Source organism: Bifidobacterium rousetti, from assembly GCF_008698235.1.
Taxonomy (GTDB): Bacteria; Actinomycetota; Actinomycetes; order Actinomycetales; family Bifidobacteriaceae; genus Bifidobacterium; species Bifidobacterium rousetti.
The window spans coordinates 57101-113107 of the sequence record NZ_PEBH01000009.1; the positions used below are offsets into that span (position 1 = coordinate 57101).

The following is a 56007-nucleotide window of genomic DNA, read 5'->3' on the forward strand; positions in this document are numbered from 1 at the left end:
TGCACCGACGCCTTCGCGCCGGTGGCCTGGAACACCACCGTGTCGTTGCGCCACACGGCGGTCGCCTGCGCGGTGTCCTCCTCGCCGCCCTTGACCACGTAGTCGCCGGTCGCGGAGCCCTGCACCTTGACGGCGCCCGACGCGATCGCCTTGCCGCCCAGCGCCTTGGCGAGCGCGTCGTACTGGGTCTTGGCGGGCGTGGACGTGCTCCACTGCGCCACGGTCAGCGTGACGTCCTCGGCCTTCTTGCCTGTCGAATACGTGAGCGTGTACTCCTCGAGCGGCGAGGACGAGCTCCATGTGGACGAGTCCGAGGCCTTGGTGCGCGCGAAGTTGAGCACGCTGTCCGGCATGGCCTTGAGCAGTTCGGTCGCGTCGTTCGGCAACGCCGTCGCCTTGATGCTCGGCGTGGTCGGCTGTGTGGTCTGCGTCTGGCTGGCCTTCGGCGTCGTGTCCTTGTTGAGCGCCCACCCCGGCCACACGAACGCGGAGAGCAGCGCGAGAGCCATCGCCACGACGGCTGCCACCACGACGACGGTCAGTTTGCCGTGCGACGAGCCACGCGCGGCATCACGCGTGTTCGGGCGGCTTTTCGGGCTTTTCGGGCGATTGTTCGGACGGGTATTCGACTTCGGCATGATTCCGATTGTGGCACAGCCGTGTGACGCTGCCCGCCGTTCCGTCCGCCGTTCCGTCCGCCGTTCCGTCCGCCGTTCTGTCTGTTCGCGGCGATAGCGTCGAGACATGGCGAAGACGAATGTGCAGTACCTGTGCAGTGAATGTGGCTGGACCGGCGGCAAATGGTTCGGCAAATGCCCCGAATGTGGCCAGTGGGGCACGATCGACGAGTTCCACGAGGCCCGTCCCGCGGCGGCGGCGCGTACCTCGGCGGCCCGCGGCGGCGGGATCGCAGGCGGCGCGAGATCGTCCGGCATCGGCGCGGACGGGCGGACGTCCCGCACGCGATCCACGACGGTGATGGCCGGCACGGCCCGCCCGATCACCGAGATCGGCACCGACGACGTGACGCGCATCCCCACGGGGTTCTCCGAGTTCGACCGTGTGCTCGGCGGCGGCATCGTGCCCGGTTCAGTGGTGCTGGTGGCCGGCGAGCCCGGCATCGGCAAGTCGACGCTGCTGTTGGAGACGGCCGGCAACATCGCGCGCGCCCATGCCGCGGCGGGCGGACGCGTGCTGTACGTCTCCGGCGAGGAGTCGCAGGGACAGGTGCGACTTCGCGCCACGCGCATCGACGCGGTCGAGGAGAACCTGCTGCTCGCCGCCACGACGGACCTCGCGACCGTGCTGGGATTGATCGAACAGGAGCGGCCCACGCTCGCGATCGTCGATTCGGCGCAGACGATCGTCTCGCAGGACGTCGACGGCATCTCGGGCGGCTCTACGCAGGTGCGTGAGGTGGCGAGCGCCCTGATCGACGTGGCGAAGACGCTGGACGTGCCTGTGTTCCTGGTGGGGCACGTCACGAAGGACGGCTCGATCGCCGGGCCTCGCACGCTGGAGCATCTGGTGGACGTGGTCTGCCAGTTCGAGGGCGACGCGGAGACCGCGCTCAGGATGCTGCGCGCGGTGAAGAACCGTTTCGGGCCGACGGACGAGGTCGGCTGCTTCGACATGAGCGGCGAGGGCATCGAGGAGGTGACCGACCCGGCGGGGCTGTTCCTGTCCACCACGGACGGTGACGGCCCGGACGACGGCAACGCGCCGGTGGAGGGCACCTGCGTGACGTTCACGCTGGACGGCCACCGATCCCTGCCGATCGAGATCCAGTCGCTGGTGACCAATTCGGTGCTGCCGACGCCGCGCCGCGCCGTCAACGGCGTCGACTCGAACCGCATCGCGATGCTGGTGGCGGTGCTGTACCGCCACGGGCGCGTGAACCTGCTGTCGAACGACCTGTACATCTCGACGATCGCCGGCGGGCTCGCGAAAGAGCCGGCCTGCGACCTCGCGATCGTGGCCGCGCTGGCGAGCGCCGCGAAGCACGCGCCGATCGCCCGCACGACCTGCGCGGTCGGCGAGATCTCGCTGACCGGTCAGGTGCGTCCCGCGCCGCGGCTCGAGTACCGCCTGCGCGAGGCGGCGCGTCTCGGTTTCACGACGGCGGTCACGCCCCGGCTGCGCAAGCGCGTGACGATCCCGGGGCTCACCATCGTGCAGGTGTCGTCGCTCAAGGCCGCGCTGGACGCGCTGCTGTAGGCGCTTGGCCTGACCGTCAGGCGGTGAGTCGCTTCGTCTCCTCGACGTTGCGCCTCAGCTCGTCGGTGAGCGCGTCCACGCCGTCGAACTTCACCTGCGGGCGCAGGAAGCCGACGAATTCGACGCGCACCCTGTGCCCGTAGAGTTCCAGCCAGTCGTCGGTGATCGCATACGCTTCGACGACGCGCTCGTTGAGGCCGGTCTTCTCGCTGAACGTGGGCTTGGTGCCGATGGAGATCGCGGCGGGCCAGCGGCTGTCGCCGTCGACGAGCCATCCGGCGTACACGCCGTCGACCGGCAGGTAGCCGATGACCTCCTCGGACAGGTTCGCGGTCGGGAAGCCGATCGTGCGTCCGCGTTCCTCGCCGTGCACGACGACGCCTTCGACCGCATGCGGGCGTCCGAGGATCGCGTTCGCGTCCTTGATCCGGCCGTGTCCAAGCAGGTAGCGCACGTTGCTGGAGCTCCATGCGCGCGTGGCCCGGGCCTGATGGCGCTTGCTCCATGCGCGACGCTCGGCCTTGCTCATCGCGGCGAGCGGGTCGGCGGGCTCGCCCCACTCCCCCGGCATCTCGGGCTGCCATCCCAGCGGGATGCGCACCTCGCCGGGACCGCGGTCGTCGACCACGTCGAGTTCGAACACGCCGGTGGCCGCCGCAAGGTTGGCGATCGCCTTGACGTCGCCCTTGCGTCCGGCGCCCATCGCGGCGTCGGAGCCGAGCACGAGCGTGCGCATGCCGAGTTTGCCTGTGAGCTGGCCGAGGAAGAAGATGTACGATTTCGCGGCGAACGCCAGCGTGTAGTCGACGACGAGCGCGTGTTCGACACCGAGCTCCTCCAGCGTCCTGAGCCGGTCGTCGACGCCGTTCAGGGCGTTCGCGTCGATGACGCCCTCGCCGGGCTCCACGCCGTCGTGTGCGGCGGCCCAGCGGTGCACGAACGCGGGTCGCGGATCGAACAGGATCACCACGGAGAACGCGTCGTGCCTGCGCGCGAGCTCGACCACGCGGCGCACGACGGCCTGATGCCCCAGATGCATGCCGTCGAACGCCCCCAACGTGACCACGGCCCTTCTGTCGTTGTCGAAGGCGGGCCAGACGACGTCGCCGTTCTCATCGGGGGTCAGATGCGTGATGTTCATTGCCATGGTCGTTCCTCGGGGATTCCGGTGGTTTCAGGGGTTCAACAGGTTTCAAAAGAGGCCTGGGGCGTTTCACGGCCCCGCCCGGCGCGGCCCGCGTCCACTCTAGCAGCAGTGGTGGCTCGGGCCGGACGGCTCACGACCGGGCGACTCGCGACCGGGCGCGGGCCATGCGCGGGGCTATCCGGCGGGGAAGACGACGCTCGGTTTGATCTGGTGCGCGTTGGCGCGTTCGACGATCGCCACGACGTCGTCGGCCGTCGCGGTGCCCGACGATTCGACGCCCACCGACACTGCGTCCGACGATTCGGCCGGGGCGATGGCAGCCGCCTGCACGCCTCTGACAAGGTCGCGTTCGATGCGCCGGCCGAATCGCAGTTCACGCGCCTCGGCCGCGTCGATCTCGATGACCGGCATCGCGCCGCGCGCCGCGTCGGCCATGCCGACCGACCTCGCGACGAGCCAGTCGGCCCGTTCCCCGCCGGACAGTCCGTCCGGCGTGTCCAGCACGCAGTGGGCGCGGGTGATCGTCTCGCCCGCGCGGTTGGTGAAGGTCTTCTCCTCGGTGTGCGCGCCGATCGCGCGAATCGCCGGAACATCGGCATCGGAGACGTCCGCGCTTCCCGACGCTCGTGCGTCGGAGGGCAACACGACTGTGACAGCGAGTCCGGAACGATCGTCGGCAAGCGCGAACCGGCCGACGCGCGTGCGACGCAGCCGGGTCAGCGAGCCGCCGACGCCGAGCGCGTCGCCCAGATCGCGGGCCAGGGCGCGGATGTACGTGCCCGACGAGCAGCTGACGCGCACGTCCACGTCGATGACGGGGATCGTCGCGTCGGCTGACATAACGCTCACATCGGTTTGCGCGTCACCCGCATCACCCGTGGCGATCAGCGGCGCGCCGGCGACCGCGGACGACGCGCGGCCGGGGCGCACGTCCAGCACCGCGAATTCGGCGATGTGCACGGGGCGCGCCTTGAGTTCGACGTCCTTGCCCTCGCGGGCGAGGTCGTAGGCGCGTTTGCCGTTGATCTTGATGGCGGAGAAGGCGTTCGGCACCTGCTCGATGTCGCCGATGAATCGATCGGCGATGGTCCGTTCGATGATCGTCCGCCAGACTCGCGCGTCCGAACCCGCCGTTGGCTCCGCCGCGGCGCCGGCCGTCCCGGCCGCCCTTTCGGACAGCTCACGCCAGCGCGCGGACGACTCGGGGTCGAGGACCTGATCGCCTTCGGCGTCGTCGGTGGTGGTGCGCATGCCAAGGCGGATCGTCGCCTCGTAGGTCTTGTCGTGCTCGACGAGGTACTGCAGCAGACGCGTGGCGCGGCCGAACCCGATGACCAGCATGCCCGTGGCCATCGGGTCGAGTGTGCCGGCGTGGCCGACCTTCTTCGTGTGCAGCGCGCCGCGTACGGCGGCGACGGCGTCGAAGCTGGTCACGCCCAGCGGCTTGTCGACGATGAGCAGGCCGTCACTCACGCGAGTCGTCCGTGCCGTCCGTATTGTCCGTGTCAGTATCGTCCGTGTCCGTATCGTCGGAGGAGTCCACGTCGTCGGCCTCGTCGAAATCCCCGAAGCCGTCGTCGTCGAACTCGTCGTCGTCGAAGCCGTCGGACTCGGCGTCCTCGTCCCTGTCGTCATGCTTGTACGGATCGGCGTCGCCGGCGTACTGGGCTGTCGCGCGGGCGCGGGCGAGCTCCTCGTCGCGCTTGCGCGCCACGACGAGGATGTCCTCGATCTCGTGGGCCTCGCCCGGCACCTCGTCGAAGACGAACTGCAGCTGCGGGGTCAGACGCAAGCCGGCCTTGCGCCCGACGAGCGAACGCAGATGGCCCTTGGCCTGATCGAGCGCCTGCTGGGCGCGCTTGCGCTCGCCCTGCTCGTGGCCCTCGTGGCCGTACTGGGTCCAGTAGACCTTGGCGATCTGCAGGTCGTTGGTCACACGGACCTCGGTGATGGTGATGTTCGTCAGTCGCTTGTCATGCAACTCGCGTTCGATCGACGAGGCGATGACGCGCTGAATCAGGGCCGCGATCCTCGCGGCGCGGGGGTTGGTTCCTGCCATAAGAAAAATCCTTTGTGTTCGCGAGTATGACTGCTCCCGCTGGCGGACAGTGCCGTCAGCGGGAGCATGTCGGAGATACCGGATACCGGCCGGGTTTCGGCGCGCGATGCGATGCGCACCGCACGCCGAAGCTTCCGAAGCCGGATATGTGGACGGACTACTTGCGCTCGACTTCCCGCATCTCGAAGGTCTCGATGATGTCGCCGATCTCGATGTCGTTGAACGAACCGAGGTTGATACCGGCCTCGTAGCCCTCCTTGACGGACTGCACGTCGTCCTTGAAACGACGCAGCGAGGAGATCTCGAGGTCGTTGACCGTGGCGACGCCGTTGCGCAGGATACGGCACTTCGTGCCGCGCTTGACCTCGCCGTCCTGGACCATAACGCCGGCGATGTTGCCGAACTTGGACGAACGGAAGATCTCGCGGATCTCGCTGTGGGAGGTGACGACCTCCTCGTACTCCGGCTTGAGCATGCCCTTCAGGGCGGCCTCGATGTCCTCGATGGCCTTGTAGATGATCGAGTAGTACTTGATCTCCACGCCCTCGCGGTCGGCGAGCTCCTGGACCTGACGGTTCGGGCGCACGTTGAAGCCGAGGATGACGGCCTTGTCGACCGTGGCGAGGTTGACGTCGTTCTGCGTGATCGCGCCGACGCCGCGGTGGATGACCTGGATGCCGACCTCGTCGGACACCTCGATCTTCATCAGGGAGTCCTCGAGCGCCTCGACGGAGCCGGAGGAATCGCCCTTGATGACTATGTTGAGCATGTCCACCTCGGACTTGGCGAACTGCTCCTTCAGGGACTCGAGGGAGACGACCTTGCGGCGCTTGGCCAGCTGGGCGGCGCGCTCGGTGGCCTGGCGCTTCTCGGCGATCTGGCGTGCGGTGCGGTCGTCCGGGGCGACGAGGAACAGGTCGCCTGCGGTCGGCACGGAGGTCAGGCCCAGCACCTGAACAGGCGTGGACGGGGTGGCCTCCTTCATGTGGTTGCCGTTCTCGTCGAGCATCGCGCGCACGCGGCCGTACGAGGTGCCGGCCACGATCGCGTCGCCGATGTGCAGGGTGCCCTGCTGGACGAGCACGGTGGCCACGGCGCCGCGGCCCTTGTCGAGCCTGGCCTCGATGGTGGCGCCGCGGGCGTCCATATCCGGGTTCGCGCGCAGGTCGAGATCCGCGTCGGCGGTAAGCAGCACGGCTTCGAGGAGCTTGTCCACGTTGATGTTCTGCTTGGCGGAGATGTCGACGAACATCGTGTCGCCGCCGTACTCCTCCGGCACCAGACCGAACTCGGTGAGCTGGCCGCGCACCTTGTCGGGGTTCGCGCCCGGCTTGTCGATCTTGTTGACGGCCACGACGATCGGCACCTTGGCGGCCTTCGCATGGTTGATCGCCTCGACGGTCTGCGGCATGACGCCGTCATCCGCCGCCACGACGATGATCGCGACGTCGGTGATCTCGGCACCACGGGCACGCATGGCGGTGAACGCCTCATGGCCCGGGGTATCGAGGAACGTGATCTTGCGCTTTTCGCCCTCGAGATCGACCGTCACCTGGTAGGCGCCGATGCGCTGGGTGATGCCACCCGCCTCGCGCGCCACGACGTTGGTCTGACGGATCGTGTCGAGCAGCTTGGTCTTACCGTGGTCGACATGGCCCATGACGGTGACGACCGGCGGACGGGGCTTCAAATCCTCGTCCTCCTGCAGCTCCTCGCCGTCCAGATCGATGTCGAACTGCTGGAGCAGCTCCTTGTCCTCCTCCTCGGCGGAGACGATCTGGATGTTCCAGCCGATCTCCTCGCCCAGGATCTGGAAGGTGGACTCGTCCAGCGACTGCGTGGCCGTGGCCATCTCACCGAGATGGAACATCACGGTCACGAGCGCCGCCGGATTGACGTCGATCTTCTCCGCCAGATCGGCCAGGGACGCGCCCTGACGCAGACGGATGGTCTGGCCGTTGCCACGCGGGATGCGCACGCCGCCGATGGTCGGCGCTTTGATCTCCTCGTACTCACGACGCTTCGCAAGCCTGTTCTTACGCGCCTTGGAGCTCTTGCCGCCCTGACGGCCAAACGCGCCCGCGGCGCCGCCGCGACCGCCGCGACCACCGCGCGCAGGACCGGTGCTGCCGGTGCTCGGGCCGTTGTTCTGGAAGCCCGTTCCCTGACCGCCGCGGAAACCGCCGCGCTGTGCGCCGCCGCCCTGCTGGGTGCCGCCGGACTGACCCGGACGGTTGTGGCCCCACTGGCCCGGACGTGCGCCCTGCGCGCCGCCCTGACCCGGACGACCGTTGCGGAAGCCGCCACGGCCACCGCCCTGACCCGGACGACCGCCACGGCCACGACCGTCGTTCACGGTCGGGCGGGCCATCGGATGGGGACGCGGGATGTCACCCGGCGTCGGGGTGTGCATGCCCTGCTTGCGGCTGAACGGGTTGTTGCCCGGACGCGGACCCGGCGTATGCGGGGTCGGCGCGGACGGGGTGTGGGAGGAGTGCTGGCCCGGAGTCGGGGTCTGACCGGACTGGGCGCCGCCGTTCTGGCCCGGCTGGCCGCCACGACGATCACGATCGCCCTGCGGACGCATGCCAGGACGCGCGCCCGGACGGCCGCCCTGCATGGAGGAACGGTGGCCGCGATCCTGACGGTCGCGACGATCACCGCGCTCATTGCGCTCGCCACGTTCGCCGCGCTCGCCGCGACGATCCTGACGGTCACGATCATGACGCTCGGAACGCTGGCCGGACTGCTCGTGCTGGCCGGGGCGCGCGGGGCGCGGACCGGGACGGGCGCCCGGAGTGGGCGTCGGATGCTGACGCCCCTCGCCGTCGGCGGGGGTGCTGTGGCCCGGACCCGGAACGGGCGCGGGAGCGGCCGGCTTCGGCGCCGGCGAATGCGGGGCCGCCGGCCTGGCGGACCTCGCCGCAGGCGCGGGCTTCGGGCCCTGCTTGCCGCCCTTGTCGCCGTGACCGTTCTGGTCGGCGAAGGCGGACCTCAATTTGCGAACCACCGGGGGTTCGACGGTGGAGGAGGCGGACTTGACGAACTCCCCCATATCCTTGAGCTTCTCCAGCACGGTCTTGCTGTCGACGCCAAGGGCCTTGGCAATTTCATAAACGCGTGGTTTCGCCACTACTTGTTCTCCTTATCGTGACCACGCGCCGGCGCGGTCAAATCTCGATGACGGCGAGCCTGTTCATCGTACGACCATGATTGTGAATTCCTCATTCTTCGGCCGGGCATGCTTGCGCCCGGCATACCGCATCAAGCATACTCAGTACGCTGGATGCGCCACGCCCGAAGGTGCGGCGGCCGAGGCCGGCACACCCCACACGCCCGACGCCACGGAAAGGTCAGTCGGCCTGCTTCTCGGCCGCGAGCTTCCTGGCGTGCGCCTCGGCGGATTCGATGCCGATCTTCCAGCCGGTGAGCTTGGCGGCGAGACGCGCGTTCTGCCCTTCCCTGCCGATGGCGAGGGAGAGCTGGTCGTCGTGGATGAACGCGATGGCCGTCTTGTTCTTCTCGCTGATGACCTGCACACCGGTCGCGACGGCCGGGCTCAGCGCGGAGGCGACGAACTTGGCCGGATCGTCGGAGTAGTCGACGATGTCGATCTTCTCCGGACCGAGGTTCTCCATCACCGCGCGCACACGGGCTCCACCGGGGCCGATCAGCGCGCCCTTCGGGTTCACGCCGTCGGTGTTGGCCTTCACCGCGATCTTCGTGCGGGCTCCGGCCTCGCGCGCGATCGCCATGATCGACACCGCGCCGGACGCCAGCTCCGGCACCTCGCGCTCGAACAGGCGACGCACCAGATCCGGGTGGGAGCGGGAGACGACGATCTCCGGGCCCCTGACGCCACGGCCGACGTTGACGACGAACACGCGCAGACGCTCACCATGACGGTAGCGCTCGCCCGGAACCTGCTCGCGGCGGGGCAGCAGGGCTTCGACGTCGCCCACGGCGATATGCACGTTGGACGGGTCTTTCACATCCTGCTGGACGATGCCCGTGATGAGCTTGCCCTTCTGCCCGGAGAAGGCGCCGAACACGCGCTCGTCCTCGGCGTGACGGAACAGCTGGGACAGGACCTGACGGGCGGTGGAGGCGGCGAGACGGCCGAAGTCCTTCGGGGTGTCGTCGTACTCCTCGCCGATGATCGGCGCGGGATGCGGATCGTCCTCGGTGGGCGTGCCCGGGGTCTCGTCGGCCGCCCACACCGTGAAGGTGCCGGCGCGGTCGTCGAGCTCGACGCGGGCGTGCTTGGCCGCGTGCGGGGTCTTGAGGTACGCGAGGCGGAGCGCCTCCGAAAGCGCGGCATCGAGCGTTTGCGCGTCGATGCCCTGCTCCGCTGCGAGCTTGTGGATTGACGTCAGGTCCAGTTCCATTTCGCAAGACCTCCCTATAAGTCTTAAGTTATTACGGCTTAACCGCGGCGCTTGAGCCCGTTCTTGGCCGATATGGTCATAGTCGGTGTTTACTCTACTGTTTTATGCAGACACTTCGGGATTGGACGGTCGGTCGGGCCGGTTCGGCGGCGTTCGCGCGCACGTTCGCACGCGCACACGCACACGCCGCGATCGCGCTGACAGCGGCGATCGGCATGGCCGTCTCGCTCGCCGGCTGCTCGACGTCGGTCTCCGGAGCACCGCGTCTTGAGGCGCAGATCGACGACGCGTCCGAGCTGAGCACCTGCGAGAGCGCGTATCTGACGGCGTCGTCCGGAACGGGTTCCGCCGCCGCCCCGGGCACGTCCGACGGCCGGCCCATGATGATGCGCTATCTCGCGGCGCGATCGGCCGCCGACGCATGGACCACCGTGGCCGTCAGTTGCGACGGGCGTTTCGCCGAGGGCGCGATGCACGCCGCGCAGGCCTCGTACATCGCGCAGACGCTGGCGTCGCGGCTCGGCCTGCCCGCGCTCTCCCCCGCAAGCGTGGACTACGGGGATGTCGTGAAGCTCGACATCCCGTCCTCGTCGATCGCCGCGATGTCGCTGGCTGAGGACCGCGCCGGATTCGACATCGAGGTGCTCGCCGCCCGCAAGGTCGACGGCGCCACACTCGCGATGTCCGACAACCACAAAACCGCGGCCCAACGCCTGTTCACGATCTCCGGCACGGACACGGACCCGAGGCAGAAGGTGTACACGGTCGACCGGCTCGTCGCGCATCCCGACACCATCGACGATCCGGCGACTGGGATCACGGCGAACACCGTGTCGGTCATCGAGATGAACTGCGCCCGCGAATACCTCGACGCGATCGCCGACATGGGCACGGTTTCAAGCGACGCCGACACCACCGACGGCACGGACGGCACGAACAGCACCAACGCCACTGACGGCACCGACGCCGCATCCGCAACACGCGCCTCCGAAAAGACTCTGCGGTTCCTATCCCAGACCGTCACGGCCCGCGCCTGGCGCGCCTTCACGCTCGGCTACCCCGCCACCGACACCGCCCTGTTCAACTGAGTCCGGGCCGTCCGGAATCGTCCGGCCCCGCCAAAACATCGGTCCATGACGCCTCGGCATGAAAAAAGGTTCCGAGTGAATCACTCGGAACCCTCAAGGGCGGATGAAGCGAGATTCGAACTCGCGGAGGGGGTTGCCCTCACACGCTTTCGAGGCGTGCTCCTTAGACCGCTCGGACATTCATCCACATGCTGCGCGAAAACGCAACCTGTTCATTATAAGCCTCTGCGCACGACGCGCAAGTCGGCGCGTCGCGTTCCGCCAAACACTGCACTAGTCGCATTGACTACCCCTCAGTCTCGCTTCGCGGGCCAGCTCGTCCCGCAATTACGGACGCGCTACGCGCGCATTCTGCCAGCTCGCCTGTCGGCTCGCACGTTGCCTACAAACAGCTCCGCTGTTTGCTTCACGGCAACGTCCTGACAAGGGGAGCCGAGAATATGATTCCGCCGGCGCCTACAGCGTCTGCTCGTGGACCGAGGCGTTGACCCACTGCGACTGCTTGACGTTGTATCCGGAGAAGATGCCGATGTCGAGCATGCAGTCGCGGTAATCGCGTCCGTGGGCGATCGTGATGTAGTTGTCGTCGACCATACGGTTGTGCGTCGGGTCGAGTCCGATCCAACGATGCCCCTGATACACCTCCACCCACGCGTGGGTGGCCCCCTCGCCGCCGAGCAGACCGGCGATGTAGCGCGCGATCAGCCCGCAGTGACGGCACACGGACAGCATCACATGCGCGTAGTCCTGGCACACGCCCTTGCGCTGGGCGAGCGCCTGCTCCGCGGTGGTGCGGATCGTGGTGGAGCCGGGCGTGTAGACGAACGCCTTGTACACCTCGTCCATGATCTCGCGGGCCTTATCGACCGGCGAGGCGTCCTCGGGCAGCGCCGCGAGCCGGCGGCGGCAGATGTCGGTGAGCGCCTCCACCGCCGGGCCGGGGATCGTCAACGCGGAGTCGAAGCGGTACAACGGCTTGTAGATCTCCGTCTTGATGTGCTCGTTGTCGACGAACGCGATGCCGGTGACCTTGTAGTTGAACACATCATGGGGTTCGGCGATGTAGCCGGTCTTCACCACCGAATCGAAGGAGTCGATGGTGGTTTCCAGCTCCACCTCGGGCTCGATGTCGATCTCCACGTCGACGACCTGCTGACGCGGGCCCGTCGCGGGAATGCACCGCAGCTGGAAACGGTGATCGGTGACGGGCGAGCTGAAGCTGAGCTTCATCTCGTAGTCAAACACCAGTTTTTTCATGAATCAGGGCTCCGTAAGATGTGATATACCTCATTCCACCTTACCAGCTTCGTCTCGCCTCACGGACGACGCGCGTCCATGTTCATCGCGCTGAACGAGCCGGGATCCTTGCGGTCGCCGGTGATCGAACGCTTGCCGAAATCGTCGAGGAACTCCTGCAGACGGGCCGTCAGCTCCGGGTAACCGCGCTGCGGGAGCTGGCCGAGCAGCCAGCCGACGCCCTCGGCGAAGCACTGCGGCAACGGCATGCCGTCCAGCGCATGCGAGTAGGAGCTGAGCTTCTTCAGCGGCGCCTCCATCTCCTCGATCGGCATGCCGAACCTCGTGTACAGGTCGAGGCGTTCGATGTACTTGCCAATGAAGATGAACGCCTTGAGCGTCATGTCGGCGGCCGAGTTCTCGATACCGCCCCAGAAGGCGAGCATGTCGTCGGCGATGTCGCGCTGTGCGTAGATGTCCGCGGAGCTCGCGAACCGTTCGGCGGCGTTGGTGATGTTCGTCACCGCCAGTTCAACGTACTGCAGCAGGCGCGACGAAAGTTCCGGACGCAGGACGACCGCGTTGTAGAACGCGGAGACGATGGCGCTGCGCACGGAATCGGGGTTCGTGCCGTCATAGAGGAACGAATGGATGAACGTGTCGAAGTCCTCGAAGTCCTCGGGCAAGTCGAGCGCGCGGGCGAACGGGCGGAAGGCGTCCGGGTTGTCGTCCATCACACGGTCGTAGAACGGGTAGAACTGGACCAGTGTGGTGAACGCGCGCTCGGTGTAGCGTCCCAGCCAGTACAGGTTGTCGGCCTTGGACGCGGTGACCAGCTGCAGCGAGTGCTTGCGCGCGTGCGGCATGAGGTTGACGGATTCGATCTCCTCGCCGTGGTTCGGGATCGTGCGGTCCTTCGGCGCCAGCACCCAGGTGTCCTTGAACCCGCCGCCTTGGGAGGAGTTGACGATCATCTGGCCGGGCACCGACGAGTAGCGGGTCAGGCCCGAATACCAGACGTGGGTGTTCTGCCCGGTCACGACGAAGGCGCGCAGATCGGCCTTGCGCGGGCTGTGCTCGCCGGTGGACGGGTCGACGACGTCGATGTCGCGGAACTGGATGATCTCCTGTGCGATGAAGCGTCGCGGATCGCTCTTGATGCGGTCGGCGAGCTCCTCGCGCTTGTCCTTGTCGAGGTCTCGGCCGAATACGACGCCGTAGCCGCCGGCCTCGGCCACGTCCTTGATGACGAGCTCGTCCATGCGGCTCAGGACCTCCTTGCGGTCCTTGTCGAACATCGGCATGTAGGTGGGCGCGTTGTGCAGGATCGGCTCCTCGCCCAGATAGTACTTGATCATCTGGGGCACGAAGTAGTAGATCGCCTTGTCGTCGGCGGCGCCGTTGCCCGGCGCGTTGACGATGGCCACGTTGCCGGCGCGGTACGCGGACAGCAGGCCCGGCACGCCGATCACGGAGTCGGGGTTGAAAGCGAACGGGTCGAGGTAGTCGTCGGCGAGACGACGGTAGACGACGCCGACGCGGTGGCGGTTGCCGGCGTAGTCGAGGAAGAACAGCTTGTTCTCCTCGACCTCGAGGTCCTCGGGGAAGGCGAGCGTGGCGCCTGTCTTCTCGGCGAGGTAGGCGTGCTCGAAGAACGCGGAATTGTAGCGGCCCGGAGTCAGGATCACGGCGATGCCCTCCGTGGAGACGAAGTCCATCGCCTTGCGCAGCAGACGCGGGTAGTCGCGGTTGTCGCGCACGCGCACCTCGCGGAACAGGCGCGGGTTGGAACGGCGTTCGATGTCGCGGGCGAACAGCGGGTAGCTGGCGCCGGAGGGGATGCGCAGGTTGTCCTCGAGCACCCACCAGCGTCCGTCCTCGCCCTGAACCAGATCCTCGCCGGCGATGTGCGCGAACACGCCGGCCGGCGGGGTGACGCCGTTGACCTGCGGATAGTAGCCGGCGGACGTGTAGACGAACTCCTCGGGCACGACGCCGTCATGGATGATGTTCTTGTCCGAGTAGATGTCCCTCAGGTAGGCGTTGAGCGCGTTGACGCGCTGCTTCAGTCCGGCCTCGAGCTCGTCGAACTCGTCGGATTCGATGATGCGCGGGATCGGATCGTAGGGGAACAGACGGTCATGGTATTCGCCGTTCTTGTATACACCGAAACGCACGCCGTTGCGGGCCAGCTCGCGGTTGATGCCCTCACGCCGTCCGACCAGTTCCGCCGCCAGCTTTTGCGCCGCCGATTCGATCATCGTGTCACACTTCCTTGCGTTTGCCGCGTGGCGCCGCTGCCCGCTCCACGCGTGTTAGCCGATATCTTATTGGTACTTGGCAAACGTAAGGTGAAGGCGTTTCGGCAAACGCGCGGAAATGTTACGAGCGCGTCACCGCCGTCGACGCGCCGGCGACGCGCTGTCAACGCGCCGTCGGATTCGGGCGGTGTCACGGCAGGGTGCGCACGGCGCGGATGGCCTGCGCGCGGCTCGCCAGCAGATCGTCCGCCGGATAGGCGACGTGTTCCAGCGTCAGCCCCTGCGGCGCGATCGGACCGGTCGATCCCTCGCGCTTCGGCACCGCCATCTTGGCGCGGAACCAGTCGAGGTCGCGTTTGCCGACACCGACCGCGACGCATGCGTTGACCAGTGACCGGACCATGTTGCGCGCGAACGCGTCGGCCACGATCGTGAAGCACACGAGTCCCGATTCAAGCGTGGGGACGACGTAGCCGCGATCCGGCCGCGCGGTTGCGTCCACGGCACCCTGCACGGACGCGTCCTGCACCGCGACGTCCTGCACCGCGGCGCACGGCAGCAGCGGACGGACCGGCACGCGCGTCCAATACGCGCGCTTGACCTCGCGGATCGTCGTGCCGCCCGGGTTCGGCGTGGCGAACGATCCGAAATCGTGCAGTCCGATGGTCTCGGCGGCGGCGGCGTTCATCGAATCCAGATCGAGATCGTCGTCGATGTGCAGCACGCAGCCGGCCAGACGCGGGTCGACCTCGCTCCCCCGGTCTGCGATGCGGTAGACGTAGGTGCGTTCCAACGCAGAGAAACGCGCGTCAAAGCCGTCCGGTGCCACGCTGATGCGGTGGATGGCGATGTCGCGAGGCAGCAGTCGCTGCAGCCGGTGAGCCAGGGCGACGGTCGCGGTCACCTGCATGTGGCCGACCGCCCGCGCGAGCACCGTTTCGGAGATGTCCAGATGGCACACCTGATGGCTGGCATGGACGCCGGTGTCCGTGCGCCCCGCCACCACGAGCCGCAATGGCTCGTCGGGATCGTCGGCGGGAACGTGCAGGATGCGGTGCAGTGCGGTCTCGATCTCGCCCTGCACGGTGCGGATGGCGGGCTGCGTCGCCCAGCCGAAGAAGGCGCCGCCGTCATAGGCGAGATCGATGCGCAACCGCACCTTGCCGGACTGCGTTCCACCGGCCGATTCCCTGTCAGTCGTGATCGTCATGGTTTCCCAAGATACAAGTTCGCCGGGAAGTTCGCCGGGATACGTCTGGGCGTAACGGGATACGCCCGGGATACGCCGGAGTACGCCGGGATACGAAAAGGGTCGGGAACCCCGTATGGGATTCCCGACCCTTTCACGTTGACGTCCCGCCAACCCTCATCCGCACGGTCGTCATCGCGACGGTGCGGATTCAGCGGCGGACAGCCATGAGCGTCGTTTCGCTCACTCGGCGTCGGCGGCCGGCTGCTCGGCGGCGGCCTCGGCCGGAGCCTCGGTGGCCTCAGTCGCCTCGGCCGGAGCCTCAGCGGCGGGAGCCTCGACCTTGGTGGCGGCCTCGGCTTCCTTCACCACGGCCTGCTTGGCGCTCACCGGCTCGGTGACGAGCTCGATGATGGCGGCCGGAGCGGAGTCACCCTTGCGCGGGGTGATCTTCACGATGCGGGTGTAGCCACCCTCACGCTGCTCCATCTGCTCGGCGATCTGGGTGAAGAGCGTGTGGACGACGGACTTGTTGCGCACGACACGCATCACGCGACGGCGGGAGTGCAGATCACCGCGCTTGGCGAAGGTGATCAGGCGCTCGGCCAGCGGACGAAGGCGCTTGGCCTTCGGCAGCGTGGTGACGATGCGGCCGTTCTGGAACAGGCTGGTGGCCATGTTCGCGAGCATCAGACGCTCGTGCGCCGGGCTGGAGGCCAGACGCGGGCCCTTCTTGGGTGTGGGCATAGTAACTCCTTTTAACGAGGTCGATTCAGGTGGGCAGAGGCCCGAACATCCGAATCGACCTCGTGGTTGGTCGAACTGCGGTTAACGGTTTCTCACTCGTCTTCAGGCGAGAAGAAGGTGCCGCCTTCGAGATTGTTGGTATCGAAGCCACCGAGCGGGGAAGCCTTGAGAGACATGCCCAGGGACTGGAGCTTCTCCTTGACCTCGTCAATGGACTTCATACCGAAATTGCGGATATCGAGCAGATCCTGCTCGGTGTGGGAGACCAGCTCGCCGATGGTGTGGATACCCTCGCGCTTGAGGCAGTTGTAGCTGCGCTGCGTGAGGTTGAGGTCCTCGATCGGCACGGCCAGCTCGGGGTTGGACTCCTCCACCACGGGGGCGGGGCCGACCTCGACGCCTTCGGCCTGGGTGTTGAGCTCACGGCACAGGCCGAAGAGCTCCACCAGGGTGGAACCGGCGGAAGCCACCGCGTCGCGCGGGGAGATGGCCGGCTTGGTCTCCACGTCAAGGACGAGCTTGTCGAAGTCCGTGCGCTGTTCGACACGGGTGGCCTCGACCTTGTAGCTCACCTTGAGCACAGGGGAGTAGATGGAATCGACCGGGATGCGGCCGATCTCATCGCTATCCTGCTTGTTCATCGCCGCCGGCACGTAACCACGGCCACGCTCGACGGTGAACTCGATCTCGAGTTCGCCGTCCTCGGCGAGGGTGGCGATGTGCATGTCGGGGTTGGCGATGGTCACACCGGCGGGCGGGGTGATGTCACCGGCGGTGACCTCGCCCTTACCGCTCTTGCGCAGATACATCACGACAGGCTCGTCGTACTCGCTGGTGAGCACGATTCCCTTGACGTTGAGCAGAATCTCGGTGACGTCCTCCTGGACACCCGGCAGAGTGGTGAACTCGTGCAGGGCACCGGAGATACGCACCGACGTCACAGCGGCACCCGGGATCGAGCTCAGCAGGGTTCGGCGCAGCGAGTTGCCAAGCGTGTAGCCGAATCCCGGTTCGAGCGGCTCGATGGTGAAGCGAGAACGCTGAGGGTTCAGCGATTCCTCGGTAAGAGTCGGACGCTGTGCAATAAGCACTGTGGTATCCTTTCAGCTTCTGACCGGTGGTGCACTCACCGGACCATAAGCGGGTTGGATGAATATTGTCTAGTAGTGCTCAGACGCGACGACGCTTCGGGGGACGAACGCCGTTGTGCGCTTGCGGGGTGACGTCGGTGATGGAACCGACTTCCAGGCCGGCGGACTGCAGGGAGCGGATGGCGGTCTCGCGACCGGAACCCGGGCCCTTGACGAAGACGTCGACCTTCTTCAGACCGTGCTCCATCGCCTTGCGGGCGGCGGACTCGGCGGCCATGCCAGCGGCGTACGGCGTGGACTTACGGGAGCCCTTGAAACCGACATCGCCACCGGAGGCCCAGGACACCACGGCGCCGGACGGATCGGTGATCGAAATGATCGTGTTGTTGAAAGTGGACTTGATGTGAGCCTGGCCGACCGGGATCGACTTGCGATCACGACGACGGGGCTTACGAGCGGCTTGCTTAGGCGCTGCCATTGACCCTCGTTTCCTTGTAACGAACTTATTGTTGTGAAATGGTGGTTCGGGCGATGGGTGTTACCCCGTGGCCCGTACCTTCAGCCACTACTACTTGGTGGCCTTCTTCTTTCCGGCGACCGTACGCTTCGGGCCCTTGCGGGTGCGGGCGTTGGTCTTGGTGCGCTGACCGCGCACAGGAAGTCCCTTACGGTGACGCAGGCCTTGGTAGCAGTTGATCTGAATCTTGCGACGAATGTCCGCGTCGATTTCACGACGCAGGTCGCCCTCGATCTTGTAGTTGGCCTCGAGGTAGTCACGCAGCGTGATCAGCTGCTCGTCGGTAAGATCCTTGACGCGGATGTCCGGGTTGATACCGGTCGCGGCAAGCGTTTCCTTGGCACGAGTGCGACCCACACCGAAAATGTAGGTGAGGGCGATCTCGATGCGCTTCTCATTGGGGATGTCGACTCCGGCAAGACGTGCCATTGCGATTCCTTCTTGTTGACGTAGGTCTTGCACCCACTCGCCCGGTTCCCCGGCACGGGCCTACGTGCCCGTGGTTCAGTGTCGTTCCCTTGCGGGAAGCACTGTGAATGAGTGCCTGATGATATGCCGCTGGAGAATCTTCTCTCAGCCCTGACGCTGCTTGTGGCGCGGGTTGGAGCAGATCACCATGACGCGGCCGTGACGACGGATCACGCGGCAGTTCTCGCAGATCCTCTTCACACTAGGGCTGACCTTCATGGTTTTCCTTTGCTTTTGTACCTTACTTATAACGGTACGTAATACGGCCGCGGTTGAGATCGTACGGGCTCATCTCGAGCACGACGCGATCCTGCGGAAGGATTCGGATGTAGTTCTTCCTCATCTTGCCGGAGATGGTGGCGAGCACGATGTGCTTGTTCTCAAGTTCGACGCGAAACATCGCGTTCGGCAGCGCTTCGACAACCCTACCTTCGACTTCAATCACACCGTCTTTTGCCATGGACTCCTGCTTCCATTCCTCGGTTGCATTACATGGGTGTACCCGAAGACACACCAAGTTACTAGAATACACAAGAACCGGACGAGACGACACATGGCGTGTCGTACCGTCCGGTTCCGTGATGTCGTGCTAGTTGCCGAGGCTGTGCCGGTCAGGCTCAGCGGGCGTCGAGCGCGGCGACGATGTTGGCCTGGATCGCGTCGATCTCGCCGACGCCGTCGATCTCGACCAGCTGGCCGCGGGACTTGTAGGTGTCCAGCAGCGGTGCGGTCTCCTTGGCATAGGTGGCGAGGCGCTTGGCGATGGCCTCCGGGTTGTCGTCGGTGCGGCCCTGCTCCTCGGCGCGCTTCGCGATGCGGTGCATCAGCACGTCGTGGTCGGCGTCCAGCGCCACGACGGCGTCGAGCGGGGTGCCGAGCTCCTCGAGCATGGCGTCCAGCGCCTCGACCTGGGCGGCGTTGCGCGGGTAGCCGTCGAGGATCCAGCCGTTCTTGGCGTCCTCCTGGGCCAGACGGTCCTTGACGATGGAGTTGGTCAGCTCGTCCGGAACCAGCTCGCCCTTGTCGGTGTAGGCGATGACCTTGAGGCCCAGCTCGGTCTTGCCCTTGATGTTGGCGCGGAAGATGTCACCGGTGGAGATGGCCGGGATGCCGTAGTGCTCGGCGAGCAGCGCAGCCTGGGTACCCTTGCCGACGCCCTGCGGGCCCATGATCAGAAGACGCATGTGATTCTCACTTTCCTTCGACGTGGTCGGTGTTCTCGAACAGGAATCCGGCGTACTGGAACTGTTCGGTCTGTGCCTTGGCCTGACGCAGGGTGTCGAGGCCGACGCCCGCGATGATCAGGATGGTGGTGCCGCCGAACGGCAGCTGGGTGTTGAGGCCGAGGGCCATGATGAGCACGGTCGGGATGAGCGCGACGAACAGCAGGTAGACGGCGCCCACCGTGTTCAGACGGTTCATGACGTAGCTCAGGTAGCGGCTGGTGGCGTTGCCCGCGCGGATGCCCGGGATGAAGCCGCCGTACTGCTTCATGTTGTCCGCGGTCTCGTCCGGGTTGAACGTGATCTCGGTGTAGAAGAAGCAGAAGAACACGATCATCAGCGCGTACAGCGCGATGTACCAGATGCTGGTGGTGTTCGCCAGGTTGGAGTTGATCCACTTGACCCAGCTCTGGTCGGACTTGCCGAACTGCGCGATGAGGGTCGGGATGGCGAGGATCGAGGAGGCGAAGATCGGCGGGATGACGCCGGACATGTTGATCTTCAGCGGCAGGTAGGTGGAGGAGCCGCCGTACATCTTGCGGCCGATCATGCGGCGGGTGTACTGCACCGGGATGCGGCGCTGGCACAGCTCGACGAAGTCGACGAAGATGAGGATCACGACGAGGACGGACACGACGATCGCGAACTTGGCCCAGTCGCCGTCGGTGCCGTTGGTGCCCCAGCCGATCTCCCACAGCTGCGGCAGGAAGCCGGAGCAGATGGACATGAAGATGAGGACGGACATGCCCTGACCGATGCCCTTGTCGGTGATGAGCTCGGCCATCCACATGATCAGGCCGGTGCCGCCGGTCATGATGAGGACCATGACGATGAGGTTCCACACGGAGCCGTCGGGGATGACCTGAGAGCAGGCGTAGTTGAACAGCGCGCCGGAGCGGGCGGTCACCAGAATGGTGGTGGACTGCAGGACGGCGAGGCCGATGGTCAGGTAACGGGTGTACTGGGTGAGCTTGGCCTCACCGGACTGGCCTTCCTTGTGCAGGGCCTCGAAGCGCGGGATGACGACGCGCAGCAGCTGGACGACGATGGACGCCGTGATGTACGGCATCACGCCCAGCGCGAAAATCGACAGCTGCAGCATGGCGTCGCCGGAGAAGAGGTTCACCAGTCCGATGAAGTTCTCCGAGCTAGTCTGCATGGCGCCGACACACTGCTGAACAACGGTGTAGTCCACACCCGGGGTGGGGATGAACGAACCGATGCGGTAGATAATGATGATGAACAGAACGAAGAGGATCTTCTTCCTCAGTTCCTTCGTCTTCAAGGCCTGGATTAACGTCCTCACCTGAAATCCTCCCATACCGCGCCCCATGGCGCGTACACACATACAAGCACGTTTTGCACGCTAGCGCACCAGCATATCCTACCGTGCCTACTTATCGCCAGCGAGGGGACGCATCCGCCCCATATCCTGAGATTTCGGGGATGTGCGGGAATCCCTCGAGATACCCGAGATACCCGAGATACCCGATCCCGAAAAGGTTCCGACATGAGATGACCCCCTTGCCCAATACAGGGCAAGGGGGTCATGACTCATATCATTCGTGTCCGAACAGGCCGATCACTCTGCAGCGATCAGTCCTCGGAGACGGTGCCGCCGGCGGCCTCGATCTTGGCCTTGGCGGAAGCGGAGGCCTTCACACCCTTGAGCGTGAACGCGACGGTGGTCTCGCCATCGCCGAGGACCTTCACCGGCTGGTTGGCGCGCACGGCGCCCTTCGCCACGAGGTCGGCCACGGTCACCTCGCCACCCTCCGGGAAGATCTCGGCGAGCTTGGCGATGTTGATGACCTGGAACTCCGTCTTGAACGGGTTCTTGAAGCCACGGAGCTTCGGCAGGCGCATGTACAGCGGCAGCTGGCCACCTTCGAAGCCCGGACGCACATGCGTGCGCTTGGTCTGGCCCTTGAAGCCGCGACCGGAGGTCTTACCCTTGGAGCCTTCACCACGACCCACGCGGGTGCGGTCCTTCTTGGCGCCCGGGGCGGGCTTCAGGTCGTGCATCTGCAGGATTTCGTTGTCTGCCATAATCAGTCGACCTCCTCGACAGTGACCAGGTGACGCAGGGCGTTCACCATGCCACGCACGGCCGGGGTGTCCTCACGGACGACCGTCTGGCCGATCTTGCGCAGGCCCAGGGTCTGGGCGGTCGCGCGCTGGTTCGGCTTACGGTTCACGAGACCGTGATGCAGCGTAATCTTCAGGTTCTTGGCCATACTCACTCACCGTCCTTCGCTTCGGCGGCCTTGGCGGCCTGAGCCTCCTCGCGGGCCTTGCGGGCCTCGGCGATGCCGAGGGCGCGGGCGCGCAGCAGGGCGTCCGGGGCGACTTCCTCGAGCGACAGACCACGGCGGGCGGCGATCTCCTCCGGCTCCTCAAGGTGCTTGAGGGCGTCGACGGTCGCACGCACCATGTTGATCGCGGTCGGCGAGCCCATGGACTTGGACAGCACGTCGGTGATGCCGGCGCACTCCATGACGGCGCGGACCGGGCCACCGGCGATAACGCCGGTACCGGGGGCGGCCGGGCGCAGCAGGACGGTGCCCGCGGCGTCGTGGCCGATCACCGGGTGGGTCACGGTGCCACGAACGCGCGGCACGGTGAACATGTGCTTCTTGGCGTCCAGCTGGCCCTTGGCGATGGCCGCCGGGACCTCACGGGACTTGCCGTAGCCGACACCCACGGTGCCGTTGCCGTCGCCGACCACCACGAGGGCGGCGAAGCTGAACGTACGGCCACCCTTGTGGGTCTTGGACACGCGGTTGATCGTCACGACGCGATCGAGGAGCTCATCGCCCTTGTTCTCTTCGCGACGGTTGCGACGCTCACCACGGCGGCCCTCGCCGCGACGGCCGCCACGACGGCCGCCACGACGGTCGTCGTTGGCGTTGTTCTCTTCAGCCGGAGCAGCCTGAGTGTTCTGAGTCTCTTCAGCCACCTGGGTTTCCTTCATTTCTTCGCTCACAGTGCCAGACCTCCCTCACGGGCGCCATCGGCGACGGCGGCGACTCGACCGGTGTACTTGTTGCCACCACGGTCGAACACGACAGCCTCGATGCCAGCGGCCTTGGCCTTCTCAGCGACCAGCTCGCCGACCTTCTTGGCGGCCTCGACCTTGGTGCCCTTGAAACCGGCGAACTCGGCGGTCAGCGTCGAAGCGGACACGAGGGTCTTGCCCTGGGTGTCGTCGACGATCTGGGCGACCATGTGACGGTTGGAGCGGGTGACCACCAGACGCGGACGCTCGGCGGTACCGGTGATGTGCTTGCGGATGCGGGCGTGGCGACGCAGACGCGCGACCTTCTTGCCCTTGCCGAAAATAGTGACGGTCATATCACTTACCAGCCTTTCCAGCCTTGCGCAGAATATGCTCGTCGGCGTACTTCACGCCCTTGCCCTTGTAGGGTTCCGGAGCGCGCAGCTTGCGGATGTTAGCGGCGACCTGGCCAACCTGCTGCTTGTCGGTGCCCTCGACGACCACGTGGGTCGGGTCGGTCACCTTGAGGGTGATGCCCTCCGGCGGGTTGACGGTGATGGTGTGCGAGTAACCGAGGGAGAACTCGATGCCCTGGCCCTTGGCGACGGCGCGGTAACCGGTGCCGACGATCTCGAGGGTCTTGGCGTAGCCATCGTGCACGCCCTTGACCATGCCGGCCATGATGGAGCGGGCCAGACCGTGCTTGGCACGGGTCGGACGAAGGTCGTCCGCGGCGGTGACGATGATCTCGTTGCCCTCGACGGCGGCGGAGATGCCTTCCGGGATGACGTAGGAGTCGGAACCCTTGGCGCCCTTGGCCTCGAAGTTCTGACCGTCGATCTTGACCTCAACGCCAGCGGGAACGGCGATGGGGAGCTTACCAATATGCGATGCCATGTGTCAGCTCTCCTTTCTCACCACACGTAGGCGACGATCTCGCCGCCGATGCCCCTGTCGAGGCATTCCTTCTGGGTCAGCAGTCCCGACGAAGTCGAGATGATGGCAATGCCGAGGCCACCGAGCGGCATCGGCAGGGAGTCGGACTTGGCGTAGCGACGCAGGCCCGGCTTCGAGATGCGCTTGATGCCCTGGATGGAGCGTTCGCCGTTGGGGCCGTACTTGAGGGTGACCTCGAGGGTCTGACCGACCTTGGCCTCCTTGGCGGCGAAGTCCTTGATGTAGCCCTCGCGCTTGAGGATCTCGGCGATGTTCGCCTTGAACTTGGAGTACGGCATGTCCACGGTCTCGTGCTTCGCCGCGCTCGCATTACGCAGACGCGTAAGCATGTCTGCGATCGGATCTGTCATTGTCATGTGGGCTAGTGCCCTTTCTCGCCGTGGTTTCCGCCGCCCGCTCCCCTATCGGGAGCAAGGCCGCGGACCTTCAGCGTCGATGTTTACCAACTGGACTTCGTAACGCCGGGGAGCTCGCCGCGGTGGGCCTTCTCGCGAAGGCAGATGCGGCACAGGCCGAACTTACGGTACACGGAATGGGGACGACCGCAGACCTGGCAGCGCGTGTAGGCACGCACCTTGAACTTCGGCTTGCCGGCCGCCTTGTTCTTAAGAGCGGTTTTTGCCATATCAGTTCTCCTTGAAGGGGAAGCCGAGATGCTTCAAGAGCGCGTAGGCTTCCTTGTCGTCCTTGGTGCTGGTCACCACGGTGATGTCCATACCGCGCTGGTGATCGATCGAGTCGGGATCGATCTCGTGGAACATGGACTGCTCGGTGAGACCGAAGTTGTAGTTGCCCTGACCATCGAACTGGTGGCCGTTGATACCGCGGAAGTCGCGGATACGCGGCAGAGCCAGCGACAGGAGACGATCGAGGAACTCCCACATGCGGTCGCCACGCAGGGTGACGTACGCGCCGATGGCCTGGCCCTCACGCAGGTGGAACTGCGCGACGGACTTCTTGGCCTTGGTGATCTTCGGCTTCTGGCCGGTGATCAGGGTGAGGTCCTTGACGGCGCCTTCGATGAGCTTGGAGTCACGCGCTGCGGCGCCGACGCCCATGGAGACGACGACCTTCTGCACGCGAGCGACCTGCATCGGGTTGGAGTACTTGAACTCCTTCTCGAGCTCGGGGATGATCTGCTCGTTGTACTGCACCTTCAAGCGCGGGGTGGCCGGCGCTTCGACGGTAGTGGTGTCGGTCATGCCAGCTCCTTTCCGGACTTCTTGGCGACGCGCACGCGCACGGTCTTGACCTTGCCGTCACGCGCCTCTTCCTTCACGACGATGCCAACGCGGGTCGGCTGCTTGGTCTCCGGGTCGATGACCATCACGTTGGAGCGATGGATCGGGGCCTCGGTGGAGACGATGCCGGACTGCTGGCCCTGCTGGGTCGCGCGAACGTGCTTCTTGACGATCTGGACGCCTTCGACGATCAGACGGTCGTTGGGCAGCACGCGCTTGACGGTGCCCTCCTTGCCGCGGTCCTTGCCGCGGATGACCTTCACCTGGTCGCCGGTCTTGATCTTGGCTGCCATTGTCAGATCACCTCCGGAGCGAGGGACGCGATGCGCATGAAGCGCTTGTCGCGCAGCTCACGAGCGATCGGTCCGAAAATACGAGTGCCCTTCGGTTCACGGCCGGAGCCGAGAATGACGGCGGCGTTCTCGTCGAACTTGATGTAGGAGCCGTCGGCACGACGGTGCTCCTTGACGGTGCGGACGACAACGGCCTTGACCACGTCGCCCTTCTTGACCGATCCGCCAGGGATCGCGTCCTTGACCGAGGCGACGATGACGTCGCCCAGGCCGGCATAGCGTCGCTTCGAACCGCCGAGCACGCGAATGGCAAGGAGTTCCTTGGCACCCGTGTTGTCGGCGACATGAAGCCGCGTTTCCTGCTGAATCATTGATTCTCCTTAGCCGAGCTGGTTCTCCCCGCACACCGGGGCGGTAGAGGAATAAGCACAGAGTATCTATTCATACCGCGCCCGGTGGACGGCGAGCCTTGCCGAACTTGTTTTTACTTGGCGTGCTCGATGATGGATTCGAGACGCCAACGCTTGGTCTTGCTCAGAGGCCGAGTCTCCATGATACTCACGAGGTCGCCAATTTTCGCCTCGTTGTGTTCATCGTGGGCCTTGACCTTCTTGGTGGTGCGGACGACCTTGCCGTACAGCGGGTGGGTCGAACGCTTCTCGAGCTCGACGGTGATGGTCTTGTCCATCGCATCGGACACGACGTAACCGCGGCGAACCTTGCGGAAGTTGCGCTCTTCAGCCATGATCACTTCTCCTTAGCGGTTTCAGTGGCGGCCGGCTCAGAGGTGATGCCAAGCTGACGCTCGCGCAGCACGGTGTACATGCGGGCGATGTCCTTCTTGACGGCCTTGAGGCGGGCGGTGTTTTCGAGCTGACCGGTGGCGTGCTGGAAGCGCAGGTTGAACAGCTCTTCCTTGGACTTCTTCAGGAAGCCCTCGATATCCGCGTTGGTCTTCTCATTGAGGTTCTTGATGGAGTACTCTTCGGTTCCGACTGCCATATCAGATGTCACCGCCTTCACGAGCAATCACACGGCACTTCATGGGGAGCTTGTCGATGGCGCGGCGGAGAGCCTCCTTGGCGACATCATCGGAGACACCACCGATCTCGAACATGACGCGACCGGGGTGGATGTTGGCGATCCAGAACTCAGGCGTACCCTTACCGGAACCCATTCGGGCGCCGAGGGCGTGCTTGGTGAGCGGGCGATCCGGGAAAATCGTGATCCACACGCGACCACCACGCTTGATGTAGCGGGTCATGGCGATACGCGCGGCCTCGATCTGGCGGTTGGTCACGTAGGCCGGGGCCAGCGCCTGGATGCCGAAATCACCGAAGTTGATCTCGTTACCGCCCTTGGACATGCCAGAGCGGATCGGACGATGCTGCTTGCGGTACTTGGTCCTCTTTGGGATAAGCATTCTAGCTCACTCCTTCGTTTCCGTGGCGGCGGGAGCCTCAGCGGCCTCGGCCTTCGGGGCCTCGGACTGCTGACGACCGGCACCGGCGTTGCGGTTGCCACGGCGCGGACGGCGATCGCCGCGACGGCCGGGGCGGTTGTTCTGCTGGGCCTGCTGCTCCTCGAACTCACGTTCGGTCATGTCGCCCTTGTAGATCCACACCTTGACGCCGATGCGGCCGTAGGTGGTCTTGGCCTCGAAGAAGCCATAGTCGATCAGGGCGCGGAGGGTCTGCAGCGGAACGCGGCCCTCGCGGTAGAACTCGGAACGGCTCATTTCCGCACCGCCGAGGCGGCCGGAGAGCTTGATGCGGATACCCTTGGCACCGGCGCGCATGGCGTCCTGCTGGGCCTTGCGCATGGCGCGACGGAAGGTGACGCGGTTGGTCAGCTGCTCCGCGATGCCCTGAGCGACGAGCTGGGCGTCCAGCGCGGCGTTCTTGACCTCGAAGATGTTGAGCTGGACCTGCTTGCCGGTCAGCTTCTCGAGCTTGGCGCGGACCTTCTCAGCCTCGGCGCCGCGGCGGCCGATCACGATGCCCGGACGGGCGGTGTGGATGTCGACGCGGACGCGGTCACGGGTGCGCTCGATGACGATCTTGCTCACGCCGGCGCGCTCGAGGTCCTTGTTCATCTCCTTGCGGATCTTGTCGTCCTCAAGCACGAAGTCGGAGTAACGCTCGCCGGCCTTGTTGGAGTCGGAGAACCACTTGGAGCGGTGGTTCTCGGTGATGCCAAGACGGTAGCCAAACGGATTGATCTTCTGACCCATCTTTAGCGGGCTCCTTCCTTGTTGGCCTTGTTGGCGACGACGACCGTGATGTGGCTCGTGCGCTTGTTGATGCGAGCGGCACGGCCCTGGGCGCGGGCGCGGAAACGCTTGAGCGTCACGCCTTCGTCCACATAGGTCTCCTTGATGTACAGGTCGTTCTCGCGGAACGGCTCGCCGGCCTTGTCAGCCTGGAAACGAGCGTTGGCGATCGCGCTCTCGAGGACCTTGCGAACCGGCAGGGACGCGTCCTGAGGGGCGAACTTGAGAATGGTAACGGCCTCGGTCGCCTGCTTGCCTCGGATGAGGTTGACCATGCGACGAGCCTTGCGCGGCGTCACGCGGACGTGACGGGCGATTGCTTTAGCTTCCATAAGTCATGCTCTCCTTTAGCGGCGGGCCTTCTTGTCGTCCTTCACGTGGCCCTTGAAGGTCTTCGTGGGGGCGAACTCACCGAGCTTGTGGCCGACCATCGCCTCGGTGACGAACACCGGGACGTGCTTGCGACCATCGTGAACAGCGAACGTGTGGCCGATGAAATCGGGGGTGATCATCGAACGGCGGGACCACGTCTTGATGACGTTCTTGGTGCCCTTCTCGTTCTGCTCGTCGACCTTCTTCTGCAAGTGGGCGTCGACGAAGGGGCCCTTCTTGATGCTACGAGTCATCTCTTCGAATCTTCCTTACTTGCGGTTCTTGCCATTCGGACGACGACGAACAATCATCTTGTTCGAGGCCTTCTTCGGACGACGGGTACGAACCTCGCCCTTGCCCCACGGGGAAACCGGCGGCTTGCCACCGCGGGTACGACCGCCGTGCGGGTGGTCGACCGGGTTCATGGACTCACCACGGGTGATCGGGCGCTTACCCATCCAACGGGCGCGACCGGCCTTGCCGAGCTGCACGTTGGCGTGGTCCTCGTTGCCGACCTCGCCGACGGTGGCGCGGCAGCGCGCGTCGACGTTGCGGATCTCGCCGGACGGCATACGCAACTGGGCGTAGGCGCCGTCCTTCGCGACGAGCTGAACCGCGGCACCGGCGGAGCGGGCGATCTTGGCGCCACCCAGCGGGCGGAGCTCGATCGCGTGCACGATGGTACCGGTCGGGATGTTCCTCAGCGGGAGGTTGTTGCCCGGCTTGATATCGGCCTGGGCGCCGGTCTCGATGCGGTCGCCCTGCTTGATGCCCTTCGGCGCGATGATGTAGCGCTTCTCGCCGTCCGCGTAGTGCAGGAGGGCGATGTTGGCGGTACGGTTCGGGTCGTACTCGATGTGGGCGACCGTGGCCGGCACGCCGTCCTTGTCCCAGCGACGGAAGTCGATGAGACGGTACTGGCGCTTGTGGCCGCCGCCGCGGTGGCGGGAGGTCATACGGCCGTAAGAGTTGCGACCGCCGGTCTTGGACAGCTTGCGAACCAGCGACTTCTCAGGCGTGGAGCGCGTGATCTCGGAGAAGTCCGAGACGGACGCGTTGCGGCGGCCTGCAGTCGTCGGCTTATAAACGCGGATAGCCATAATGTAGTTCTTCCTTTAACTTTTCTCGGCTAGCCTTCAGTTACCGAAGATGTCGATCGTCTGGCCCTCGGCGACGGTCACGATCGCGCGTTTCTCGTTGACGCGACGACCGAAACCGGTGCGGGTGCGCTGCTTCTTGCCAGCGCGGTTGAGGGTGTTGACGCTCGTCACCTTGACATTGAAGATCTCTTCGATAGCCTGCTTGATCTGCACCTTGTTCGCGGACGGGGCCACCACGAAGGTGTACTGGCCGCGATCGGAGTTGGCGTAGCTCTTCTCGGAGACGACGGGCTTAAGGATCACGTCGTGTGCCGGCTTGTGAATAGCGACCATGAAAATCAGGCCTCCTTCGGCTCGGTCTTCGCCGCGACGAAGGCCTCGAGGGCCTCCTTGGTGAAGACGACGTACTGCGCGGTGACCACGTCGTACGTGTTGAGCTGATCGACGAAAATCGGATGAACGGTCGGGATGTTGCGCACGGACAGCCACTCGTTCACGTTGTCGCGGGTGAGCACGACGGTGGTGAACTTGTCGTTGGTGACCGGGCTCAGCGCGGCGACGGCGGCCTTGGTGGACGGGGTCTCACCGATGCCGAAGTCGACCACGGCGATGCGACCGGCGTTGAAGCGGTCGGACAGCACGTAGCGCAGGGCGGCGGCCTTCATCTTCTTGGGGGTGCGCTGGGAGTAGTCGCGCGGCTGCGGGCCGAACACGACACCACCGTGGTACCACTGCGGGGCGCGGATGGAGCCCTGACGGGCGCGGCCGGTGCCCTTCTGCTTCCACGGCTTCTTGCCGCCGCCGGAAACGTTGGCGCGGGTCTTGGTGGCGTGGGTGCCCTGACGGGCGGCCGCAAGCTGGGCCACGACGACCTGGTGGATCAGCGGGACGTGGGCCTGCACGTCCTCGGCGGAGATGCCGAAGAGCTCGGCGGGCGCCTCGACGGTGCCGGTGTTCTGGCCGGCGTTGTCAGTGACGTTCAGAGTAACGTTTGCCATGGTTTATCAGGCTCCCTTCACCGCAGAACGGACGAGAACGATGCCGCCCTTCGGGCCCGGGATGGCGCCCTTGATGGCGAGGATGCCGTTCTCGACATCAGCGGAGACGACGGTGAGGTTCTGCGTGGTGGAGGTCACATGACCCATGCGACCGGCCATACGCTTGCCCTTGAGGATACGGCCCGGGGTAGCGCACGCGCCGACGGAGCCGGGGCGACGCTCGTTCTTGTGAGAGCCGTGGGAACGGCGGTAGGACTTGAAGCCCCAGCGCTTGATGGTGCCGGCGAAGCCCTTGCCCTTGGTGGTACCGGTCACGTCGACCTCGGTGCCCTCGGCGAAGAGCTCGGCGGTCAGTTCCTGACCGACCGTGTACTCGGCGGCGTTGTCCTCGCGCACCTCGACGAGGTGACGACGGGGGGTGACACCGGCCTTGGCGAAGTGGCCGGCGAGCGGCTTGGTCACCTTGGTCGGGTCGATCTGGCCGTAGCCGATCTGGACGGCGGTGTAGCCGTCGGTCTCATCGGTCTTGACGGCCGTGACCACGTTGGTGGAGACGTCCACCAGCGTGACGGGCACGAAGAAACCGTTCTCGTCCCAGACCTGAGACATGCCGATCTTCTTGCCAAGCAGAGCCTTGCAATCGTTCCTTTGCGACATAGTGGTTCCCTCCTCCCTTACAGCTTGATCTCGATGTTGACGTCCGCAGGCAGATCGATGTGCATCAGGGAGTCCACGGCCTTCGGGGTCGGGTCCACGATGTCGATGAGGCGCTTGTGCGTGCGCATCTCGAAGTGCTCGCGAGAATCCTTGTACTTATGAGGAGAACGAATAACACAGAAAACGTTCTTCTCGGTCGGCAGCGGAACGGGGCCAACAACAGTTGCGCCCGCGTTCGTCACCGTTTCGACGATCTTCTTCGCCGATTGGTCGATGACCTCGTGGTCATAGGACTTAAGCCTGATGCGGATTTTCTGTCCCGCCATTGCCGTCCGCCCTTTCTAGCGATTCGTGTACTGTTTACCAGCCTGCTTCTTAAGGGCACCGGCGCGCATGGCCTCCCTTGGACATACGTCCTCTGGCGGTCATCCGACATCAGTGCACGGCCCACCGTGATCGCTTGTGCGACCCCGGCCCCGTGCTCGCTTTGTTATTTCCAATGTGCGAGCCCAAATCAGGCAACTTGTTTATCTAAGCACCGGGGTCGGACGAAACATGATGCTCCGACCCCACGGCGTGTCGCGCCACTACTTGCGCAGACGGGCGAGGGCGCGGCGGGTGGCCTCACGGGTGGAGCCGGCGCCGTCGCCGCGCACGCCGGCCGCGACGAGGATCACCATGACGAAGCAGATCGCAGCGGAGATGCGCAACGCCCACTGGATGCCGAAGATGTTCGCGGAGATCGCGTCGAATCCGGCCGCGTGACGCACCGCGGTGAACGTCTCCATCAGGATGACGAGGATCGGCGCTCCCATCGCGCCGGCCACCTGACGCACCGTGTTGGTCACGGAGGAGCCGGCAGAGATCTCATCGGGCTCGAGGCAATTGAGCGACCAGGTGGTGATCGGCATCAGCAGCGATCCCATGCCGATCTGACGGACGAACTGGCAGATCGACACCCACCAGATCCATGTGTCGGAGGAGATCAGGCTCATGCCGACCGTGCCGACGGTGAGCACGATCGCGCCGAACAGGGCGACCGGGCGGGCACCGAAGCGGTCGAGCGCCTTGCCGCCGAACAGCTGCGAGATGCACTGGCCGATCGCGCCCGGGAGCATGATCAGGCCGCTCATCGTGGCGGAGAAGCCGCGGTCGTTCTGGATGTACAGCGGCATGATCACCAGGATCGAGCTGAACGCGAAGAACGCGAGCGAGGCGGTGACGGTGCCGACGGTGAACGAGCGGTTCCTGAGGACGCCGAGATCGAGCAGCGGCGGTTCGGGGGACTTGTTCGCGGGGCCGATGGATGCGGGATCGGCCGCATCGTCGCCCGCGGCATGACGCGCGGCGTACTCCTTATATATATGCGCGCGACGGATCTGACGGACGACGAACCAGATGATGCCGATCACGCCGACCAGCATCGCCCCCCACACCATCGGGCTGGCGAACGGATAGTTCTCGATGTTCGTGAAGCCGAACATCAGGCCGCCGAATCCGAAGATCGACAACGCCACGGAGAAGAAGTCGGCGCGTGCGGACGGATCGTTCTCGCCGAAGTTGTGCAGCCACAGGCACGCCGCGATCAGGGAGACGACGCCGATGACGGTCAGCGTCAGGAACATCGACCGCCAGCCGTTCGCGTCGGTCTGGAGTCCGCCGAGCGTCGGGCCGATGGCCGGGGCGACGCTCATCGCGATGCCGACCATGCCCATCGCCGCGCCGCGACGCGACAGCGGATAGATCGAGAAGACGGTGATCTGCAGCACCGGCCACATGACGCCGGTGCCGATCGCCTCGAGCACGCGTCCGAGCAGCAGCACCAGGAACGAGGGCGCGAGCCACGCGCATACGGAGCCGAGGGTGAACACCGCCATCGAGACGATGACGATCTGGCGGGTGGAGAACCGGCGTGTGAGGAACGCCGTGAGCGGCACCATCACGCCCATCACCAGCTGGAAGACCGATGTGAGCCACTGACCGGTGGTGACGTTGATCCCGAACTCGTCGACGATCGACGGCAGGGCCGCGCTCAACTGGAGCTGGGTGAAGTTGCCGACGAACGTGATGAACGTGAGGATCGCCAGCGAGACGAACGCCGTGTGCGTGAGCTTGCCGTCGACGAACGATTCCTCACGGGTGAGCACCTTGTCCATTCCGCGCCCATCCGCTCCATGCCTGTCCGTTCCGCGTGTGGTTGCCATATGCCGCATACTTCTTCCCGTGCCGCACCGGGCCGCGCAGGCGTCCCTCGCCCGCCGCGCCCACAAAAGCACTCGGATACGCTATACCCACCTCTGTACGGTGTCGCGGGCTTTCGCCCATAGGCGATTCAGAGCTGGTTCGGGCGATCCGGGGCTATTCGGGGCTATTCAAGGCGAGTTCGACAACGGTGTGAGACAGTTCACGTCCATCCGACCATGCGGGGTCTTGAAGGACGATTCGCGCGGCCTTTATATTACGAATCGTGAGCGAACTCAAGGGCAAGGCCATCGAGCCGATCCACGAACACAGGGCGAACGTGCTCTACCAGCACGGCACGCTGGCGCTGCTGGTGCCGGGACTGCTGGAGGGCACCACCACGATGGGCGAACTGCTCACCCACGGCGACACCGGCATCGGCACGGGGGAAGGTCTCGACGGCGAGATCATCGTGCTCGACGGACACGCGTGGAAGGTCGGGCGCACCGGTGTGGTCGAGGCGGTGCCGGACGACCTGACGCTGCCGTTCGCGAACATCCACCGCGCGGCGTTCCAGTACCAGTGCGAACGCAGCGACATCGGACTGGAGGAACTGAACCGGCGCATCGTCGAGGCGAACGGACGCGCGAACACGTTCTTCTCGGTCATCGTGCGCGGCACGTTCAGCTTCATCAAGACGCGCGCGGTCATCAAGCAGCAGGCCCCCTACCCCACGCTGGAGGAGGTGGCCGACCGTCAGGCGATATTCCTCGGGCACGACGTCAAAGGCACGATGCTCGGCTACTTCTCGCCGGTCATGTTCCACGGGGCCGCGGTGGCGGGATTCCACGAGCATTTCCTCGCCGACGACCATTCGATCGGCGGGCATGTGCTCGACGCGGTGCTCGAGCGCGGCGAGATCTTGAGCCAGGTATTCGACACGCTGGTCACGCACCTGCCGGTGGACAATCCCGACTACCGCAACCACGACTTCTCACGGGACAACATCGCCGAGGCGATCACCAACGCGGAGAGCGACACCGCGAAATAGTGGCTCGCACCGGGCCGGCTCACGCCGCGCCGAGCGTCAGTCCCAGACTGCCGGCGAACGCGACGATGCTGGTCACGCCTTCGACCACACCGGTCACCATCGGGCGAATCGGGCGGAACCGCGCCAGCAACGGCAGCACAACCGCCCTCGCCAACAGGATCACGGCCACGATGACGAGCCACGGACCCGCCTGTGCGGTCAACGAGGAATCGGGCACGAGCCCGCGGCCGAGGCCGGCGGCGAACAGCGACCATGCGACGAACGCCGCGTGCCATATCCAGGACGCGATGAGATAGGAGCGGTTGCCGCGCTCACGGATCATCGTCTTGACGAACAGCACCGAGCCGAACTGCGTGACGATGAAATACCGGAACAACGCCACGCCCACGTCGGTCAACGGCGGAATCGAAGCCATCGAGACCATCGACGACATCGGCCCGCCGACGGACGCAACGCCGGCGGCGCCCGTGCCGAGCGCGCCGTAGGCGAACGTGAGCGACGGCATCAGGCTGGCGGCGATGACGGCGACTCCGTTCGACCACAGGGAGCGTTCGCGGCGCTTCCACGCGGCGACGAACGACGCGGCGGCGAGGGCCGCGAACGCGGGCGCCCAGGCGAGGATGCCCGGATGCAGGACGACGAACGGGACGCCCATCGCGGCAAGCGCCACGCAGTAGACGAGCGCGGGCCCGCGGTAACGGCGCGCGAAACCGGATTTGAGCCATCGGGCGACGGTGAACTGCACGCAATAGCACAGCACCCAGCAGGCCAGCAGCCAGAACGCGGCGACGGTGGCCCGCCCGTATTCGGTGCCGGCGACGAGTCCGGCGAGGGCCGGGGCGGTCGCCATCACCCATGCGCCGGGCTGGTCGGGAACCCACCGGCGCATGGTGGACGTGACGGTCGCGCGCATGCCACGCCTTCTGCCTCTGGTAGTGCTCATGGGTCACCACCATACGGGATGGGCGGGCGAACCGGTAGACATATGGCGGAAAACAAGGCGGGAAGCGGCGCGGCAATCGGCGCGGCGGAAATCACGGCGGCAATCGGCGTGCGACGCGAAAAAGGTCCCGGCTCCTCGAAAGGAACCGGGACCCTCATGACCGAATCAGGGACGTCGTGTCACCGATCCGGCTCAGACGCGCTCGGAGGCCTCCTCCGTGGCGGCTTCGCCCTCGCGCTCGACGCGCAGCTTGTGGCCTTCGGCCTGGCTGACGCCGTAGTAGGCGGCGATGGCGATGTCCTTCATGTCGTTGATCAGCGGGATGCGCGGGTTGGCCGGGGTGCACTGGTCCTCGTAGGCGCGCATGCCGATCTGGTCAAGCACGCTCCAGAAGTAGTCCTCGTCCACGCCGCACTCCTGGAAGCTCTTGTTCATGCCGAGCTTGTTGTCGCGGTAGTCCTCGACAGCGCGCGCGAGGTTCTCCACGGCCTCGGCCGGGGTCTTGCCGGTGTCCACGCCAAGGTTGCGGGCGATGTCGCGGTAGCGCTCGTCGGCCACGTACTTGTTGTACTTCGGCCAGCTGGTCGGCTCCTCGGGCACCTGACCGTTGTAGCGGATCACGTACGGCAGCAGGATCGAGTTCGTGCGGCCGTGCGCGATGTGGCACAGGGCGCCGATCGTGTGGGCCATGCCGTGGCACATGCCCAGGAACGCGGAGCCGAACGCCATGCCGGCCATCGTGGCCGCGTTGTGCATCTTCTCCTGCGCGACCGTCTTGGCCAGACCCGGCTCGCCGTTGACCGACTCGGCCAGGTTCTCCCAGATCAGCTTGGCCGCGTGCAGCGCCATGCCGTCGGTGAAGTCGTTCGCATACACCGACACGTACGCCTCGAAGCTGTGCGTCAGCGCGTCGAAGCCGGCGTCCGAGGCCAGGCGGCGCGGCTGGGTGCGCGCAAGCACCGGGTCCACGATCGCGACCGACGGGGTCAGCGCGTAGTCGGTGATCGGGTACTTGTAGCCGGTCTTGTGGTCCGTGATCACCGCGAACGGCGTGACCTCCGAACCGGTGCCGGACGAGGTCGGAATGCACACGAGCTTGGCCTTCTTGCCCAGCGGCGGGATCTTGAACGCGCGCTTGCGGATGTCGAAGAACTTCTCGCGCACGTCGCCGAAGCTGATCTCCGGGTGCTCGTAGAGCAGCCACATGATCTTGGCCGCGTCCATCGGCGAGCCGCCGCCGACCGCGATGATCGTGTCCGGCTCGAACTCCTCGCGCATCATCTCCGCGCCCTTCTCGACCGTCTCGACCGAGGGCTCCGGCTCGACGTAGTCGATGATGCGGAAGGTCACATTGTTCGCGCGGGCGCGCAGCTGGTCGATGATCTTGTCGACGACGCCGAGCTGCTCCATGACCTTGTCGCACACGATCACGGCCTTCTCGATGCCGAACATGTCGCGCAGGTACTTGATGGCGTTCGGCTCGAAGTACGTCTTCGGCGGGATCTTGAACCACTGCATGTTGTTGTTCCTCCGGGCGATGCGCTTGATGTTGAGCAGGTTCACGGCCTGCACGTTGCCGGACACCGAGTTGCCGCCGTACGAGCCGCAGCCCAGGGTCAGCGACGGGGCGATCGCGTTGTAGATGTCGCCGATGCCGCCCAGCGAGCTCGGCTGGTTCCAGATGATGCGGCACGCGTGCATCCTCAGGCCGTACTCGCGCACGAGATCCTGGTTGTTGGTGTGGATGGCGGCGGTGTGGCCGGCGCCCAGCTTGAGCATCGCCTCACACATCTCGAACGCCTGCTCCTTGTTGTCGGCCTTGAGCACGGCCTGCACCGGGGCGAGCTTCTCGTGGGTCAGCGGCTCGTTGTCCGACACCTCGGAGCATTCGGCGGCCAGGATCGTCGCGTCCTCGGGGATCTCGAAGCCGGCGGCCTTGGCGATGTACTGCGGGGACTTGCCCGGCACCACGGAGTTGAGCTTCGGCGTGCCGCCGGAGAACGCGGTGCAGCCGAACATGTACTGCTCGAGCTTGGCCTTCTCATCGGCGTTCACGAAGTAGGCCTTGCGGCGCTTCAGTTCCTTGACCAGCGGCGCGTACACGTCCTTGTGGGCGATGATGGCCTGCTCGGTGGCGCAGATCATGCCGTAGTCGAAGTGCTTGGACAGGATCAGGTCGTTCGCGGCGCGCACGACGTCCACGTCCGCATCGACATAGGCCGGCGCGTTGCCCGCGCCCACGCCCAGGGCCGGCTTGCCGGACGAGTACGCGGCCTTGACCATGCCCGGGCCGCCGGTCGCCAGGATCGTGGCCACGCCGTCATGCTTCATCAGCGCGCCGGTCGCCTCGATCGACGGGTGCTCGATCCACTGGATGCAGTCCGCCGGCGCTCCCGCCTCGATCGCGGCGTCGCGCACGATGCGCGCGGCCTCGACCGAGCACTTCTGCGCGCCCGGGTGGAAGCCGAAGATGATCGGGCAACGGGTCTTCAATGCCAGCAGCGACTTGAAGATCGCGGTCGACGTCGGGTTCGTCACCGGCGTCACGCCCGCGACCACACCCACCGGCTCGGCGACCTCGTCGATGCCCATCACGTCGTCCTCGCGGATGATGCCGACGGTCTTCTGACCCGCCATGTAGTTCGTGACGTGCTCGCACGCGAAGATGTTCTTCGTGGCCTTGTCCTCGACCAGGCCACGGCCTGTCTCCTCGACCGCCATGCGCGCCAGCACCAGGTGCTTGTTCAGCGCCGCGACCGACGCCTTGGCGACGATGTGGTCGACCTGCTTCTGATCCAGCTTCTCGAACTCCGTCAGGGCCTTCAGACCCTTCTGCACCAGCGCGTCGACCTCGGCCTCGGCCGCCGCCTGCTTCTCCTCCGGAGTCGGCTTGGTGGGGGTGTCGGCCTTCTTTGCGTCTGCCATGAATCCTCCTCGATCGGTGGTATTTGCACAACATGTCATGTATATGGACATCTCCAGCATGCGGGTCCCGCCCGTCGCTTCCGGCGCACGGCCGTCCGCATGTGGCCTAGGTCACAATATACCGAAGGCCACGCAGTGGCGCATACGCACAAAATCGTCGGCGTTTCATGGGAGTTTATGAGCGGATTTTGTTATTTTCTGTTCTAAAAACCTCACAAAATCAAAAAAACAGCTCTATATTGGTACTTTTTGTTCATTTTCTGATAATCCGACCACAAGAAACACACATTGTCTACGACATCTTTTAGAAAAAGGGTTTCTAAATGTATACAGTTCATTCACAATTCAAGAAAGCCAGTTACAAAAAGATGGGCGATCAACGACGACTCACCATCTCCGACTCCTCGAAGCCTACATCCACTGCTCTGCACCCCGGACACCTTCTTCCAATGAACGAGAACACGCTTTTACAAAGTAAGCTTGTATAATGGCGGCACCAACGAAGGATAGAACGACATCACAGCGGAGGTCACCACATGAGGGCGATGCCATCGACGGCGGTCAAAGCGCACAACCGCAAGGCGATGACTCAATACCTGTACACGCACAATCACGTCACCAAACAGGAGCTGGAACGCGAGTTGGGACTGAGCCTGCCCACCATCACGCAGAACCTGCGCGCCCTCGAACAGGACGGCATCATCCACAAAGGCAACCTTCGCGAATCGACAGGTGGCAGAAAGGCACAGGCGTACGAGTTCAATCCAGACCACCGCACCGCGATCGGCGTAACCATGCGGGCGAACGAGGTGCGCATGTGCGCGGTGGACCTCGCCGGCACCGTCGTCGAGCGTTTCAGCCGCACGCTCCCCTACCGCAACACGAACGCCTACTACCAACGCATCGGCGTCATCATCGAGAACTTCGCGGCGAACGTCGAGAAACGACACGGCACCGTGCTCGGCGTATCCTTCGCGATCCAAGGTATCATCTGCCACGACGGAAGCACGATCGTCTTCGGCAATATCATGCACAACACCGGGCTTACACTCGATACCATCGCACAGTCCATACACCGTCCATGCATGATGATTCACGACTCCGACGCCTCCGCCATGGCGGAGCTGTGGTTCGACAAAACGATCACCGACGCCGTGTGCATCTACCTCGAACGACGCCCCGGCGGCGCGGTGATCGTGGACGGCAAGCTGAACCAGGGCCCCAACCTGTGCAACGGGGCGATCGAGCACATGACGCTCGTGCCGGGAGGACGCGAATGCTACTGCGGCCAGCGCGGGTGCATGGACCCTTACTGCTCACCGGAATCGCTGCCGGAGGACTACGAGTCCATTCCCGGATTCTTCAGCGTACTCGAACAAGGCGAACGCCACCACCGCGAGCGCATGGACGAATGGCTCGACTACGTGACACAGGCGATCGTCAACGCGCGGTCGGTCGTCGCCGGGGATGTGATCGTCGGCGGCGAGGCGGCGCAGTATCTGGAGGACGACGACATCGACGACCTCAGACGCCGTGTCGTCGATCACACACCGTTCGGCACCGAACGGTTCACGTTACGCCGCAGCCACTGCGCGGAGGATCAGAACATCATCGGCGCGGCATTGCGCTATGTCGAGACCTATCTGGACGGAATCTGCAGCGAATAGCCCCGACCGGTAATGCAATCATGTTTTAGAAAAACCATTCATATAAGTCGCGGTCAGGCGTTACGCTGTCACCGGCGGCTGAAGACACCGGCCGATCACCCCCTAGGGTGCAAACAACGGAAGGAACCAATCATGTTGAATAGGAAGAAGATCATGGCGGCAGTGCTTCGCGGACTCGAGGTCAGCGGCGTGAACGCCCTCGCCCGGGCCGGCTACAGCGAGTCCACCCTCAACGCCCTCGAGGCCATCGAGAAGCGCTGACCCTCCTCACATATGCGAAGGGCCGATGCGCAATGGAGCGCACCGGCCGATGGATCGCGACGCGACGCGAGATCGAATCTACTTGACGATCTCGCAGAACTCGATCGTCTCGCCGTTGGGGCCGTAGACGTTGAAGTAGCGAATGCCCTTCTTCCAGAACGTGGGGATCGACTGGATCTCGGTCTCCTTGAACGTGAGCCCCAGCTCCTTGGCGTTCTCCCACGCGTCCTCGATGTCCGGGGTGTCAAGCGCCCAGTGGTTGATGGCGCCGGCGGTCATCGGAGCCTCCTCCCCCTCCCACGTCTCGATGGTCAGGTGCCCGTAGCGCAGGAACGCGCAACGGTTCCCGCCGTTCAGGTAAAGGCCGACCAGCTCGAAGCCGAGCTTCTCTCGGTAGAAGGCGATGGTCTCATCCAGATCCCTGGCGATCATGCCGGAGTGCTGGAGGTCGGTGGTGAATGCGGTCATCGGCTTGGCCATGATGGTTCTCCTTTGAATTGAATGTGATGAATGTGATCGAATCGATACGATCCAGAGTATCGCACCAGTCCCGTGTTCAAACGAGGGCCGCTGCGGACCGGCTGGCCGCCATGGTCACTTCGACCGGATGCGCGTCGGATGCCGAACCGGCGGCGACGGGTGCCCCCGTCATCTCGGCATCGGCCGACTCTTCGTTCCTGATGCGACGCCCCCTCTCGTCGAAGCCGGGCTGCGTCGGATGCAAAGTGCAGGTGAGCAGGAACGCCACCACATACAGCGCCGCGTACGTCCAGCAGATGCCTTCGATGCCGATCGACGGCAGCAGGAGCGTGGCGATGCCCGGACCGACGAACGTGGTCAGGCCTGCGGCCAGATTGTAGGCGGAAAGGGCGGCACCCTGCTTGTCCGGCGCCTCGAGCGTCATGATGGTCGGCAGGCAGGAGAACGCGCAGGTGCCGATGCCGACGATGATGGAGGCGATGATCATCATCGCCGTGTTTGCGCCGAACCACTGCGGGATGTAGTAGAAGGCGACGGATCCGACGGCGAGCACGCCACAGCCGAACCAGCGCATCGGCCACACCCATCCGAAGCGATCCATAAACCAGCCCCAGAAGGTGTTGAAGACCAGGGTGACGACGAACACGAAACCCCAGATGCGCATCCATTCCTCGGTTTTGAAGATGTTGATGCCACCGTACTTCGTGGTGCACAGGTAGAGCGGCATGATGACCGGGAAACCGTACAGCAGCAGGTTGTTGATGATGCGGATGACGGCGCAGACGGCGATCTTGCGGTTGGTGAACAGGATGGTGGCGCCGTCGGTGAGTTCCTTCAATTTCTCCCTGGTGCTCAGGCCCTCTCCCTTGACGACCTTGTTCTTCGGCACGACCAGGAAACACATGACCGTGCCGACGATGGAGAACGGCAGCGCGAACCAGAAGGTCCGGTATTCACCGAAGACCGGCATGATGAAGCTCGGCAGGTAGGCGCCGAACACGCCGATTCCCAGCGAGAAGCAGGTCCAGAAGAAGCCGGTGGCGGAGGCGAGGCGCGCAGGGCTGATGTACTGCGCCATGAGTACCACGAAGCTGTAGATGAACAGTGGGTAACCGAGTCCGCGCACCGCGTAGACGGACAGGATGAACGGGTAGACGCCGCTCGGCAGCGCCAAAGCGAGGAACACCAGATGGACGCCGATCCACCAGCAGGCGCCGAACATCATGACGCGGCGGGCGCCGAACATCTCGGCAAGCACGCCGGCCGTCCATCCGCCAAGCGCGGCGAACAGGCCGTAGACGGTGACTAGGCCGGACGCCTGTGCGGCGGTGAAGCCCTGATCGACCATGTATTTGGACAGGAAGGTGAGCTCGAATCCATCGCCGGTCATGAAGATGGCCACGGCGAGGAATCCGAGCAGCAACGCACGGGGGATGCCGAATTTTTCAAAGAAGCGAATCATAGATAACCCTTACAGGAACAACGTTGTCGAAAGTGGGTCATGGAAAGGACAAATCATGCAAAGAACAGACAGCGGAAAAGGTGATGGCCGCCGGGAAAAGGGAAAAACCGGCGGCCAAGTATGGTGAAGCTCAGTCGCCCAGCTTGACGACGGCCTTGGAGACGCCCTTGATCTTCCCGTCGAGGAAGTCCTGGACCTCGTCGAGCCCGAGCTCGTGGCTGATGAGCGGTGCGACGTCCAGCTTGCCGGATTCGAGCAGACTGATGGCGTCCTTGAAGGTGAGCGGGTTGATGAAGGAGCCCTGAATGGTCAGCTGCTTCTTGTAGATGTCATAGGTGTTCATCTCGAAGTGCGCCTCCTGCGGCCCGACGCCGAACATGAGCACCTGGGCGCCCTTGCGCGCGGCCGCTACAGCCTGCGCCTGCGTGGTCGGCAGACCCACGGCCTCGATGATCACGTCATAGGACTCCTCCGGAATGGACTCGCGCGTGGTGTTGTACACGTTCTTCACACCGAACAGCTCCTGGTTGCGCTTGAGCTTGTCGTCGAAAATACCCGCGAGGTCGACCTGATGCACGCCGTAGGCCTGCACGATCTGGGCGAACAGCTGGCCCATGAACCCGTCTCCGATGACCAGCGCCTTCTGGTAGGGGCGCAGCCTGAGCAGATCGACGCCGTGCACGGCGCAGGAGATCGGCTCGATGGCGGCGGCGTCCTTGAGGGAGACGTTGTCCGGCAGCCTGTAGACCACGGAAGCCGGGGCCGTAAACTGCTCGGCGAGGCCGCCGTCGCGGGTCACACCGACCGCGGAGAGATGATCGCACAGTTCGGGACGCTGGGTAAGGCAGTAGTCGCACTGCCCGCAGTAGATGTTCGGGTCGACGGCGACGCGGTCGCCGGGCTTGACGTTCGTCACCTCCGGTCCGACCGCTGCGACGATGCCGGAGTTCTCATGGCCGAGCACGATGGGAGGGACGGCAGCCGCGGAACCGGGACGGCCCGCATACAGGTCGTGGTCGGTGCCGCACACGCCGGCGTATGCGGTGTTGACGAGCACCTCGTCCGGGGCGATCTCGGGGGTGGGCAGGTTCTGGATCTCAAATTGCTTGACGCCGGTGAGTACGAGTGCCTTCATGATGGTCCCTTTCTACCGCCTTCCACTACGAAGGCATGTTGTCGGATGTGACGTTCGGTTGCCATCCCGCGTTCCTTGCGGGGTGTTGACTCACACTATAACTTCCTTGGCTCTATTTTGCAAATCTATTTTCTAAAACAAGTTTACATCGGCGCGTCGTAAGACTAATGCATTACCCGCACTTCACCGGTTCGGGTGTGACACCCCACCGACCACCGTCACACCAACAGTGGCTGCGTGAGAAATCCATCACCGCGTTGTGTGCGCCTTCCGATACGCGGAAGGAGTCATGCCTGTTTCATCGCGGAATCGACGGTTGAAATTGGAGGCGTTGTCATAACCACTGATCCGCTGGATACGGGAGATCGGCATGTCCGTACAAATCAGCAGGCGACAGGCGCGGCCAACCCGCAAACGCCTCACGAAGTCGGCGAACCCAACTCCCGCCACACGTTTGAAGAAACGTGAGAATGTGGATACACTCATCGACGCGGCGTCGGCGGCCCCTTCCAAACTCACATCGTCAAGATGCGCTGAAATATAAGTGATCGCGGCGTTGACGCCGCTTTCGGCGCCCACCGCCACCGCCGGGTTGTATTCCGGAGTGACCACGGTGCGGCTCTCACCCGCAGGAGCCTGTTCAAAGACCGAGAGCATGGTGATCAAATCGGCCACACGCCGAGATGGCGAATGATCGCCCATCCCCACCAGCACATCAGCGACGTCACGAGCCGATTCCCCGGAAAGGACCAGCGCGTGGGACGCCCGCCGTAGCACCTGCTCGAAACCGGAGGTTTCGGGGAACGCCGACGATAGCATACGAATGGTCTGCGGTCTGACATGGCATAACACATCACGGTTCACCAGCCGCTCCCCCGGCATGAGATCGGAAAGCCAATTATGTGGCAGGTTGGAGCCTATCAACGCCACATGCCCCGGCTCGAACGGCAACAACCCGTCACCAGCCATCAGCTGACCGGTCCCCTCACGAATCAGGTGTATCTCGAATTGGGGATGGTAATGCCATTTCGCCAATGAATTCGGATAGCCATGGCACGCCCATCGGATCGCCGCACCGGCATCGGGAACAATGACCTCCAAGGAACCAGAACCGGCACCCGCACCTGTACCCGATGAGACGAATCCTTCCGAACCAGTCACAGCCAACCTCCTCACTCCGCTGATCCACAGCCTACATATTGTCGGCGTACGCCCTGCATATGACGAAACGGAGTTCGAGCGTCGACCGGCGACGGCGAACACCAACTGGAATCTTTTTGGTGATCACCGTCAACCGAATGGACACTCGAGCTCCGTTTCGCCCGTCGTCAAAGAGGCGGCGCCCAAAAGGACGACATTCGGCACATCAACGATGATCGACCGTGATCTGCAGCTTGATGTCTCCCGGACGTCCCTCATCCATGCGGTCGAAGGCCGCCTTGGCATCGTCCATCGCGAACGTGTCGGTGATAAAGGGCTTGAGGTTCAGCCTGCCGCTGGCGACCAAATCAATGGCCTTCTGATACACGTTCGCATAGCGGAAGATGTTCTCGATACGCACCTCGGTGGCCTGCAATTCGGTGATGTCGATGGACACCGGGTTGACCGGGATACCCACCAGGACGGCACAGCCACCGGGAGCGATGAGCTTCCAGAAGGTCTCATATGCCTTTGGCGCGCCGGAGCATTCGAACGCCACGTCTGCACCCCATCCGGCCGTCTCCTCATGGACCCGTTCGACCAGGTCCTCCTTGGTCAGATCGACGGGGATGATGCCGGGGATCTGACCGATGATGCCGAGTTTGACGGCGGAGACATCGGAGACGAGCACCTTGGACGCGCCACCGGCGAGCGCCGCGGACGCGGTCAGCATACCGACGGTGCCAGAACCGGTGACCACGCACACATCACCAGGCTTGATACGGGCCTTGGTAGCGGCCCACATGCCCACGGCGGTCGGCTCAAGCAGGGCGCCTTCGCCGTAGCTCATGGTATCGGGCAGGTGGTAGGTGAAGGCGGCGGGGTGGATGACCTCCTCGCACAGGCAGCCGTCGATCGGCGGAGTTGCGAAGAAACGGACGGCCGGATCGACATTGTACATGCCCAGACGGCTCGCACGCGAAGTCATATCCGGGATGCCCGGCTCGAGAGCGACACGATCGCCCGGCTTGAACCCGGTGACGCCGGGACCGACCTCCAACACGGTGCCTGCGGCCTCATGTCCGAGGATCATCGGCTTCTCGACGACGTATTTGCCGACTCGGCCATGCGTGTAGTAGTGCAGATCGGATCCACACACGCCCACGGTATGCGGTGCGATGCGCAGCTCACCGGGGCCTGGCGCCTGCACATCCGGGACCTCGCGAACGTTGATCACGCCCTTCTTCTCCAGAACCACTGCCTTCATGATGTTTCTCCTTGTGTTGTTGGTTTGTTGGTTGTTGGTTTGTCGAGTATTAGCTTCGCTGAGTATCGGCTCGTCGGATCGACCATCCGCACCTGTACGCGAGGTCAGACGGTCTGCGGAGCCGCAACCATGGTCATCGGGTCGACGCCGGCCACGGACTCCTTGACCGCGACGCGACGGCCGCGTTCATCGAACCCAGGCTGCCGGGGGCGAATCCACAGCGAAATAGCGGATCCTCCGATATAGCAGATCGCATACGCCCAGCACACTCCGGCGAATCCCACGGTTTCCAGCAGCAGCGTGGCGATGAACGGGCCGCAGAAGGTCGTCAGACCCGACGCGAGATTGTGGGCGGAAACGGCGGCACCCTTGTGGTCGGGTTCCAATGCAGGGAACACAGCTCCCATGGGAACGAACGCCGAAATGCCCAGACCAAGTACGACCGCGCATGCGTACATCGCCGGCAGATTATGTCCAAGGAACTGTGGAACGTAGTACATGGCAAGGGTACCGATCGCGGAGAGCCAGCATCCCCACCAACGCATCTGCCGCATCCATCCGAAACGGTCTCCCATACGACCCCAGAACACGTTGCCGAATACGGTGACCACGAACAGCAGTCCCCAGATCGTCGACCATTCGGTGACCTTGAACCATGCGCCACCACCATTGGTGTGAGTGGAGAGATAGAGGGGCATGATGACCGGGAATCCGTACAAGGTCAAGTTGCAAATGACACGTAGCACGGCGGCAAAGGCAATCTGGCGATTGTCCTTGAGGATGGTCACACCGCGGGAAAGTTCACGCAGCTTATCGGCCGTGCTCATCGTCTCAAGTTCGACGTTAGCTGTCGTCGGCACGAACATGATGCAGATCAGCATGCCAACGATGGCGAACGGCAGAGACAACCACAGCGAGTAGTACTCACCGATCACCGGTGTGATGAATGCAGGCAGGTAAGCGCCGAATACACCGATGCCGAATGAATAGGCAGTCCAGAACCATCCCATGGCGGACGCAAGTTTGCCTGGATCGACGGTCTGCGCCAACAGCACCACATACGAGTAGATGAACAGCGGATACCCCATGCCGCGCAGCATGTACGTACCCAGCATCAACGGATAGAGGTGGCTCGGGAGAGCGACGCCGATGAACACCAGATGCAGCAGGATCCAGGATCCAGCGCCGACGATCATGATGCGCTTGGCTCCGAACAACTCGGCCAGCACGCCGGACGACCAACCGGCAAGCGCCGCCACCAGACCGTACAGGGTGAACATCAATGACGCCTGCGCCGATGAGAACCCCTGATCCACCACATATTTCGACAGGAACGTCAATTCGAAACCATCGCCTGTCATGAATACCGCTATCGCCAAGAATCCCGGCAACAGCTTTCGCATAAGCCCCTGTGCCATGCGTTCTCCTTACCTGCAAGAACATATACAACATCACTGTCAACTTCCGCTCGTCTTTGGAGCGTTAGTTATATTTTCCAGCGAATAATCACGGTCTTTCTCCGTGACAATCGGCAACAATTGATACTTTCTTGCAAGCCGGAATCGCAGACAGGAGTATGACTAAACGACGGACGGCCGACATGCCCAGAGTGTGGGGATGCCGGCCGTCCGCCGTTGTTGGTTGAAGGATCAGTCGATGGGGGAGTGAATCGAATCTACTTGACGATCTCGCAGAACTCGATCGTCTCGCCGTTGGGACCGTAGACGTTGAAGTAGCGGATGCCCTTCTTCCAGAACGTGGGAATCGATGCGATCTCGTCCTCGCGGGTCTCGAGCCCCAGCTCCTTGGCGTTCTCCCACGCGGCCTCGATGTCCGGGGTGTCGAGCGCCCAATGGTTGATGGCGCCGGCGGTCATCGGGGCCTCCTCCCCCTCCCACGTCTCGATGGTCAGGTGCCCGTAGCGCAGGAACGCGCAACGGTTCCCGCCGTTCAAGTAAAGGCCGACCAGCTCGAAACCGAGCTTGCCGCGGTAGAAGGCGATGGTCTCATCCAGATCCCTAGCGATCATGCCGGAATGCTGGAAGTCGGCGGTGAATGCGGTCATCGGTCTGGCCATGATGGTTCTCCTTTGCATTGAATGTGGCTTCAGTGTACGGCCGGCCGGCGGATGCCGCCAGCGGACGCCGCCGCGCTTTTCGTCAGAGGCCGGTACTTTATCCGCAACCGATCACCGCCGGTCACCGCGATACGGCCGCATGGTACAGCGGTGAACGGGTGGTAACTGGTCACGTCTACAATGGCTGTATGAGAAATCCATCGTTGCATCGCTTCGCCACACGCCCGGGCTTCTACTTCACCGAGGACGGCGGCGCGGACGTCATCGTCCGTTCCGAGACCGCTGATCAGGTGTGGCTGAGCGTCATCGAGTCGTTGGATGATCCCACCGCCTTCTATCAGGACGCGATCCGCCTGTTCGACGTGCCGAACGTGCCGTTCGTCGACCAGATCCGGGAATTCCCGGTCTGCATGCGCATCGTCGAGGACCTGTACGTGCGCGAAACCCTGTTCCGTATGGAAGGACCGAACTACGGCCTGTGGTACGTGCACATCCCCAAGGCGTGGAGCGGCATGCGCTACGGCTTCCGCGTCGACGGTGCGTGGGACCCTCAGCATGGCGTGCGATTCAACCCGTACAAGTTGCTGCTCGACCCGTACGCGAAGGGTATCGACGGGAAGATGGAGCTCTCCCCCGCCGCGTTCTCCTACGAATGCGAGGTGAAGGACAACCGCGTGACCGGTTCGGCGTTCGGTGCGATGAGCACCGTCGACTCGCTCGGCCACATGCCGATCTCCGTCGCCATCGACGACCGCGACGAGCGCAAGCATGACGACGACCCCGTGCACCCGCACATCCCGTGGAGCAAGACCGTCATCTACGAGCTGCATGTCAAGGGCTTCACCGCGCAGGCGCCGTGGCTGCCCGAGGAGCTGCGCGGCACATACGCCGGACTTGCCCACCCGACCACGCTGGCCTATCTGCAGGGACTCGGCGTCACCTCGATCGAACTGCTGCCGATCCAGGCCAAGCAGAACGAGGTCTTCCTTCAGGAACGCGGACGTGTCAACTACTGGGGTTACAACACCTTGGGATTCTTCGCGCCCGAGCCCTCCTACGCAACGAAGTCCGCACAGGAGAAGGGCGCCGAGGCGGTGCGCGAGGAGGTCCTTCACATGGTGCGCGCACTGCACGAAGCCGGCTTCGAGGTCATCATGGACGTCGTCTACAACCATTCGTGCGAGGGCGGCATCGAAGGGCCGACCGTCTGCTGGCGTGGACTCGACGCGATCTCCTATTACCGTCGTCAGAAGAACAACATCGCCCGGTTGGAGGACACGACCGGCTGCGGCAACACCTTCGATTTCACGAACACGCACGTCGTGACCTTCGCCATCGACTCGCTGAGATACTGGGCCAAGCGCATCGGCATCGACGGATTCCGTTTCGATCTGGGCGTCTCGCTGGCGAGGCTCAACGGCGAATTCACGCAGCATCACCCGTTCCTGTACGCGCTGCGTTCGGACCTGCTGCTCGGCAACCTCAAACTCATCATGGAACCGTGGGATCTGGGCAATCTGGGCTGGCGCACCGGACAGTTCTCCCTGCCGTTCGCCGAATGGAACGACCGGTTCCGCGACACCGCACGCCAGTTCTGGCTCACCGACGTGGCCGGAGGCGGACGCATGGGACGCATCGGCATGCAGGAGATGGCGACGCGACTGTGCGGCTCGGCCGACCTGTTCGCCACCGATCCCGGTCGCGGCGCGGCGTCGTCGATCAACTTCGTCTCCTGCCACGACGGGTTCACGCTCACCGATCTGACGCGATACACCAACAAGCACAACGAGGAGAACGGCGAGAACAACAACGACGGATCGAACGTCAACAACTCCACCAACTTCGGTGTGGAGGGCCGCACGGACGACATGACGATCATCGCCCGACGCGAACGGGCGGCGATGAACATGCTCGGCACGCTGCTGCTGAGCCTCGGCACGCCGATGATGCTCGCCGGCGACGAATTCGGCAACTCGCAGGGCGGCAACAACAACGCCTACTGTCAGGACAGTCCGATCAGCTACCTGAAATGGGATTGGCTGTACACCTCGGAAAAGGGCTGGCACATGCACCGGCTCGAAACCGTTTCGAAGCTGATCGCACTGCGCAAGTCGCTGGACCTCTACCATCAGGAGGGCTTCTTCACCCGACTCACGCAGTTGGGATTGCTCAAGCCCTCAAGCCGCATCCAATGGTTCCTGCCGGACGGCACGACGCCGATGGAACGTGACTGGTTCGATCTGGGTCAGCGCAGCTTCGTGATGCAGCTGCTCGACGCGAGCGAGACCGACGTGCTCATTGTCATCAACGGCGTGCCGGAGGACAAGCAGTTCCGCCTTCCGTCCGACAACGCATGGACGCCGGCGTGGAGTTCGGCCGAAAGCACCGGCCATCTGCCTGGGCATGGACGCAAGGTGATGGACATTCATCTCGAAGGCCAGCAGACGACGTGGACGCACAGCGTGCCCGAGGACAGTGAGATCCACGATCTCATCGAGCGGATGCAGGCCGAACCGACCACGATGAGGCTCCGGAACGATCTGACCACCGCGTTCGACGCGGACATGCGGGCGGTGGCGAAGGCGGAGGCCGACGCCGCGGCGGCAGCAGCGCTGGCGGCCGCACAGGAAGCGGCGAGTGCAGGGAGTGTCACGGATACTGCGGATGGCACGGATGACACAGATATGGATATGGGTGCCGCGACGGCCGGGACTAGCGGGACCGCCGGGACCGAAGGCGCAAGCATCGAATCCCCGACGCAGCCCTTGCAGGATCAGGAACCCGCGCAGGAGCCTTCGCCTGCCGACGAATCAGCCCCGGACGAGAACGTGTGGACGTTCCCCGCGCTCAGCATCTCGCTGATGAAGCAGCTGAGCTACTGATGAGCTACTGATGAGCTACTGATGAGCTACTGAACTGCCGGGCGAACACTCCGGAACGAATCTCCGAAAAATGGCGAAACCCCGCCACCGAAGAAACGGTGACGGGGTTTCGCATGTCGCTCGCAAGACGACAAGCGCGAACAATCAACGCTTGGAGAACTGCGGGGCGCGACGGGCCTTGTGCAGACCGGCCTTCTTGCGCTCGACGACGCGGGCGTCGCGGGTCAGCATGCCGGCCTTCTTCAGCGTGGCGCGGTTGGCGTCACGATCGATGGCGTTCAGCGCACGGGCCACGCCGAGACGGATGGCGCCGGCCTGGCCGGTGGTGCCGCCGCCGTCGACGAGGACGATAGCGTCGAACTTGCCTTCAAGCTTGAGGAGGACGATCGGGGAGTTGACCTCACGCTGCAGCAGCTTGGAGGGGAAGTACTCCTCCAGGGTGCGGCCGTTGATGGTCCACTTGCCGGAGCCCGGAACCAGACGGACACGGGCGACGGCCTCCTTGCGGCGACCGGTGCCGTAGCCCGGCTCGATCGCGGAGGTACCGGTGCCAGCGCCGGCGTTGGTCTCGGTGGTGTAGCTGGTGAGCTCCTCTTCGGTTTCCTGAACCGCGGAGTTGTTGGTGTTTTCAGCCATGTTCTCTATCTCCCTTCGGTTCACTTAGCCTGCTGAGAAACCTGCTGGATCTCGAAGACCTGCGGCTTCTGCGGGGTGTGCGGATGCTCTTCGCCGGCGAAGACACGCAGACGGGTGAGCTGCACCTTGGACAGACGGTTCTTCGGCATCATGCCCTTGACGGCGGCGGTGATGATGCGCTCGGGCTTGTTGGCAAGCAGCTGAGCGTAGGAGTCGCGGCGCAGGCCACCGGGGCGGCCGGAGTGCGCGTAGAGTTCCTTGCCCATCTTGTTGCCGGTCAGGGCGATCTTGCCGGCGTTGATCACGATGACGTAGTTGCCGGAGTCAGCGTGCGGCGCGTAGGTCGGCTTGTTCTTGCCACGCAGCAGTGTCGCGACGTGGGAGGCGAGACGGCCAAGCACCACATCGGTGGCGTCGACGACGTACCAGTCATGAGTCAGATCGGCCGGTTTCGGAGTGAAAGTCTTCACTGTTCTACCTTTTCTATATTGTGTTCCGGGCTTCGGCTGCTCGGCGTGCGTGTAGGAATCGCGCTGTCCGAGAGGCTTCAGACCTCTTTATCCGTGGGCTCCCTGAAAGTCCTCGATGGCGAGTGGGAAAGCGCTTTGAAGGACCCCTTAGGGAAACACAACAATCCACTAGTATATCGCCGGGCATGACATTGCCCCGGGCGTGTCGAGGTACGTCCGATCCTATGGGATCGGACGTCGGCAGGTGCCCGAGTTGGATACAAGAACGTCCGACCCTATGGGATCGGACGTTCTCCATGTCTGTATGTCTGTCTGGGCTGACCACACCAGCCAGCACGGGACGCGGTTCCCCGCAGGCGGCGGCCAAGCGGCCGCTAGTCGCGCATGATGTTCGCGATGCGCTGCACCGATTCGCGGGCGAACAGGCCCTCGACCGGCACCACGTTGCCGTTGCCGTCGGCGAGCGGGATGCGCCAGTTCGGGTACTCGTTGTTGGTGCCCGGCTGGTTCTGCGCGCGCTTCTCCCCCACCGCGTCGGTGATGGAGGCGGCGAGCAGCTTGCACGGCGAACCCTTGAGCGCGCGGTACTGCGCCTCGATGATCGCCTGCTCGTTGGCCTTGACGTCCTCGGCGAGATCCGCCTCGAGATAGCCCTGCTCGATCAGCATGCGCAGCATCGCATCCTGTTCGGCCTTGGCGGAACGCTCGAAGTCCTCCTTCGGGCCGGTGAGCAGGCCCAGACGCTCGCGGATCTCGACGTGCTCGAACTCGAGGTAGCCGGCCGCCGGCGGAAGGTCGTGCGTGTTGACCGAGGCCAGCGCGTATTCACGCCACTTGGACGGCGCGCGGAACTTGCCTTCGAACTGCTCGAACCATTCGACCGCGCAGCCGAGCAGGCCATGCTTCTTCAGGGAGTCGGCCACGTACGCGGGGACGACGCCCAGATCCTCGCCGACGACCACGCCGTCGGCACGCGACGCCTCGAGCGCGAGGATGCCGAGCATGATGTCGGAATCGTAGTGGACGTACGCGCCGTCGATCGGCTTCTTGTCGGCCGGGACCCACCACAGGCGGAACAGGCCGAGGATGTGGTCGATGCGCACCGCGCCCGCGTGGGCGAACATGTTGTGCACCAGCTGACGGTAGGCGGCGTAGCCGGTGTTCTCCAGAACGATCGGGTTGAGCGGCGGCTGGCTCCAGTCCTGACCCTGCTGGTTGAACATGTCCGGCGGGGCGCCCACGGTCGCGCCCTTCGCGAAGCTCTCCGGGTTCCACCACACCTCGGAGCCGAGCGGGTGGACGCCGACGGCCATGTCGGCCATGATGCCGACGCGCATGCCGTTCTCACGGGCGCGCTTCTGGGCGCGGTCGAGCTGCTCGGAGGCGATCCACTCGAGCCAGCGGTAGAAGTTCAGGGTGTCGGGGTACTGGCGCTTCAGGGCCTCGACCTCGGACGACCCCTTGCCGAGACGCTGCTCCCAGTTCGTGGACTCGCGCCCGGGCGCACCCCACTTGTCGTAGCACAGGCACCAGGTGGCGTAGCCTTCGAGGCTGTCGCCGCCCTCGCGCACGAAATCGTCGAATTCCTGCTGGCGCGCGGCATCGCGTCCGACCTTGAAGATGATCCACAGGGCGTGCATCTTGGCGCGCCACATCGCGTCGCGGTCGATCAGCTGGGAGTCGCCGTTGAGCGGTTCGACGGTGGCGTGCAGCTGGTTGATCTGATCGAGGCTCTCCTTGCCGAGCAGCTGGTATTCGGCGATGGCCTCCGGACGGATGTACGTGAAGTTGACCAGTCCGCGCGAGATCGGCAGGTACGGCGACGGGGTGAGCGGTGAGACCGGCTCGGCGGCGTGCACCGGGTTGATGAGCATGAAGTCGCTGCCGGTGTGCTTCTTGGCGTCCACTAGCAGGTTGGACAGGTCCTCGAAATCGCCCACGCCCCACGAATCGGCGGAACGGATCGAGTACAGCTGGGCCATCCATCCCCACAGGTGCCCGTGCTTCATCTCGTCGAGCGGCTCGACGCGGGCGGGGGCGCTGATCAGCGTGGCCACCTGCGTGCGGCCGGCCACGGTGACGTGCAGCGTGTGGTAGCCGGCGGGCAGATCGGCCGGGATGATGATCGATGCGGTGGCGATGAACTTGTCGTCAAGCACGTACGCCTTGGAACCATCGCCGGGACCATAGGCGACCGTGCCCTGATACGGCTCGCCGTTCTCCAACGTGATCTTCGCGGAAGGCACGTCGAAGACGCCGACGTTGACCGGCACACGGGTCTCCTCGCCGACGGTGTGCAGCACCGTGGGCGCCACGAGACGACGGCGACGACCGTCGCGGATGCGCTTGGAGGAGCTCTTGATCGCCTCGTCGCTGGAGGCGTCCACGCCAAGGGCGGCGAGCACCGCCACGAGGACATCATCGTCGATCTCGTGATAGTCGTTGCTCATGCCGACATAGCTGGTGCCGATGCCCACGAGCTTGGCCAACTGGATCAGGGGGCGTTCGAGACGCTCCTTGCTTTCCGTTCTCTCTGTCATGGTTTCCAGTGTAGCGCCGAGACAGGGGAAACACCGGCGCGTCCACAAACCGGACAGGGCGCGTCGACCCCTTTTATCCGACTCGTAACCCGTGGTTCACATCATGATTTACGACCGGCGACGTTTGGCGACCGCGTGACGCACTTCGGCGGAGGGATCATCGGCCAGTCTGTCGAGCGTCTCGGGCGTGGCGTTCGGGTTGAGCGCGACCGCCCTGCGCACCATCGACGACAGCACCGTGGGGGCGTTCGGCTCGTTGTCGATACCGAGGGTGGCGAGGAACGCGAGCGTGGCGGCGTCGACCTCGGGGTTCTGCGCGCCCTCGAGGCGCATCTTCCATGACGTCTGCTTGTTGCGCAGGGCCGTGTCGCGCACCTCGGGGACCGGGTCCTTGGTCAGGCGCCCGACCAGCCAGTTCTTGTCGTCGGTGTTGCCGGCCACCGCCTGACGCACCGACGGTTCGGGATCGAGCGCGAGTTTGACGAGCACGTTCGGGAACGGCATCGTCTTCGCGAGGAACACACGGTCCTCGACCGGCGTGTTCGGATTGCCTCCCACCGCCTCGAGCAGTGCGGTGGCACGGGAGAACGCGGCCTGATCGGCGCGGTCGGGCAGCTCCCGACGGGCGAATTCGGACAGTTCCGCGGAGTCGGTGGAATGACGCAGATGCTCGTAGGTCACGGTCAGCGGTTCGAAATCAGAGTCGGTCATGGGCTCCAGTCTAGCCGGGCGGGTGCGGCGGTAGATCGACCGGATCGCTAGTCGAGGGCGACGGCGCGGTTGACGGTGTCCATCGGTTCGGGGGTGACGGTGGCGTTGAAGGTTTCGGTGACGAGGGCCTCGAACCGTGCGGCGTTGTCGATCGGCATCGCGGCGACGAGGGTTACGTCGGCCGCGTACGTCTCGTCGGACTGCATGCCGTCGACCGAGGCGAGGATCTGCTGGAACCGCTTGAGTTGCGGGTACTGCAAAGCGACGAGATAGCGCCGGCACGGCACGATCGCGGCCTTGCGCGCCGCCTTGACGGCGATCGACGCGCCGGTCGAATACGCGCGGATGAGTCCGCCGGAGCCGAGCAGGATGCCGCCGAAGTACCGGGTGACGGCCACGACGCAATCGGTCAGGTCGTTGGCGCGCAGCACGTCGAGGATCGGCTTGCCGGCCGTGCCGGAAGGCTCGCCGTCGTCGCTCATGCGTTCGGCGACGCGGCCGTCGGACCCGCCGGTGACCGCCGCGTAGGCGACGTGGCGCGACTTGGGATGCCGCTCGCGGATCGACTCGACGAAGGCGAGCGCCTCGTCAAGCGTGTCGACGTGGGCGGCATCGCCGATGAACTCGGATTTCTTCTCGACGAACGCGTCGTGGGCGGGTTCGCCCGTGGGGTTGAGGATCGTCTGCATCGTGGGGTGGATCAGTCCTGTCGGGAGTCGGGCTGGGGGACGCCAGGCTGAGGAGCGTCGTGTTCGGAGACAACGACGTTGACCTCGCCGCCGGTGAGGAACGCGCGCGTGGCCTCGACCATCTGACGGGTGAGGTCGGCGAAGGCGCCGTCGGTTCGCCACGCGACGTGCGGGGTGAGGACGATGCCGGGGATAGATCGCAGCGGGTCGTCGGCGGGCAGCGGCTCCTGATCGTACACGTCGAGCGCGGCGGGGATGTCGCCCTTCATGAGGCGGGAGGTGAGGGCGCCGGGCTCGATCACTTCGGCGCGCGCGGTGTTGACGAACAGCGTGCCGGGCTTCACATGCGCGAGGTTGTCGGCGGTGATGAGTCCGCGCGTGGCGCCGTCGATCAGGGGCAGGTGCACGGAGACGACGTCGGCGCCGGAGATGAGCTCGTTCATGTCGTCGACGGGCGTGACACCGAGGTCGGTGAAGCGTGACGCGGGCGTGTGACCGCTGTTCCATGCCGAGACCTGCATGCCGAAGGCGCGTGCGATCCCGGCCACGGTGGAGCCGATGCCGCCGAGTCCGATGATGGCGAGTCTGCGGCCGGCGAGCTGGAGTCCGTCGGCGTGGGGGCCTCCCCAGCCGCCCTCTTTCATGCGCCGGTCGAGTTCCCCGGTGTGGCGGAGCAGTTCGAACAGCAGGGCGAACGTGTGTTCGGCCACCGCGTTATCGCCGTAGTGCTCGGCGTTGCACACGCGCACGCCGAGATCGCGGGCGAGCGCGAGGTTGATGTAGCTGGCGACGCCGGTGCCGGAGAAGACGATGCACCGGACGTGTCCGCCTGCGCCTCCGCGCACGCCCGCCGAGATGCGGCGCAGCAGGTCGTCGGGGATGTGCGGTCCTGCGTTGATCATCACGTCGGCGTCGGCCACACGTCGGGCGATCGTGTCGGCGTCCTCGGTGAACTCCTCGAAGATGCGCAC

General features: G+C 64.5%; 60 protein-coding genes, 1 tRNA gene and 1 pseudogene (2 of these 62 only partly in view). 6 read left to right on the forward strand and 56 right to left on the reverse strand.

Features of this window, described 5'->3' with window-relative positions; all coding sequences use genetic code 11:
- On the reverse strand, positions 1-638 hold the 5' portion of the coding sequence (locus CSQ85_RS09640) for a hypothetical protein (protein ID WP_190973002.1). It extends 28 nt beyond the left edge of the window; 638 of the gene's 666 nt are visible here — the first part of the coding sequence; its start codon is at positions 636-638; the stop codon falls past the left edge of the window.
- A 106-nt stretch (positions 639-744) separates the two neighbouring features.
- On the opposite strand from CSQ85_RS09640, the gene radA reads away from it, so the two are divergent.
- Positions 745-2217 carry a DNA repair protein RadA gene (gene radA, locus CSQ85_RS09645; RefSeq protein WP_150383894.1) on the forward strand — a complete coding sequence of 491 codons (1473 nt, stop codon included), beginning with the start codon at positions 745-747 and terminating at the stop codon, positions 2215-2217.
- 16 nt (positions 2218-2233) lie between these two features.
- Here the strand turns inward: radA and ribF are convergent, their stop codons facing one another.
- From ribF to nusA, 6 genes and pseudogenes are all read right to left on the reverse strand, one after another.
- On the reverse strand, positions 2234-3358 hold the full coding sequence (ribF, locus tag CSQ85_RS09650; protein WP_150383937.1) for a bifunctional riboflavin kinase/FMN adenylyltransferase: 1125 nt from the start codon (positions 3356-3358) through the stop codon (positions 2234-2236).
- 180 nt (positions 3359-3538) lie between these two features.
- Positions 3539-4837, reverse strand: coding sequence for a tRNA pseudouridine synthase B (locus CSQ85_RS09655; protein ID WP_223846930.1), 1299 nt, complete (start codon positions 4835-4837; stop codon positions 3539-3541).
- A complete protein-coding gene (rbfA, locus tag CSQ85_RS09660; RefSeq protein WP_150383895.1) occupies positions 4830-5423 on the reverse strand; it encodes a 30S ribosome-binding factor RbfA in 594 nt (197 codons plus the stop codon). Before rbfA ends, CSQ85_RS09655 begins: the two co-directional genes overlap by 8 nt.
- A 157-nt stretch (positions 5424-5580) precedes the next feature.
- The gene (infB, locus tag CSQ85_RS09665; protein ID WP_395956779.1) at positions 5581-8478 is read right to left on the reverse strand and encodes a translation initiation factor IF-2; all 2898 of its coding nucleotides are present in this window, start codon (positions 8476-8478) and stop codon (positions 5581-5583) included.
- Positions 8467-8556, reverse strand: a pseudogene (locus tag CSQ85_RS13655) (translation initiation factor IF-2 N-terminal domain-containing protein); the annotation flags it as partial. The pseudogene CSQ85_RS13655 and the gene infB, both read right to left, overlap by 12 nt.
- 220 nt (positions 8557-8776) lie before the next feature.
- On the reverse strand, positions 8777-9811 hold the full coding sequence (nusA, locus tag CSQ85_RS09670) for a transcription termination factor NusA (protein WP_150383897.1): 1035 nt from the start codon (positions 9809-9811) through the stop codon (positions 8777-8779).
- A 104-nt stretch (positions 9812-9915) separates the two neighbouring features.
- Between nusA and CSQ85_RS09675 the strand changes: the two genes are divergently transcribed.
- Complete coding sequence (locus tag CSQ85_RS09675) at positions 9916-10899, forward strand: hypothetical protein (RefSeq protein WP_150383898.1); 984 nt, start codon at positions 9916-9918, stop codon at positions 10897-10899.
- A gap of 100 nt (positions 10900-10999) precedes the next feature.
- On the opposite strand, the gene CSQ85_RS09680 is transcribed toward CSQ85_RS09675, so the two are convergent.
- The 34 genes from CSQ85_RS09680 to CSQ85_RS09845 form a co-directional block, all read right to left on the reverse strand.
- Positions 11000-11085 (reverse strand) — tRNA-Ser (locus tag CSQ85_RS09680).
- Between the two features lie 270 nt (positions 11086-11355).
- Positions 11356-12156, reverse strand: coding sequence for a transglutaminase family protein (locus tag CSQ85_RS09685; RefSeq protein ID WP_150383899.1), 801 nt, complete (start codon positions 12154-12156; stop codon positions 11356-11358).
- A 59-nt stretch (positions 12157-12215) separates the two neighbouring features.
- On the reverse strand, positions 12216-14396 hold the full coding sequence (locus CSQ85_RS09690) for a circularly permuted type 2 ATP-grasp protein (RefSeq protein ID WP_150383900.1): 2181 nt from the start codon (positions 14394-14396) through the stop codon (positions 12216-12218).
- A 190-nt stretch (positions 14397-14586) separates the two neighbouring features.
- Entirely contained in the window at positions 14587-15606 is a 1020-nt protein-coding gene (locus CSQ85_RS09695) for a tRNA pseudouridine synthase A (protein ID WP_150383901.1), read from the reverse strand.
- A 222-nt stretch (positions 15607-15828) separates the two neighbouring features.
- Positions 15829-16332: a 50S ribosomal protein L17 gene (gene rplQ, locus CSQ85_RS09700; protein ID WP_150383902.1), complete on the reverse strand. Its 504-nt coding sequence runs from the start codon at positions 16330-16332 to the stop codon at positions 15829-15831.
- Between the two features lie 92 nt (positions 16333-16424).
- Positions 16425-17423, reverse strand: a complete 999-nt coding sequence (locus CSQ85_RS09705) for a DNA-directed RNA polymerase subunit alpha (RefSeq protein ID WP_150383903.1) — start codon at positions 17421-17423, stop codon at positions 16425-16427.
- Between the two features lie 79 nt (positions 17424-17502).
- Entirely contained in the window at positions 17503-17901 is a 399-nt protein-coding gene (gene rpsK, locus CSQ85_RS09710; RefSeq protein WP_043164473.1) for a 30S ribosomal protein S11, read from the reverse strand.
- Between the two features lie 90 nt (positions 17902-17991).
- The gene (gene rpsM / locus CSQ85_RS09715; RefSeq protein ID WP_107042202.1) at positions 17992-18369 is read right to left on the reverse strand and encodes a 30S ribosomal protein S13; all 378 of its coding nucleotides are present in this window, start codon (positions 18367-18369) and stop codon (positions 17992-17994) included.
- A gap of 144 nt (positions 18370-18513) precedes the next feature.
- Positions 18514-18627 (reverse strand): 50S ribosomal protein L36, encoded by a 114-nt coding sequence (gene rpmJ / locus CSQ85_RS09720; RefSeq protein WP_043164480.1) that lies wholly within the window; start codon positions 18625-18627, stop codon positions 18514-18516.
- 22 nt (positions 18628-18649) lie between these two features.
- Complete coding sequence (infA, locus tag CSQ85_RS09725; protein WP_004268611.1) at positions 18650-18868, reverse strand: translation initiation factor IF-1; 219 nt, start codon at positions 18866-18868, stop codon at positions 18650-18652.
- A 157-nt stretch (positions 18869-19025) separates the two neighbouring features.
- Complete coding sequence (locus tag CSQ85_RS09730; RefSeq protein ID WP_150383904.1) at positions 19026-19592, reverse strand: adenylate kinase; 567 nt, start codon at positions 19590-19592, stop codon at positions 19026-19028.
- Positions 19593-19599: 7 nt separating this feature from the next.
- Positions 19600-20937, reverse strand: coding sequence for a preprotein translocase subunit SecY (gene secY / locus CSQ85_RS09735; RefSeq protein WP_107042211.1), 1338 nt, complete (start codon positions 20935-20937; stop codon positions 19600-19602).
- Positions 20938-21227: 290 nt separating this feature from the next.
- A complete protein-coding gene (rplO, locus tag CSQ85_RS09740; RefSeq protein ID WP_150383905.1) occupies positions 21228-21680 on the reverse strand; it encodes a 50S ribosomal protein L15 in 453 nt (150 codons plus the stop codon).
- A gap of 2 nt (positions 21681-21682) precedes the next feature.
- Positions 21683-21868, reverse strand: coding sequence for a 50S ribosomal protein L30 (gene rpmD / locus CSQ85_RS09745; protein WP_043164486.1), 186 nt, complete (start codon positions 21866-21868; stop codon positions 21683-21685).
- 2 nt (positions 21869-21870) lie between these two features.
- Entirely contained in the window at positions 21871-22617 is a 747-nt protein-coding gene (rpsE, locus tag CSQ85_RS09750) for a 30S ribosomal protein S5 (protein WP_181281918.1), read from the reverse strand.
- The gene (rplR, locus tag CSQ85_RS09755; RefSeq protein ID WP_107042198.1) at positions 22614-22985 is read right to left on the reverse strand and encodes a 50S ribosomal protein L18; all 372 of its coding nucleotides are present in this window, start codon (positions 22983-22985) and stop codon (positions 22614-22616) included. Before rplR ends, rpsE begins: the two co-directional genes overlap by 4 nt.
- A gap of 1 nt (position 22986) precedes the next feature.
- On the reverse strand, positions 22987-23526 hold the full coding sequence (rplF, locus tag CSQ85_RS09760) for a 50S ribosomal protein L6 (RefSeq protein WP_107042197.1): 540 nt from the start codon (positions 23524-23526) through the stop codon (positions 22987-22989).
- A 17-nt stretch (positions 23527-23543) separates the two neighbouring features.
- Complete coding sequence (rpsH, locus tag CSQ85_RS09765; protein WP_107042196.1) at positions 23544-23942, reverse strand: 30S ribosomal protein S8; 399 nt, start codon at positions 23940-23942, stop codon at positions 23544-23546.
- 83 nt (positions 23943-24025) lie between these two features.
- Positions 24026-24211, reverse strand: a complete 186-nt coding sequence (locus CSQ85_RS09770; RefSeq protein WP_003814530.1) for a type Z 30S ribosomal protein S14 — start codon at positions 24209-24211, stop codon at positions 24026-24028.
- 1 nt (position 24212) lies between these two features.
- Entirely contained in the window at positions 24213-24788 is a 576-nt protein-coding gene (gene rplE, locus CSQ85_RS09775; protein ID WP_107042195.1) for a 50S ribosomal protein L5, read from the reverse strand.
- Positions 24785-25120, reverse strand: coding sequence for a 50S ribosomal protein L24 (gene rplX, locus CSQ85_RS09780; protein ID WP_107042194.1), 336 nt, complete (start codon positions 25118-25120; stop codon positions 24785-24787). The genes rplE and rplX overlap by 4 nt, the downstream gene beginning before the upstream one ends.
- Before the next feature lie 2 nt (positions 25121-25122).
- Entirely contained in the window at positions 25123-25491 is a 369-nt protein-coding gene (gene rplN / locus CSQ85_RS09785) for a 50S ribosomal protein L14 (RefSeq protein ID WP_107042193.1), read from the reverse strand.
- Between the two features lie 113 nt (positions 25492-25604).
- Positions 25605-25865: a 30S ribosomal protein S17 gene (gene rpsQ / locus CSQ85_RS09790; RefSeq protein WP_107042192.1), complete on the reverse strand. Its 261-nt coding sequence runs from the start codon at positions 25863-25865 to the stop codon at positions 25605-25607.
- Positions 25866-25867: 2 nt separating this feature from the next.
- Positions 25868-26122, reverse strand: coding sequence for a 50S ribosomal protein L29 (gene rpmC / locus CSQ85_RS09795; RefSeq protein WP_107042191.1), 255 nt, complete (start codon positions 26120-26122; stop codon positions 25868-25870).
- 1 nt (position 26123) lies between these two features.
- On the reverse strand, positions 26124-26543 hold the full coding sequence (rplP, locus tag CSQ85_RS09800; protein ID WP_150383906.1) for a 50S ribosomal protein L16: 420 nt from the start codon (positions 26541-26543) through the stop codon (positions 26124-26126).
- 6 nt (positions 26544-26549) lie between these two features.
- Positions 26550-27353, reverse strand: a complete 804-nt coding sequence (rpsC, locus tag CSQ85_RS09805) for a 30S ribosomal protein S3 (RefSeq protein WP_107042189.1) — start codon at positions 27351-27353, stop codon at positions 26550-26552.
- A 2-nt stretch (positions 27354-27355) separates the two neighbouring features.
- Complete coding sequence (rplV, locus tag CSQ85_RS09810) at positions 27356-27724, reverse strand: 50S ribosomal protein L22 (protein WP_107042188.1); 369 nt, start codon at positions 27722-27724, stop codon at positions 27356-27358.
- Positions 27725-27739: 15 nt separating this feature from the next.
- Positions 27740-28018 (reverse strand): 30S ribosomal protein S19, encoded by a 279-nt coding sequence (gene rpsS, locus CSQ85_RS09815; RefSeq protein WP_003814508.1) that lies wholly within the window; start codon positions 28016-28018, stop codon positions 27740-27742.
- A gap of 15 nt (positions 28019-28033) precedes the next feature.
- On the reverse strand, positions 28034-28864 hold the full coding sequence (gene rplB, locus CSQ85_RS09820; RefSeq protein ID WP_107042187.1) for a 50S ribosomal protein L2: 831 nt from the start codon (positions 28862-28864) through the stop codon (positions 28034-28036).
- Positions 28865-28900: 36 nt separating this feature from the next.
- Complete coding sequence (gene rplW, locus CSQ85_RS09825; protein WP_043164517.1) at positions 28901-29197, reverse strand: 50S ribosomal protein L23; 297 nt, start codon at positions 29195-29197, stop codon at positions 28901-28903.
- 5 nt (positions 29198-29202) lie between these two features.
- Positions 29203-29862: a 50S ribosomal protein L4 gene (gene rplD, locus CSQ85_RS09830; protein WP_107042186.1), complete on the reverse strand. Its 660-nt coding sequence runs from the start codon at positions 29860-29862 to the stop codon at positions 29203-29205.
- A 6-nt stretch (positions 29863-29868) separates the two neighbouring features.
- On the reverse strand, positions 29869-30519 hold the full coding sequence (rplC, locus tag CSQ85_RS09835; protein WP_107042185.1) for a 50S ribosomal protein L3: 651 nt from the start codon (positions 30517-30519) through the stop codon (positions 29869-29871).
- A 17-nt stretch (positions 30520-30536) separates the two neighbouring features.
- On the reverse strand, positions 30537-30845 hold the full coding sequence (gene rpsJ / locus CSQ85_RS09840) for a 30S ribosomal protein S10 (protein ID WP_003827292.1): 309 nt from the start codon (positions 30843-30845) through the stop codon (positions 30537-30539).
- Positions 30846-31106: 261 nt separating this feature from the next.
- On the reverse strand, positions 31107-32675 hold the full coding sequence (locus CSQ85_RS09845; protein ID WP_395956782.1) for an MDR family MFS transporter: 1569 nt from the start codon (positions 32673-32675) through the stop codon (positions 31107-31109).
- Positions 32676-32986: 311 nt separating this feature from the next.
- Between CSQ85_RS09845 and budA the strand changes: the two genes are divergently transcribed.
- Positions 32987-33751: an acetolactate decarboxylase gene (gene budA, locus CSQ85_RS09850; protein WP_150383908.1), complete on the forward strand. Its 765-nt coding sequence runs from the start codon at positions 32987-32989 to the stop codon at positions 33749-33751.
- A gap of 19 nt (positions 33752-33770) precedes the next feature.
- On the opposite strand, the gene CSQ85_RS09855 is transcribed toward budA, so the two are convergent.
- Positions 33771-34694, reverse strand: a complete 924-nt coding sequence (locus CSQ85_RS09855) for a YwiC-like family protein (protein WP_223846931.1) — start codon at positions 34692-34694, stop codon at positions 33771-33773.
- 192 nt (positions 34695-34886) lie between these two features.
- On the reverse strand, positions 34887-37619 hold the full coding sequence (gene adhE, locus CSQ85_RS09860) for a bifunctional acetaldehyde-CoA/alcohol dehydrogenase (RefSeq protein ID WP_107042182.1): 2733 nt from the start codon (positions 37617-37619) through the stop codon (positions 34887-34889).
- A 536-nt stretch (positions 37620-38155) separates the two neighbouring features.
- Here adhE and CSQ85_RS09865 point away from each other — a divergent pair.
- Together CSQ85_RS09865 and CSQ85_RS13535 are read left to right on the forward strand one after the other, a co-directional pair.
- Positions 38156-39286 carry an ROK family transcriptional regulator gene (locus CSQ85_RS09865; RefSeq protein WP_150383909.1) on the forward strand — a complete coding sequence of 377 codons (1131 nt, stop codon included), beginning with the start codon at positions 38156-38158 and terminating at the stop codon, positions 39284-39286.
- Between the two features lie 132 nt (positions 39287-39418).
- Entirely contained in the window at positions 39419-39547 is a 129-nt protein-coding gene (locus CSQ85_RS13535; RefSeq protein ID WP_263390571.1) for a hypothetical protein, read from the forward strand.
- 78 nt (positions 39548-39625) lie between these two features.
- Here the strand turns inward: CSQ85_RS13535 and CSQ85_RS09870 are convergent, their stop codons facing one another.
- The 7 genes from CSQ85_RS09870 to CSQ85_RS09900 all read right to left on the reverse strand — a co-directional run bounded on the left by CSQ85_RS09870 (position 39626) and on the right by CSQ85_RS09900 (position 47108).
- The gene (locus tag CSQ85_RS09870) at positions 39626-40027 is read right to left on the reverse strand and encodes a VOC family protein (protein ID WP_150383910.1); all 402 of its coding nucleotides are present in this window, start codon (positions 40025-40027) and stop codon (positions 39626-39628) included.
- Between the two features lie 76 nt (positions 40028-40103).
- Positions 40104-41489, reverse strand: a complete 1386-nt coding sequence (locus CSQ85_RS09875; RefSeq protein ID WP_150383911.1) for an MFS transporter — start codon at positions 41487-41489, stop codon at positions 40104-40106.
- 130 nt (positions 41490-41619) lie between these two features.
- Positions 41620-42624, reverse strand: coding sequence for a zinc-dependent alcohol dehydrogenase family protein (locus tag CSQ85_RS09880; protein ID WP_150383912.1), 1005 nt, complete (start codon positions 42622-42624; stop codon positions 41620-41622).
- A 249-nt stretch (positions 42625-42873) separates the two neighbouring features.
- Positions 42874-43785, reverse strand: a complete 912-nt coding sequence (locus CSQ85_RS09885) for a helix-turn-helix domain-containing protein (protein ID WP_190973003.1) — start codon at positions 43783-43785, stop codon at positions 42874-42876.
- A gap of 205 nt (positions 43786-43990) precedes the next feature.
- Positions 43991-45031: an NAD(P)-dependent alcohol dehydrogenase gene (locus CSQ85_RS09890; RefSeq protein WP_150383913.1), complete on the reverse strand. Its 1041-nt coding sequence runs from the start codon at positions 45029-45031 to the stop codon at positions 43991-43993.
- Positions 45032-45135: 104 nt separating this feature from the next.
- Positions 45136-46449, reverse strand: a complete 1314-nt coding sequence (locus CSQ85_RS09895; RefSeq protein WP_150383914.1) for an MFS transporter — start codon at positions 46447-46449, stop codon at positions 45136-45138.
- A gap of 257 nt (positions 46450-46706) precedes the next feature.
- A complete protein-coding gene (locus CSQ85_RS09900) occupies positions 46707-47108 on the reverse strand; it encodes a VOC family protein (protein ID WP_150383915.1) in 402 nt (133 codons plus the stop codon).
- Between the two features lie 188 nt (positions 47109-47296).
- On the opposite strand from CSQ85_RS09900, the gene glgX reads away from it, so the two are divergent.
- Complete coding sequence (gene glgX / locus CSQ85_RS09905) at positions 47297-49990, forward strand: glycogen debranching protein GlgX (RefSeq protein ID WP_150383916.1); 2694 nt, start codon at positions 47297-47299, stop codon at positions 49988-49990.
- 144 nt (positions 49991-50134) lie between these two features.
- On the opposite strand, the gene rpsI is transcribed toward glgX, so the two are convergent.
- From rpsI to CSQ85_RS09935, 6 genes are all read right to left on the reverse strand, one after another.
- Entirely contained in the window at positions 50135-50626 is a 492-nt protein-coding gene (rpsI, locus tag CSQ85_RS09910; protein ID WP_107042177.1) for a 30S ribosomal protein S9, read from the reverse strand.
- Positions 50627-50646: 20 nt separating this feature from the next.
- The gene (gene rplM, locus CSQ85_RS09915) at positions 50647-51096 is read right to left on the reverse strand and encodes a 50S ribosomal protein L13 (protein ID WP_107042176.1); all 450 of its coding nucleotides are present in this window, start codon (positions 51094-51096) and stop codon (positions 50647-50649) included.
- 374 nt (positions 51097-51470) lie between these two features.
- A complete protein-coding gene (gene malQ / locus CSQ85_RS09920; RefSeq protein WP_150383917.1) occupies positions 51471-53636 on the reverse strand; it encodes a 4-alpha-glucanotransferase in 2166 nt (721 codons plus the stop codon).
- Between the two features lie 108 nt (positions 53637-53744).
- Positions 53745-54347, reverse strand: a complete 603-nt coding sequence (locus CSQ85_RS09925) for an AbrB family transcriptional regulator (protein ID WP_150383918.1) — start codon at positions 54345-54347, stop codon at positions 53745-53747.
- A gap of 47 nt (positions 54348-54394) precedes the next feature.
- On the reverse strand, positions 54395-55036 hold the full coding sequence (locus tag CSQ85_RS09930; protein ID WP_107042173.1) for an IMPACT family protein: 642 nt from the start codon (positions 55034-55036) through the stop codon (positions 54395-54397).
- A gap of 11 nt (positions 55037-55047) precedes the next feature.
- Positions 55048-56007 carry the 3' portion of a D-2-hydroxyacid dehydrogenase family protein gene (locus tag CSQ85_RS09935; protein WP_150383919.1) on the reverse strand. It continues 156 nt past the right edge of the window, so 960 of the gene's 1116 nt are visible here — the last part of the coding sequence; its start codon lies beyond the right edge, outside the window — the gene reads right to left on this strand; its stop codon occupies positions 55048-55050.

Excerpts from the sequence above, each read along its gene's own strand:
- radA (WP_150383894.1), top strand. The coding sequence starts at position 745 with ATGGCGAAGACGAATGTGCAGTACCTGTGCAGTGAATGTGGCTGGACC.
- ribF (WP_150383937.1), bottom strand. The coding sequence starts at position 3,358 with ATGAACATCACGCATCTGACCCCCGATGAGAACGGCGACGTCGTCTGG.
- rbfA (WP_150383895.1), bottom strand. The coding sequence starts at position 5,423 with ATGGCAGGAACCAACCCCCGCGCCGCGAGGATCGCGGCCCTGATTCAG.
- infB (WP_395956779.1), bottom strand. The coding sequence starts at position 8,478 with ATGGGGGAGTTCGTCAAGTCCGCCTCCTCCACCGTCGAACCCCCGGTG.
- nusA (WP_150383897.1), bottom strand. The coding sequence starts at position 9,811 with ATGGAACTGGACCTGACGTCAATCCACAAGCTCGCAGCGGAGCAGGGC.
- CSQ85_RS09675 (WP_150383898.1), top strand. The coding sequence starts at position 9,916 with ATGCAGACACTTCGGGATTGGACGGTCGGTCGGGCCGGTTCGGCGGCG.
- CSQ85_RS09685 (WP_150383899.1), bottom strand. The coding sequence starts at position 12,156 with ATGAAAAAACTGGTGTTTGACTACGAGATGAAGCTCAGCTTCAGCTCG.
- CSQ85_RS09690 (WP_150383900.1), bottom strand. The coding sequence starts at position 14,396 with ATGATCGAATCGGCGGCGCAAAAGCTGGCGGCGGAACTGGTCGGACGG.
- CSQ85_RS09695 (WP_150383901.1), bottom strand. The coding sequence starts at position 15,606 with ATGACGATCACGACTGACAGGGAATCGGCCGGTGGAACGCAGTCCGGC.
- rplQ (WP_150383902.1), bottom strand. The coding sequence starts at position 16,332 with ATGCCCACACCCAAGAAGGGCCCGCGTCTGGCCTCCAGCCCGGCGCAC.
- rpsK (WP_043164473.1), bottom strand. The coding sequence starts at position 17,901 with ATGGCAGCGCCTAAGCAAGCCGCTCGTAAGCCCCGTCGTCGTGATCGC.
- rpsM (WP_107042202.1), bottom strand. The coding sequence starts at position 18,369 with ATGGCACGTCTTGCCGGAGTCGACATCCCCAATGAGAAGCGCATCGAG.
- rpmJ (WP_043164480.1), bottom strand. The coding sequence starts at position 18,627 with ATGAAGGTCAGCCCTAGTGTGAAGAGGATCTGCGAGAACTGCCGCGTG.
- infA (WP_004268611.1), bottom strand. The coding sequence starts at position 18,868 with ATGGCAAAAGACGGTGTGATTGAAGTCGAAGGTAGGGTTGTCGAAGCG.
- CSQ85_RS09730 (WP_150383904.1), bottom strand. The coding sequence starts at position 19,592 with ATGCGTCTTCTGATCATGGGCCCGCAGGGCGTCGGCAAGGGTACCCAG.
- rplO (WP_150383905.1), bottom strand. The coding sequence starts at position 21,680 with ATGGCAGACAACGAAATCCTGCAGATGCACGACCTGAAGCCCGCCCCG.
- rpmD (WP_043164486.1), bottom strand. The coding sequence starts at position 21,868 with ATGGCCAAGAACCTGAAGATTACGCTGCATCACGGTCTCGTGAACCGT.
- rplR (WP_107042198.1), bottom strand. The coding sequence starts at position 22,985 with ATGACCGTCACTATTTTCGGCAAGGGCAAGAAGGTCGCGCGTCTGCGT.
- rplF (WP_107042197.1), bottom strand. The coding sequence starts at position 23,526 with ATGGCATCGCATATTGGTAAGCTCCCCATCGCCGTTCCCGCTGGCGTT.
- rpsH (WP_107042196.1), bottom strand. The coding sequence starts at position 23,942 with ATGACAATGACAGATCCGATCGCAGACATGCTTACGCGTCTGCGTAAT.
- CSQ85_RS09770 (WP_003814530.1), bottom strand. The coding sequence starts at position 24,211 with ATGGCAAAAACCGCTCTTAAGAACAAGGCGGCCGGCAAGCCGAAGTTC.
- rplE (WP_107042195.1), bottom strand. The coding sequence starts at position 24,788 with ATGACCGACACCACTACCGTCGAAGCGCCGGCCACCCCGCGCTTGAAG.
- rplX (WP_107042194.1), bottom strand. The coding sequence starts at position 25,120 with ATGGCAGCCAAGATCAAGACCGGCGACCAGGTGAAGGTCATCCGCGGC.
- rplN (WP_107042193.1), bottom strand. The coding sequence starts at position 25,491 with ATGATTCAGCAGGAAACGCGGCTTCATGTCGCCGACAACACGGGTGCC.
- rpsQ (WP_107042192.1), bottom strand. The coding sequence starts at position 25,865 with ATGGCTGAAGAGCGCAACTTCCGCAAGGTTCGCCGCGGTTACGTCGTG.
- rpmC (WP_107042191.1), bottom strand. The coding sequence starts at position 26,122 with ATGGCAGTCGGAACCGAAGAGTACTCCATCAAGAACCTCAATGAGAAG.
- rplP (WP_150383906.1), bottom strand. The coding sequence starts at position 26,543 with ATGCTTATCCCAAAGAGGACCAAGTACCGCAAGCAGCATCGTCCGATC.
- rpsC (WP_107042189.1), bottom strand. The coding sequence starts at position 27,353 with ATGGGTCAGAAGATCAATCCGTTTGGCTACCGTCTTGGCATCACCGAG.
- rplV (WP_107042188.1), bottom strand. The coding sequence starts at position 27,724 with ATGGAAGCTAAAGCAATCGCCCGTCACGTCCGCGTGACGCCGCGCAAG.
- rpsS (WP_003814508.1), bottom strand. The coding sequence starts at position 28,018 with ATGACTCGTAGCATCAAGAAGGGCCCCTTCGTCGACGCCCACTTGCAG.
- rplB (WP_107042187.1), bottom strand. The coding sequence starts at position 28,864 with ATGGCTATCCGCGTTTATAAGCCGACGACTGCAGGCCGCCGCAACGCG.
- rplW (WP_043164517.1), bottom strand. The coding sequence starts at position 29,197 with ATGGTCGCTATTCACAAGCCGGCACACGACGTGATCCTTAAGCCCGTC.
- rplD (WP_107042186.1), bottom strand. The coding sequence starts at position 29,862 with ATGGCAAACGTTACTCTGAACGTCACTGACAACGCCGGCCAGAACACC.
- rplC (WP_107042185.1), bottom strand. The coding sequence starts at position 30,519 with ATGTCGCAAAGGAACGATTGCAAGGCTCTGCTTGGCAAGAAGATCGGC.
- rpsJ (WP_003827292.1), bottom strand. The coding sequence starts at position 30,845 with ATGGCGGGACAGAAAATCCGCATCAGGCTTAAGTCCTATGACCACGAG.
- CSQ85_RS09845 (WP_395956782.1), bottom strand. The coding sequence starts at position 32,675 with ATGGACAAGGTGCTCACCCGTGAGGAATCGTTCGTCGACGGCAAGCTC.
- CSQ85_RS09855 (WP_223846931.1), bottom strand. The coding sequence starts at position 34,694 with ATGAGCACTACCAGAGGCAGAAGGCGTGGCATGCGCGCGACCGTCACG.
- adhE (WP_107042182.1), bottom strand. The coding sequence starts at position 37,619 with ATGGCAGACGCAAAGAAGGCCGACACCCCCACCAAGCCGACTCCGGAG.
- CSQ85_RS09865 (WP_150383909.1), top strand. The coding sequence starts at position 38,156 with ATGAGGGCGATGCCATCGACGGCGGTCAAAGCGCACAACCGCAAGGCG.
- CSQ85_RS13535 (WP_263390571.1), top strand. The coding sequence starts at position 39,419 with ATGTTGAATAGGAAGAAGATCATGGCGGCAGTGCTTCGCGGACTCGAG.
- CSQ85_RS09870 (WP_150383910.1), bottom strand. The coding sequence starts at position 40,027 with ATGGCCAAGCCGATGACCGCATTCACCACCGACCTCCAGCACTCCGGC.
- CSQ85_RS09875 (WP_150383911.1), bottom strand. The coding sequence starts at position 41,489 with ATGATTCGCTTCTTTGAAAAATTCGGCATCCCCCGTGCGTTGCTGCTC.
- CSQ85_RS09880 (WP_150383912.1), bottom strand. The coding sequence starts at position 42,624 with ATGAAGGCACTCGTACTCACCGGCGTCAAGCAATTTGAGATCCAGAAC.
- CSQ85_RS09890 (WP_150383913.1), bottom strand. The coding sequence starts at position 45,031 with ATGAAGGCAGTGGTTCTGGAGAAGAAGGGCGTGATCAACGTTCGCGAG.
- CSQ85_RS09895 (WP_150383914.1), bottom strand. The coding sequence starts at position 46,449 with ATGGCACAGGGGCTTATGCGAAAGCTGTTGCCGGGATTCTTGGCGATA.
- CSQ85_RS09900 (WP_150383915.1), bottom strand. The coding sequence starts at position 47,108 with ATGGCCAGACCGATGACCGCATTCACCGCCGACTTCCAGCATTCCGGC.
- glgX (WP_150383916.1), top strand. The coding sequence starts at position 47,297 with ATGAGAAATCCATCGTTGCATCGCTTCGCCACACGCCCGGGCTTCTAC.
- rpsI (WP_107042177.1), bottom strand. The coding sequence starts at position 50,626 with ATGGCTGAAAACACCAACAACTCCGCGGTTCAGGAAACCGAAGAGGAG.
- malQ (WP_150383917.1), bottom strand. The coding sequence starts at position 53,636 with ATGACAGAGAGAACGGAAAGCAAGGAGCGTCTCGAACGCCCCCTGATC.
- CSQ85_RS09925 (WP_150383918.1), bottom strand. The coding sequence starts at position 54,347 with ATGACCGACTCTGATTTCGAACCGCTGACCGTGACCTACGAGCATCTG.
- CSQ85_RS09930 (WP_107042173.1), bottom strand. The coding sequence starts at position 55,036 with ATGCAGACGATCCTCAACCCCACGGGCGAACCCGCCCACGACGCGTTC.